Origin of the sequence: Paenibacillus sp. FSL H8-0168 (genome assembly GCF_038592955.1) — a bacterium.
Taxonomy (GTDB): domain Bacteria; phylum Bacillota; class Bacilli; order Paenibacillales; family Paenibacillaceae; genus Paenibacillus; species Paenibacillus polymyxa_B.
The window spans coordinates 5,511,200-5,568,870 of sequence record NZ_CP151948.1; the positions used below are offsets into that span (position 1 = coordinate 5,511,200).

48 protein-coding genes and 1 pseudogene (2 of these 49 running past the window's edge) are annotated in these 57,671 nt (G+C 46.6%); 22 read left to right on the plus strand and 27 right to left on the minus strand.

The window, feature by feature from the left end; all coding sequences use genetic code 11:
- Both pepT and MHI21_RS24430 read left to right on the plus strand, forming a co-directional pair.
- Positions 1 to 315, plus strand: partial view of a peptidase T gene (pepT, locus tag MHI21_RS24425; protein WP_023990904.1) — the 3' portion only. It extends 921 nt beyond the left edge of the window; the window shows 315 of its 1,236 coding nt (coding positions 922-1,236); the start codon falls outside the window, past its left edge; its stop codon occupies positions 313 to 315.
- Positions 316 to 515: 200 nt separating this feature from the next.
- Positions 516 to 1,352: a methyl-accepting chemotaxis protein gene (locus MHI21_RS24430; protein ID WP_165178012.1), complete on the plus strand. Its 837-nt coding sequence runs from the start codon at positions 516 to 518 to the stop codon at positions 1,350 to 1,352.
- A 188-nt stretch (positions 1,353 to 1,540) separates the two neighbouring features.
- Here the strand turns inward: MHI21_RS24430 and MHI21_RS24435 are convergent, their stop codons facing one another.
- Positions 1,541 to 2,416, minus strand: a complete 876-nt coding sequence (locus MHI21_RS24435) for a hypothetical protein (RefSeq protein ID WP_061829483.1) — start codon at positions 2,414 to 2,416, stop codon at positions 1,541 to 1,543.
- A gap of 446 nt (positions 2,417 to 2,862) precedes the next feature.
- Between MHI21_RS24435 and hxlA the strand changes: the two genes are divergently transcribed.
- Positions 2,863 to 3,498, plus strand: coding sequence for a 3-hexulose-6-phosphate synthase (gene hxlA, locus MHI21_RS24440; protein ID WP_013312540.1), 636 nt, complete (start codon positions 2,863 to 2,865; stop codon positions 3,496 to 3,498).
- A gap of 5 nt (positions 3,499 to 3,503) precedes the next feature.
- Positions 3,504 to 4,061, plus strand: a complete 558-nt coding sequence (gene hxlB / locus MHI21_RS24445) for a 6-phospho-3-hexuloisomerase (protein WP_341162789.1) — start codon at positions 3,504 to 3,506, stop codon at positions 4,059 to 4,061.
- A gap of 139 nt (positions 4,062 to 4,200) precedes the next feature.
- Here hxlB and MHI21_RS24450 read toward each other — a convergent pair whose 3' ends face one another.
- The 8 genes from MHI21_RS24450 to MHI21_RS24485 form a co-directional block, all read right to left on the minus strand.
- The gene (locus MHI21_RS24450) at positions 4,201 to 6,333 is read right to left on the minus strand and encodes an endo-1,4-beta-xylanase (RefSeq protein ID WP_342419051.1); all 2,133 of its coding nucleotides are present in this window, start codon (positions 6,331 to 6,333) and stop codon (positions 4,201 to 4,203) included.
- A gap of 62 nt (positions 6,334 to 6,395) precedes the next feature.
- Positions 6,396 to 7,319, minus strand: a complete 924-nt coding sequence (locus MHI21_RS24455; protein WP_165178020.1) for a carbohydrate ABC transporter permease — start codon at positions 7,317 to 7,319, stop codon at positions 6,396 to 6,398.
- 594 nt (positions 7,320 to 7,913) lie between these two features.
- Positions 7,914 to 8,894, minus strand: a complete 981-nt coding sequence (locus tag MHI21_RS24460; RefSeq protein WP_342419052.1) for a sugar ABC transporter permease — start codon at positions 8,892 to 8,894, stop codon at positions 7,914 to 7,916.
- Between the two features lie 14 nt (positions 8,895 to 8,908).
- Complete coding sequence (locus MHI21_RS24465) at positions 8,909 to 10,576, minus strand: ABC transporter substrate-binding protein (protein WP_165178024.1); 1,668 nt, start codon at positions 10,574 to 10,576, stop codon at positions 8,909 to 8,911.
- Positions 10,577 to 10,786: 210 nt separating this feature from the next.
- On the minus strand, positions 10,787 to 12,550 hold the full coding sequence (locus MHI21_RS24470; protein WP_341162787.1) for a sensor histidine kinase: 1,764 nt from the start codon (positions 12,548 to 12,550) through the stop codon (positions 10,787 to 10,789).
- A complete protein-coding gene (locus MHI21_RS24475) occupies positions 12,547 to 14,178 on the minus strand; it encodes a response regulator (RefSeq protein WP_342419053.1) in 1,632 nt (543 codons plus the stop codon). Before MHI21_RS24475 ends, MHI21_RS24470 begins: the two co-directional genes overlap by 4 nt.
- Positions 14,179 to 14,448: 270 nt before the next feature.
- Complete coding sequence (locus MHI21_RS24480; protein ID WP_341162786.1) at positions 14,449 to 15,222, minus strand: class I SAM-dependent methyltransferase; 774 nt, start codon at positions 15,220 to 15,222, stop codon at positions 14,449 to 14,451.
- A gap of 114 nt (positions 15,223 to 15,336) precedes the next feature.
- Positions 15,337 to 15,678 carry a cupin domain-containing protein gene (locus MHI21_RS24485; protein WP_103047231.1) on the minus strand — a complete coding sequence of 114 codons (342 nt, stop codon included), beginning with the start codon at positions 15,676 to 15,678 and terminating at the stop codon, positions 15,337 to 15,339.
- Between the two features lie 228 nt (positions 15,679 to 15,906).
- On the opposite strand from MHI21_RS24485, the gene MHI21_RS24490 reads away from it, so the two are divergent.
- The 4 genes from MHI21_RS24490 to MHI21_RS24505 all read left to right on the plus strand — a co-directional run bounded on the left by MHI21_RS24490 (position 15,907) and on the right by MHI21_RS24505 (position 19,311).
- Positions 15,907 to 17,142 (plus strand): FprA family A-type flavoprotein, encoded by a 1,236-nt coding sequence (locus MHI21_RS24490; RefSeq protein WP_165178030.1) that lies wholly within the window; start codon positions 15,907 to 15,909, stop codon positions 17,140 to 17,142.
- Between the two features lie 36 nt (positions 17,143 to 17,178).
- Positions 17,179 to 18,372, plus strand: coding sequence for an FAD-dependent oxidoreductase (locus tag MHI21_RS24495; RefSeq protein WP_342419054.1), 1,194 nt, complete (start codon positions 17,179 to 17,181; stop codon positions 18,370 to 18,372).
- A 2-nt stretch (positions 18,373 to 18,374) separates the two neighbouring features.
- A complete protein-coding gene (gene rd / locus MHI21_RS24500) occupies positions 18,375 to 18,545 on the plus strand; it encodes a rubredoxin (RefSeq protein ID WP_007432984.1) in 171 nt (56 codons plus the stop codon).
- Between the two features lie 61 nt (positions 18,546 to 18,606).
- Positions 18,607 to 19,311: a Crp/Fnr family transcriptional regulator gene (locus tag MHI21_RS24505; RefSeq protein WP_342420244.1), complete on the plus strand. Its 705-nt coding sequence runs from the start codon at positions 18,607 to 18,609 to the stop codon at positions 19,309 to 19,311.
- Positions 19,312 to 19,442: 131 nt separating this feature from the next.
- On the opposite strand, the gene MHI21_RS24510 is transcribed toward MHI21_RS24505, so the two are convergent.
- From MHI21_RS24510 to MHI21_RS24525, 4 genes are all read right to left on the minus strand, one after another.
- A complete protein-coding gene (locus MHI21_RS24510; RefSeq protein ID WP_165178034.1) occupies positions 19,443 to 21,206 on the minus strand; it encodes a glycosyltransferase 87 family protein in 1,764 nt (587 codons plus the stop codon).
- 99 nt (positions 21,207 to 21,305) lie between these two features.
- Positions 21,306 to 22,016 (minus strand): MBL fold metallo-hydrolase, encoded by a 711-nt coding sequence (locus MHI21_RS24515; RefSeq protein ID WP_341162783.1) that lies wholly within the window; start codon positions 22,014 to 22,016, stop codon positions 21,306 to 21,308.
- Positions 22,017 to 22,374: 358 nt separating this feature from the next.
- The gene (locus MHI21_RS24520; RefSeq protein WP_076295206.1) at positions 22,375 to 23,016 is read right to left on the minus strand and encodes an SDR family oxidoreductase; all 642 of its coding nucleotides are present in this window, start codon (positions 23,014 to 23,016) and stop codon (positions 22,375 to 22,377) included.
- 100 nt (positions 23,017 to 23,116) lie between these two features.
- On the minus strand, positions 23,117 to 23,716 hold the full coding sequence (locus MHI21_RS24525) for a TetR/AcrR family transcriptional regulator (RefSeq protein WP_165178340.1): 600 nt from the start codon (positions 23,714 to 23,716) through the stop codon (positions 23,117 to 23,119).
- A 242-nt stretch (positions 23,717 to 23,958) separates the two neighbouring features.
- Here MHI21_RS24525 and MHI21_RS24530 point away from each other — a divergent pair, with 242 nt between their 5' ends.
- The 4 genes from MHI21_RS24530 (at position 23,959) to MHI21_RS24545 (ending at position 27,435) form a co-directional block, all read left to right on the plus strand.
- On the plus strand, positions 23,959 to 24,699 hold the full coding sequence (locus tag MHI21_RS24530; RefSeq protein WP_341162782.1) for a phosphate ABC transporter ATP-binding protein: 741 nt from the start codon (positions 23,959 to 23,961) through the stop codon (positions 24,697 to 24,699).
- Positions 24,696 to 25,457, plus strand: coding sequence for an iron export ABC transporter permease subunit FetB (fetB, locus tag MHI21_RS24535; RefSeq protein ID WP_029518725.1), 762 nt, complete (start codon positions 24,696 to 24,698; stop codon positions 25,455 to 25,457). The genes MHI21_RS24530 and fetB overlap by 4 nt, the downstream gene beginning before the upstream one ends.
- A 124-nt stretch (positions 25,458 to 25,581) precedes the next feature.
- Positions 25,582 to 25,869: a general stress protein gene (locus tag MHI21_RS24540; RefSeq protein ID WP_341162781.1), complete on the plus strand. Its 288-nt coding sequence runs from the start codon at positions 25,582 to 25,584 to the stop codon at positions 25,867 to 25,869.
- Between the two features lie 663 nt (positions 25,870 to 26,532).
- Positions 26,533 to 27,435 carry an AraC family transcriptional regulator gene (locus MHI21_RS24545; RefSeq protein ID WP_342419055.1) on the plus strand — a complete coding sequence of 301 codons (903 nt, stop codon included), beginning with the start codon at positions 26,533 to 26,535 and terminating at the stop codon, positions 27,433 to 27,435.
- A gap of 189 nt (positions 27,436 to 27,624) precedes the next feature.
- Here MHI21_RS24545 and MHI21_RS24550 read toward each other — a convergent pair whose 3' ends face one another.
- The 3 genes from MHI21_RS24550 to MHI21_RS24560 form a co-directional block, all read right to left on the minus strand.
- Positions 27,625 to 28,230 (minus strand): zeta toxin family protein, encoded by a 606-nt coding sequence (locus MHI21_RS24550; RefSeq protein ID WP_342419056.1) that lies wholly within the window; start codon positions 28,228 to 28,230, stop codon positions 27,625 to 27,627.
- On the minus strand, positions 28,227 to 28,400 hold the full coding sequence (locus MHI21_RS24555; protein ID WP_023990932.1) for a hypothetical protein: 174 nt from the start codon (positions 28,398 to 28,400) through the stop codon (positions 28,227 to 28,229). The genes MHI21_RS24550 and MHI21_RS24555 overlap by 4 nt, the downstream gene beginning before the upstream one ends.
- Before the next feature lie 485 nt (positions 28,401 to 28,885).
- Positions 28,886 to 29,389, minus strand: coding sequence for a hypothetical protein (locus MHI21_RS24560; protein ID WP_342419057.1), 504 nt, complete (start codon positions 29,387 to 29,389; stop codon positions 28,886 to 28,888).
- Positions 29,390 to 29,646: 257 nt separating this feature from the next.
- Between MHI21_RS24560 and MHI21_RS24565 the strand changes: the two genes are divergently transcribed.
- A complete protein-coding gene (locus MHI21_RS24565; RefSeq protein ID WP_342419058.1) occupies positions 29,647 to 30,831 on the plus strand; it encodes a serine hydrolase domain-containing protein in 1,185 nt (394 codons plus the stop codon).
- Here the strand turns inward: MHI21_RS24565 and MHI21_RS24570 are convergent.
- Positions 30,814 to 31,257, minus strand: a complete 444-nt coding sequence (locus MHI21_RS24570) for an Lrp/AsnC family transcriptional regulator (RefSeq protein WP_023990936.1) — start codon at positions 31,255 to 31,257, stop codon at positions 30,814 to 30,816. The genes MHI21_RS24565 and MHI21_RS24570 overlap by 18 nt on opposite strands.
- A 156-nt stretch (positions 31,258 to 31,413) precedes the next feature.
- Here MHI21_RS24570 and MHI21_RS24575 point away from each other — a divergent pair, with 156 nt between their 5' ends.
- Positions 31,414 to 32,592 carry an MFS transporter gene (locus MHI21_RS24575; RefSeq protein WP_342419059.1) on the plus strand — a complete coding sequence of 393 codons (1,179 nt, stop codon included), beginning with the start codon at positions 31,414 to 31,416 and terminating at the stop codon, positions 32,590 to 32,592.
- A gap of 112 nt (positions 32,593 to 32,704) precedes the next feature.
- On the opposite strand, the pseudogene MHI21_RS24580 reads toward MHI21_RS24575, so the two are convergent.
- Positions 32,705 to 32,812: pseudogene (locus MHI21_RS24580) on the minus strand (dehydrogenase); the annotation flags it as partial.
- A gap of 59 nt (positions 32,813 to 32,871) precedes the next feature.
- On the minus strand, positions 32,872 to 33,816 hold the full coding sequence (locus tag MHI21_RS24585) for an AraC family transcriptional regulator (protein ID WP_342419060.1): 945 nt from the start codon (positions 33,814 to 33,816) through the stop codon (positions 32,872 to 32,874).
- 166 nt (positions 33,817 to 33,982) lie between these two features.
- On the opposite strand from MHI21_RS24585, the gene MHI21_RS24590 reads away from it, so the two are divergent.
- The 3 genes from MHI21_RS24590 to MHI21_RS24600 all read left to right on the plus strand — a co-directional run bounded on the left by MHI21_RS24590 (position 33,983) and on the right by MHI21_RS24600 (position 42,284).
- Positions 33,983 to 36,181 (plus strand): glycoside hydrolase family 52 protein, encoded by a 2,199-nt coding sequence (locus tag MHI21_RS24590; RefSeq protein WP_342419061.1) that lies wholly within the window; start codon positions 33,983 to 33,985, stop codon positions 36,179 to 36,181.
- Between the two features lie 35 nt (positions 36,182 to 36,216).
- Positions 36,217 to 38,385: an alpha-glucuronidase family glycosyl hydrolase gene (locus MHI21_RS24595; protein WP_342419062.1), complete on the plus strand. Its 2,169-nt coding sequence runs from the start codon at positions 36,217 to 36,219 to the stop codon at positions 38,383 to 38,385.
- Positions 38,386 to 38,693: 308 nt separating this feature from the next.
- The gene (locus tag MHI21_RS24600; RefSeq protein WP_342419063.1) at positions 38,694 to 42,284 is read left to right on the plus strand and encodes a family 14 glycosylhydrolase; all 3,591 of its coding nucleotides are present in this window, start codon (positions 38,694 to 38,696) and stop codon (positions 42,282 to 42,284) included.
- A 202-nt stretch (positions 42,285 to 42,486) separates the two neighbouring features.
- Here MHI21_RS24600 and MHI21_RS24605 read toward each other — a convergent pair whose 3' ends face one another.
- The 7 genes from MHI21_RS24605 to MHI21_RS24635 form a co-directional block, all read right to left on the minus strand.
- Positions 42,487 to 43,221: an ABC transporter permease gene (locus tag MHI21_RS24605; RefSeq protein ID WP_342419064.1), complete on the minus strand. Its 735-nt coding sequence runs from the start codon at positions 43,219 to 43,221 to the stop codon at positions 42,487 to 42,489.
- A 28-nt stretch (positions 43,222 to 43,249) separates the two neighbouring features.
- On the minus strand, positions 43,250 to 43,960 hold the full coding sequence (locus MHI21_RS24610; protein ID WP_341162769.1) for an ABC transporter permease: 711 nt from the start codon (positions 43,958 to 43,960) through the stop codon (positions 43,250 to 43,252).
- Entirely contained in the window at positions 43,953 to 44,879 is a 927-nt protein-coding gene (locus MHI21_RS24615) for an ABC transporter ATP-binding protein (protein ID WP_342419065.1), read from the minus strand. The genes MHI21_RS24610 and MHI21_RS24615 overlap by 8 nt, the downstream gene beginning before the upstream one ends.
- A gap of 173 nt (positions 44,880 to 45,052) precedes the next feature.
- The gene (locus MHI21_RS24620; protein WP_342419066.1) at positions 45,053 to 46,081 is read right to left on the minus strand and encodes an NADH:flavin oxidoreductase/NADH oxidase; all 1,029 of its coding nucleotides are present in this window, start codon (positions 46,079 to 46,081) and stop codon (positions 45,053 to 45,055) included.
- 319 nt (positions 46,082 to 46,400) lie between these two features.
- Entirely contained in the window at positions 46,401 to 47,705 is a 1,305-nt protein-coding gene (locus MHI21_RS24625; protein ID WP_342419067.1) for an extracellular solute-binding protein, read from the minus strand.
- A 106-nt stretch (positions 47,706 to 47,811) separates the two neighbouring features.
- Entirely contained in the window at positions 47,812 to 49,458 is a 1,647-nt protein-coding gene (locus MHI21_RS24630; protein WP_342419068.1) for a response regulator, read from the minus strand.
- A complete protein-coding gene (locus MHI21_RS24635) occupies positions 49,451 to 51,316 on the minus strand; it encodes a sensor histidine kinase (protein WP_342420245.1) in 1,866 nt (621 codons plus the stop codon). Before MHI21_RS24635 ends, MHI21_RS24630 begins: the two co-directional genes overlap by 8 nt.
- A gap of 122 nt (positions 51,317 to 51,438) precedes the next feature.
- On the opposite strand from MHI21_RS24635, the gene MHI21_RS24640 reads away from it, so the two are divergent.
- The gene (locus tag MHI21_RS24640; protein WP_165178073.1) at positions 51,439 to 52,335 is read left to right on the plus strand and encodes a sugar ABC transporter permease; all 897 of its coding nucleotides are present in this window, start codon (positions 51,439 to 51,441) and stop codon (positions 52,333 to 52,335) included.
- On the plus strand, positions 52,335 to 53,165 hold the full coding sequence (locus MHI21_RS24645; RefSeq protein ID WP_165178075.1) for a carbohydrate ABC transporter permease: 831 nt from the start codon (positions 52,335 to 52,337) through the stop codon (positions 53,163 to 53,165). The genes MHI21_RS24640 and MHI21_RS24645 overlap by 1 nt, the downstream gene beginning before the upstream one ends.
- 250 nt (positions 53,166 to 53,415) lie before the next feature.
- Here the strand turns inward: MHI21_RS24645 and lepB are convergent, their stop codons facing one another.
- Positions 53,416 to 54,036: a signal peptidase I gene (gene lepB / locus MHI21_RS24650; protein WP_341162764.1), complete on the minus strand. Its 621-nt coding sequence runs from the start codon at positions 54,034 to 54,036 to the stop codon at positions 53,416 to 53,418.
- Between the two features lie 332 nt (positions 54,037 to 54,368).
- Between lepB and MHI21_RS24655 the strand changes: the two genes are divergently transcribed.
- The 3 genes from MHI21_RS24655 to MHI21_RS24665 all read left to right on the plus strand — a co-directional run.
- Positions 54,369 to 55,721 (plus strand): right-handed parallel beta-helix repeat-containing protein, encoded by a 1,353-nt coding sequence (locus MHI21_RS24655; RefSeq protein WP_342419069.1) that lies wholly within the window; start codon positions 54,369 to 54,371, stop codon positions 55,719 to 55,721.
- A gap of 113 nt (positions 55,722 to 55,834) precedes the next feature.
- A complete protein-coding gene (locus MHI21_RS24660; RefSeq protein WP_025719365.1) occupies positions 55,835 to 57,367 on the plus strand; it encodes an MFS transporter in 1,533 nt (510 codons plus the stop codon).
- Positions 57,368 to 57,416: 49 nt separating this feature from the next.
- A protein-coding gene (locus MHI21_RS24665; protein WP_103047202.1) for a glycoside hydrolase family 88 protein crosses the window boundary here: on the plus strand, positions 57,417 to 57,671 show its 5' end (the start). It continues 873 nt past the right edge of the window; the window shows 255 of its 1,128 coding nt (coding positions 1-255); its start codon is at positions 57,417 to 57,419; its stop codon lies beyond the right edge, outside the window.

The following is a 57,671-nucleotide window of genomic DNA, read 5'->3' on the forward strand; positions in this document are numbered from 1 at the left end:
TATGGAGAAAACCGTATTGCGCTGGAGCTGAGAGATCAGTATTACAACATGAAAGAGAAAATAGAGCCAGTCAAGCATATCGTCGATGTCGCTTATGAAGCAATGACAAAGCTGAATATCGAACCCATTATCAAGCCGATTCGTGGCGGTACAGACGGTTCACAGCTATCCTACATGGGACTGCCTACCCCGAATATTTTTACAGGTGGGGAGAACTACCACGGTAAGTTTGAATACGTGTCGGTGGACAACATGGTACTTGCTACCAAGGTTATTGTGGAAATCGCACAACTGTTCGAGCAACGCGGCAAGTGAACTACCTATACACAGCACTGACACGTTAAGATTAAATAGAAGGCATATCGTTCCGTAATGGAAACGGTATGCCTTTTTTTCTGAAGCTTTCATTTCCCTTTAAATTTTCAATATCTTTATAACTTTTATCCGTCTTTAGACCGACAACTATATACGAGACTATAAAAAATATATCTAGTAAAGAAAGGTAGGTTATCTATTTGAATACAATAGATGCATTAATTGCAGCCATTCCCTACATACAACAGATTATGCGTGAGAAAGTGACCCTTGCTCTCTTCGACCGCACTCATGTCCTTATGTATACCCAATCTGAGGGTATGGACCTCGGCTTTGAAACGGGTTCGGAGCTGCTCGAAGACTATAAAGATTTTGCCATGCTTAAAAATGGACGTGAGCCCAGCCTGACCCACATCCCTGCTGAAATTCTAGGGTTTCCTCTTGATATGATCAGTATTCCTGTATTTGACGAGAAAGGTGAAGTCATCGCAGCGTTTGCGGCCTCTTATAATTTGACTAACAAAAATCAACTGGATCAAATCGTATCTGAGAACCTCTCCATCACTGAGCAGCTCATTGATATGGTACAGCATGTGGCGGCTCATTCCGAGGAGCTTCAGGCAACCAGTGAACAGATTTTGAAAAACACCCAAATCGCCGTACAAAACTCGGGTAAAATCAATCAGGTAGCTGTGTTCATCAAGGAAATTTCTGATCAAACCAACCTACTTGGATTGAATGCAGCGATCGAGGCCGCGCGTGTCGGAGAAGCAGGAGCAGGCTTTGGTATCGTCGCTCAAGAGGTGCGCAAGCTATCCGTAGAATCCAAAAAGGCGACGGTCGATATTGAAGGAGCCCTTAAGGATGTACAGAACTCCATTCGTCAAATGGAGCAGGAAATTGAGCAAATTGTTTCTTCTTCTCAAGAGCAGGCGACTCTGGTAGGCTCTTTCACTGAAGTGATGGAGCGTATGCAAAAGGCGAGTGAAACGATGCAACATCTGGCCAATGACCTGACTTCGTATGTCGTAAAATAAATCTTGCCATAAAAAAGGGGAGCACACTGATCGCAAAATGCGTAAAAGTGTGCTCCTTTTATGTACAAAAGCCCTATCGGGCTTGAAGGTCTAAATCTGAAACTCAAGCAGTATAAGAAAAAACACCATGATTTGAAGGAATCACAGGGTCTAACCCTCCCAAAATATTTCCCAACGGAAGAGCAATACTAAGAAACGCCAAGACCATAGTTACCGAGATTAATGCCTTTTTCATTATGAAGCCCCCTTAATAAAATGGTTTGGTATTGCTCTTGCTGTGATGGTGTTGCCAAATCTCGATAAGTCTCAAACAGAGCAACCAGTGTCCTGAAATCGGCATCCGCTTCTACACTGGCAGAGAATTGCAGAGAATCAAGGACATAATTTAAGGCAACGGAGTACTGCTTCTTCTTGAAATGGTAAATGGCCAATTGGTTGACCAGTTTTAAATAATATACGCGGTTTGCTCTATCTTCATAACCTTCAAATATCTTAATATCATCGGCAAAATCGTTCAGCAGGTCGTCTATATTCCAATTATTCAGGTTAGCTGCTTCGGCAATACCAACCAATCCTGGAAGTAGCTCCTCGTCATTGTCGTGAAGAAATTGAACGTACTCAGGCAAAAGTTCCCTTCTCCCCGAAAGTAATTCAATCGTAAATAAATTGGCCTTGGCGAGGAAACGGAATCTCTCTACTTCTTCGTGACCGCTCTGATCCAGCCCCATAAACCAACCCATTTCGCTATACTTCATAATATAGTTTCTGGCTTCCTCATACTTGCCCATATTCTGATAGTAAATAGATTTCGCCAAATAACTGTAAGCATAATAAAACACTAGCGGGTGTTTGGTGTCCAATGTCTCATACTTGCCGTCTGCAGCATTTCTCAGTTGGGTGTGATACAGGTTTTCAGCCAACGTATGCAGATAGTCTGCTACTTTGTTTGCTTCATCCCAATCATTATGTGTGTAGCTGATTCTAAACAACTCACAAGCTTTATCGAGTTCGTGGCTGTCCGACAACAAATAAATGGCTTCCCTTTGGTTCAGGACCTCTTCCACTAAAACCCGCCTCCCTATCCTGAAAATTGCGATTACCCCTTAGCACAGCGGCTACTCTTCAGGGTAGTTATACTCTTAGCCTCCATTTTTTGCATACCATTATATTACAAATATAGTCAAAACCTAACTTGAAGTCAATTCAATCATCGCTACCTTCTTTTTTTGCAACCTTACATTGCTGTGTACGGTTATCGGTTATGAATAGTTGACTCCCCTTATAGAAATAATGCTAAAAGAAAACAAAATGTAGGCTCTCTCATGGATGGTTTTTATGATGCTATAGTATCGTGGGGGTAACTACGTTACGAATTAGTGCGTACTTTTCAACCGGGTAGCTGGGCCTTACAATCAAACCTGTGCATGAAACTAAAGTATAGATTGATACTCAACAGAGCATGTACCTGTTCATCAAAATATAAATTCACTTAAGGAGTGAAGTTAATAACATGGAACTTCAATTGGCTTTAGACTTAGTAGATATCCCGCAAGGGATTGCATTGGTAAAAGAAGTAGAGTCGTATATTGATATCGTAGAAATCGGTACGCCGATTGTCATCAATGAAGGGCTTCATGCAGTAAAAGCAATGAAAGAAGCATTCCCTAATCTGAAAGTGCTGGCTGACCTGAAGGTTATGGATGCAGGGGGCTATGAAGTGCTAAAAGCTTCCGAGGCTGGTGCGGATATCGTTACGATTTTGGCTGTAGCTGAAGATGCAACAATCAAAGGCGCAGTAGAAGAAGCGAAAAAACAAGGCGGCAAAAAAATCCTGGTGGATATGATCGGTGTTAAAAACCTGGAGCAACGTGCGAAGGAAATCGACGCTCTGGGCGTTGACTACATCTGTGTGCATACAGGCTACGATCTGCAAGCTGAAGGACAAAGCCCGTTCGAAGCACTGCAAACCGTCAAAAAAGTCGTGAAAAACTCCAAAACTGCCGTGGCTGGCGGTATTAAGCTGAGCACATTGGCTGAGGTCGTGAAGGCTCAACCGGATCTGGTTATCGTCGGCGGTGGTATCACTGGCGAGGACGACAAAAAGGCTGTAGCTTCCCAAATGCAACAGCTTATCAAACAAGGTTAACCCCAATGGAAACCTCTCAATATTTATCTGAGGTACTCAAGGAGCTACAATTGGTTCCACAATTGATCAGTGATACGGAATCGGAACAGCTGATCCATTCCATCGCCGTTGCCAATAAGGTATTCGTGGCAGGTGCGGGCCGCTCAGGGTTCATGATTCGCTCGCTGGCAATGCGGCTGATGCATATGGGAATTCAAGCTTACGTAGTCGGGGAAACCGTAACTCCCGGTTTGGGCGAGGGTGACCTGCTCATTATCGGTTCAGGCTCTGGTGAAACCAAAAGCCTGATCTCCATGGCAGAAAAAGCAAAGAAACTCGGAGCCTCTCTGGCGCTACTAACCACTTCTCCCGGTTCCACCATTGGCAAACTGGCCGATGTCATCGTCAAGCTGCCTGGTGCGGCCAAGGACCCGTCCAACAAGGACTACCAGACGATTCAGCCCATGGGCTCATTGTTTGAGCAAACCCTGCTGTTGTACGGTGACGCATTGGTACTCAGAACGATGGATCTGCGCAAGCTGACCTCCAAATCTATGTTTGGTCAACACGCCAATTTGGAATAAAATGCATTCCTTTACGATAGCAAAGCAGGCTGTTCTTTACATGTCACATGTGAAGAACAGCCTGCTTTTATGCTTGTATAAGGCGACGTTCGATACAGCATAGAATAAGGCAAAACAAGCCCGGCATGTATTCAAACCATTATTCGTTGTTCCCTGCTGTCAACGACGGGACTTTGGACGGATCAGCAAGTGCCCAATAGGCATATTTGGCCTTTAACCGTTCGTCGAATAGTAGCGGCTTATCCAACCGGGCTATCGGAAACGTGCTGAGCCACGTATTTCCATCATCCGTACCCCAAATCGTCACATTGCTGATATGTTCCTGCTGTCTTGAAAACATATCGAACAGCGCCCGATAGCGGTGAGCCTGCCGGATGAGCATAGATTCTGGAATCGTTTCATAGCGATCTGTGTCATTGGAATAAAGCCCCATATCCAGCTCGGTAATTTGATTATCCAGACCAAGCGAAGCAAACTTCTCTATGGACTGCTCAATCTCGCTAATAGCGGGAAACTCCAGGCGGATATGCGATTGGTGGCCTACCCCGTCAATCGGTACACCTTTAGCGAGCAGATCACGTACCAAATTGTACAGAAAATCCCGTTTCTTCGGCTCATGCGTGTTGTAATCGTTAATGAATAGCCGTGCGTTCGGACCCGTCGCTTCCCTCGTGACACGGAATGCTTTTTCAATATAATCAGTACCGGTAATCTGATACCACTTGCTGCGGCGCATGCCGTCCGGCTGATCAGGATCAATGACCTCATTCACCACATCCCAATCGGTGATGACATTTTTATACCGGGCTGCAACAGCGCGAATATGCGTCTCCAGCCGATCCAGCAAAAGCTTTTTATTCTCAGCAGTCGGCGTCATCGGCTGTCCATTCTTATCCTTGAACATCCAATTCCCAGTCTGGTTATGCCACACCAAAGTATGGAAGCGAATTTCCAGTCCATGCTGTCTAGCAAACTGCACAATTTGATCTGCTTCCTCCCAATGGAACTGTCCCTCGGACGGTTGTAAGGAGATCGGCTTCATCGCATTCCCTGCAACGACGCTGTTAAAATGCTTCTGTACCAACTCACCGTAAGCCCCTTCGGTCTGGAAGGCTTCAATCGCCGTGCCAATGCTAAACTGTCCCCCATATAATCCATGCAAAGAAGGAATGTCCTTTTCAATAGCCAGCGGTGGTACAAGTGACAGCTCGAAATCATCCATATAAAAGGAAGACGTTCCTTCTGCCGTTTCCAAATACATGGAAACGGTGTCTGCATCATGCGCGAGCGTATACGTACCAGACAAATGCATCCATCCCCCCGTCGTAGTAGCCGTGTCGCCTACAACAGTTTCATACGCACTATCCTCTTGATGATCACGCTGTACGCTGAGCCTCACCTTGGCAGGCTGCTCACCCGGCGCCAGCTTCACCCAGGCACTGACCGTATATCGGCTGCCCTTTTGCATCGTAGCAGTCACATCCAGCTTGGGTCCGGCATATGTCTTTTGTCTGCCTGTTGTCAGCAGACTGTATGAGCCGCTTCGTGCATCGGCGTCCGAAACCTGTACGGTCTCGGTACCCATACGGGACACCCATCCTTGAGCCGTACCATCTTCAAACCCGGATACGATACCATTGCCCGGCTCCGTTGGCGTCTTCGATACCTGTGTTATTTCTACCTCATCCACATAGTAGGCCTGCGCGGGATTCGAGCTTTCCACATACAGCTTCAATGCATCCATCCCCCCGGTAAAAGTATATTTCCCCTGAAGTTTGATCCATGATGTATCCGCCGTCTCTGTCTGCGCTACCGTCTTCCATGTCGTAGTCCCGCCTGTCGGCTGCTGCTCCACTGTAAGTTTAACCATGCTCGGAACCGCAGAATGACCATCCAGCTTCACATAGCCACTAATTTCATACTCCACATCCGGCTGCAACAGCGACTTCACATCCAGCTCCGCCCCGTTCCAAGCCGATGTACGAGCGGTTGCCTTCAGACTGTGCGTGCCGCCATATGCTGCTTCCGTGACGGATGCAATTTGGGTATAAGTTCCTCGGGGCTTCCAGCCGTCGCTGTTTCCTTGCTCAAATCCATACGTTCCAATGGTCTTATGGATACTACCCGCCGATAGCACCATATCCGAAACGGGCGGGGAATGTTCTATAGACGGAGCTGCCTTCGCCACAGACGCTCCCCACCAACCGACAGGCGATAACAACAGCGCTCCAGCCAGTACCAGACAAAAAGGCTTAACCCAACATGACCGCAAAGCAATCCCTCCCGTACTCTAATTTTTTGGAATTGGTATTTGGCACCATTGGTTTTCATTTACTATCCTTTGACACCGCCCAAGGTCATACCCTTCACAAAGTATTTTTGCAAAAAGGGATACACTAAAATAATAGGCACTGAAGCGACAATCGTCATCGTGGCCCGAATCGAGGTAGGCGTGACCGACTTGGCCAGATTTTCCGAACCAGCGAATTGGCTCGCATAGTCCTGACCGTTAACAGACGTGTTAGAATTTTGCAGGATTTTCATCAGCTCATATTGAAGAGTGCTCCATTGCTCATATGATGAATTGTACAAAAACACATCGAACCAGGAATTCCATTGTGCCACCGCTGTAAACAGCGACACCGTCGCCAGTACGGGAACACACAGCGGCAAAACGATGCGCATAAAAGTGGCAAACTCCCCAGCCCCGTCAATACGCGCCGACTCCAAAATCCCTTCCGGCAATCCCTCAATAAAGGAGCGAATGACAATCACATTAAACACCCCGATCAATCCCGGCACGACATACACCCAGAAAGTCCCCAACATCCCAAGCTCACGAATCAGGAGAAAGTTTGGAATCAATCCCCCGCTAAAATACATCGTTAAAATAAAAGCAATTGAAACAAATTTGCGCAGCACATATTCCGGCCGGCTGATCGTATACGCCACCATCGCGCAGCAAAATACCGAAGTCACTGTACCCACAACTGTACGTAATACAGAAATCAGCGTAGCATGGAAAATCGTCGCTTCCTTGAACACAAATTCATAATTACTCCACGTGAATTCACGTGGCCACAAATAGATCCCGCCCCGAATCGAATCATTCGCTTCATTTAACGAAACCGCCAGCGTATTTAAAAACGGATACAGCGTGAACACCATCAGGCAGAGCATAAACCCGATATTGCACGCATCAAAAATTCGATCTGAGGGGGCCCGAAATCGCCCGTGTACGGCCTTCCCTTTGCCCATGACTTCCGCTCCTTTCTAAAAAATAGTTTAGGCATTTGGATCGCGCACCCTAATTCAACTAATTGTTATTGGAGCTTGTTGGTGCTGTTACTTGGAACTGTTATTTTGAGTGGTTATATTAGTGGCAATTGGAGTTAACCTTGGTAAAATATTATTGGTACTATAAGAAGTCATGTTTTAGTTCGTTTGATAAGGTTTTGATGAGGTCAGCGAAGCGGCCTGCTAAAAATCCACTGACTTGCACCTGTAGTATGCATGAGCATGCACCTTCTGTTACCACCACCACTAGCACAATCCTAAAAACAAGCGATAGCGAAGCTGAGCCAACCATGATGGCACATTTACCCAAGGAAGCGCGAGTCACGCGCCTTCCTTAAACTCTCCCCTTGCCACTACCCTCAGTTCTCAAAAAAAGTGACTTTACGGCGGGTAGCAGCGGAGCGGGCGGAATTGTTCTGAAGAAGCGGAGCGTTCGCCTTTATCCCCGGATTTTAACCTATGATCTTTATTCCAATAAGAAAATACGGGGATAACAGCGATCGGAAGAACAATCCGCACGCGGAGCGGCCTTCTCCCCCCATAACTCCCTTTATTCTAGAACAGCCTCTCCTCCCCTAACCGCTTCGCAATATGATTGGCGCTAAACAGTAAGATGAAGCTGACCACCGTTTTGAACATCCCAGCAGCAATGGAAAGCGAGAAATTACCCATCTGAATACCATATTTCAGCACGAAAATATCCAGATTCTCCGAGTAATCCACGTTCATGCCGTTGCCCAGTAAGTATTGCGGTTCAAAGCCGGATTCCAGTAAATTGCCAATGTTCATAATGAGCAGGATGATAAATACAGGCTTCAACCCCGGTAATGTCACATGCCAAATCCGCTGAAAACGCCCGGCTCCGTCCATCTCGGCTGCCTCATACTGCGAGGGATCAATCATCGTCATCGCGGCCAAATAAATGATGGTGTTCCAGCCGACATTTTTCCATACCTCCGATGCACCGAGAATGCCCCAAAAATAGCTTCCCTCGCCCAGCCATAGAATAGGCTCCTTAATCAACCCCAGCCACATCAGCACCTCATTGATGATGCCGCCATCCGCAGACAGCGCCGTACTGATGATGCTAGCCGCGACCACCCACGAAATAAAATGTGGCAGATAGCTGACCGTCTGCACGACCCGCTTGAACATGATCTGACGAAGCTCATTCAGCAAAATCGCTAATGTTATAGCGGTGACAAAGCCCAGCACCAGATTAATAAAGCTCATCGCCAGCGTATTGCGCATGACCCGCAGAAAGTGTTCATCCTGAAATAGAAAATGGAAATGTTTTAATCCGACCCATTGCTGATCGAGCAACTTGCGGGCAGGCTTAAAATCCTGAAAGGCAATCGTCCAGCCCCAGATGGGCAAATACTTGAAGATGAACAGCCAGATTAAAAAAGGGACGGACATCCATACCAGTGCCCGTTGCTGATTCAGCTTGTGCATAAATCCCCTAAAGCCGGTTCGCCGCGAGGGCGGCAACTGATCCGAGGAGATCGTGACAGGTGGTGGTGACGAGTGGCCCATAGCTGCTTCCTCCTTTACTTTTTACCGGGATTTTCGATTTTTTTGGCAACCTCCTTCGTGATCAGCTCCTCATACGCCTTTACATCCAGCTTGTTGAATTCAGTGGTGTATTCATTCCAAATCGCATCAAACTGCTCCGGTGCAGACAGCACCAAACGCGGGAAATATTTGCGCTGTAGGTCCCCCTTCTTTTGCTGGAAGAGCTGCGCAGTTGAGCCTTGAGCAATCGGAATACTCCAGGCCGGATACCATGGGCGCTCGTCAGGTGCGGAAAACATTTGCGAGAAGGACTCTACACCATAGACTTTTAGTAGCTTTTTATCTCCCTCGGTGTAGGACATACGCGCAACCTCAGGCTGCCGTCCGGGGCCAACCGAGTTGCCGTCAGGCAGGGTAGAACCGCTACCGTATCGCGGCCAACTGTATTCAAAATATTTGAACCCGAATGATTCGCGGAACGCGTCCTGACCAGTCTGTTTAATTTGCTCCTCAGTCCGGTAAAAGCGTCCTTTTTTATCTACATCATAGGTTTCTCCCTTGATTCCCCAGTTGGATAATATCTGGTTTTCGTCCGTCAGCAGGTTGTCAAAAAATTTGATGATACGCACCGGGTCCTTGGCACTGACCGTAATTCCTATGCCTCGGTTATTAACGAATGACGAAGGATCAATGTACTGATCCTTTATATTCTGGTCGTATACAACAGGCAGCCCTATATACTCCATATCATCATTGCCCGATTGCTTGGAAGCCTCCTGCAGATTATTCAGGGCCTGCCCCGCCTGCCAGCGGTAGTCGAAAAAGCCCAGCACCTTACCCGAGGTCAGCTTTGCCAAATATTGATCGTAATTGTCCACAAAGGACGATTTATCAAATAGGCCCTCTACATTGAGCTGATTTAGCTCTTTCAGATACCGCTTTGTGATTTCCATATCTCCATAATCCGTGGCCCGGTGTGTTTTCATATCAATAATCGTGCCGCCATCATTCGGATAGCCTGCCAGATGCATCGGTGCGTTCGTAAGAGCATAAAACCTATCCTGCGTGGTTAACGCCAGGTACCCAGTCAATCCCTCATCTGCATGCTTTTTCGCATAGTTACGAATCAGGGCTAAATACTCGTCAAGTGTTTTGATTTTTGGATATCCCGCTTCTTTTAATACCCTGCGTTGCACCCAAAAGGCTCCTTGCTCTAAGTTAGGCGCAGGTAAATAATCGCCTACCACCGCACTTAGCGGCAGAAAGTAAATGTTCCCATCCTCCGCCTTCATCAAGTTGTAGTACGGTCCATATACACGCTTAATATTGGGTCCATATTTGTCGATCAAATCATTCAGGGGAATAAAAGCCCCGGCATCCAGCAGCTTATCGATCGTGCCATCCGGTACTATCACATCCGGGTAATCGTTACTGGCAATAAATGTACCGATCTTCGTATTGGAATCACCCACCAAATGCTCCAGCTTCCAGTTTACCCCCGTCTGATCCTCCAGGATTTTGCCGATCCGCGTTTCATTGGTATTAGTGTCCCTCCCCGCAGTGGCATTAAAATACGTGAATGTGACCTTCTCCTTGCTATCTCCTGACGCCGGCTCCTTGCCCGAGCTCCCTGAGCAAGCAGCGATCATAGACGCCATCATAACCATTACCAGAGTGATGATTCCGAACCTTTTGCTTGTCATGCCAGACCCTCCCCTTTCGCCCTCTTTTGTCGATTGTGTGTGAATATCGTGCGCACGTACCTCAAGCACTGAAAATCCCGCACTACCTAAATTGTAAGCACTTTCATTTTATAAAATGCTGTTCATTTCGTTCACCTGTCAATCTAAAGGTGTTACTTAGAAAACTATAGGTAAAGGTCCTTCAAAGCAAAATAGGTACTGCTCTCCACCTCACTCCCGATCCGCAGGAATCCTAATTCGAATCTCCGTACCTTCGCCGGGTGCGCTGCGAATGGCAAACTCAAAGCGGCTCCCGTAGTAAATCTTAAGACGATAGATGACATTTTGCAGACCTATACGCTCACCCATTTCTTCCTGCCTTTGCATGTAACCATACAAGCGTTGTACCTGTTCCTCAGACATGCCCACCCCATCATCCCGAACCGTTAGAATCAGTTGTCCTTCCTCATGCTCAAAATGAATCTCAATGCGTCCTCCATGCTTTAGCGGCTCAATGCCGTGGATACTTGCATTTTCAACCAGTGTCAGCGCGACCATTTTGGGAAGCAGATTGTCCAAGTCTTCAGAGCGAGCCTGCACTTCGTACTGTATTCGCTCACCAAAGCGATATTGCTGAATTTCCAGAAAACAACGGATCAGCTCCAGCTCCTCCCGCAAAGTAACCCGATCCTTGTTCCACACCAGCGAATTGCGGAAAATCCGTGCCATGTTATGAATAATGCGCGCTGTCTCATCCTCATGCTTCATCAAGCTCCGCATGCGAATCGTCTCCAGTGCATTGAACAGAAAATGTGGGTTGATCTGACTGTGAAGTGCATTCAACTGGGCATGTCTGCGCTGAATTTCCAGATTTTTTCGCTGTATATCGGCCATATAGACATCGTTAATCAGTCGCTTTATTTTCAGCGTCATCCGATTAAACTCCCCTGTTAATTGCCCGATCTCATCTCGCGACTCTGTGCCGCGAATCAGCTCAAAATGCTGGTTTTTCACCTTTTTCATGTGCTTTAAAATACGATGAATCCTCACGTTCAACGAACGTGTAATCCAAATAATGATTAATGTAGGCAGCAGCATATTTACACAGGTTAACAAGAGCACAAAATTGCGGGATTCCTGCATTTCATACAGCACTGCATCTCTCGATACCGCAGCCACAATGCTCCAGCCATTCAGATTGCTCGTAAGCACATAATTTGTCTTGAACTCCATCGTGTCCTCGGGCAGCTTGAGAGTGTTATAGGCCACATTTTTGTGGTTTATATCCACTTTGGGGTCCGTTGTATATTCGATTCCCCCTCGTTCGTTCAGCAGAAAGAGACTTCCCTGCAAATTCAGGTTATTGAAAATCTCCCGAATGGACGACATTCGCAGTTCTATTTTCAGTATTTTTTCACGACCATTTTGGGAATAAAAGTAGTTCATCCGCCGAATCAGGCTAAAAGGGTACGTCTGTTCACCTGTACTGTCATCGGTACGTACAAATATAGGCTTGGACTGGCGTCCAGGCGAGATTTTGGTATACCATGGCAAACTTCTGACTCCCTCATCTATAAAGCTGATTCCCCCGGAATTCAGCAGCGTTGAATTATTGGTGTAGATCGTAATTCCACCTACGGAATGGTATGCAGGACTGTAAGTGTTGTTCAAGATATGACGTAAATAAGAGTCATAAGCGGCGATATAGTCAGCAGGGTGGGGATATGTTTCTTCCAATACCTCATTGAGCTGATGATCCGTATAAAAGATAGACGAGATTTCCATCGCATCTTCAAATTCACGGTAAAATTCAATTTTAATCTGTTCCAGTGCGCGCGAAATATCCTGCATACGCTGTTCCTTCACGTTTTGCGAGGTGACATGGTAAAAAATCAGATTGGTCAGCACTACAGGCGTAAAAACACAGAGAAAATAAAGCAGCAGCATTTTATCTCGCAGTCGTACATGATCAAGAGTCATTCTCAGCATCTTCATTCGCCGGCCCTCTCTGACTCGTTGCCAACAATCAGGCTGTTGCGGTATTCGCTTGGTGTGACATGCGCCATCTTTTCAAACTGGGTAACAAAATAGTCTGAACTGCCGAAGCCCACGCGCTCAGCAATTTCATAAATCCGCAGATCCGTCTGCCGCAACAAGCGTTTCGCCTCCTGAACGCGCAATTTCAGCAGAAATTCGTTAAAGTACACACCATACGTTTTTCTGAACAATTGACCGAGGTATACCGGGTTCATGTAAAAGCGAGCCGCAATACTTTTCAGGCTTATATTCTCGGCGGCATGCTGCTCAATGTAAGCACGGATGTGCTGGATGCCTCCTTGCTGACAATCCTTGCGCAGAACCCCGATATACCTTCCACTTTCCTCGGCAAAAGCTGTAAACAATCGCTGTAGTTCACCCAGGGACAGGTTCATGTCCTGCCAGTTCATCATCGGTTCTAGTGACTGAAGTGAGCGCTCATCTCCCTGCATGTTTTGAATGACCCGAACGATACTAAGTACGCACTGATGCAGACTCATTTTCATAGCCTCAGGAGCATAACACTCCTCCCGAAAGCTGCTAAATAAATAATCGACGGCCACACGCAGCTCATCCAACCGCAGTTCCTCAACTTGTTCCGTCAAGCGATCCAGTACGTCCTGAGGGATGGTCTTATAGTGAAGTGGTGGCATTTCCTCCTGTAGATATACAACAATACCGCCATGGTCATAAATGTATTTATGGAGCACTGCCTCCTTCGCACAGGCATAGGACTGCTGGATATCCTGCAACCGATTCACAGGCTTTCCTGCATAAATGAAAACTCGACTTCCCAGCTGATCTTTTAGTGTCTTCATCCCCTCTATCTCGCGTTGTAGCGCTTTCATAAAAACTTCGACCTTGCCTTCAAAACACTCCAAAAAGAAATCCGGTACGATAAGACCAATCCGGTTACGATGCTCATGAACATAGAGAGGGTACTTGCCATCCATTAACCGATGAAGCGCTTGCTCTATAAGCTCCCTGAATTGGAAAAGCGATAGCATGATATTATTGTCACTGGAGCGCCAGGGATGTTGGTCATTCAGCTCGACGAGTACATAGTACATATAAGTGGCTTCCCCAAGCCGTAGCTGCTGCTCCCACTGTGTCACCACTACATCATCCACTGGGTTCATCATCACAGTCTCTAACAGCCCACCTGCATGGTGATTCTGATATCGTTGCGCATTCTGCTGTTCACGATGCAGTCTTTCACTCAGCTTGCGCAATGTAGCCGAAAAGTCACCCTCATCAATCGGCTTAAGCATAAAATCATGAACCCCATAGCGGATTGCCTGCTGCGCATAAGCAAAATCACTATAGCCGCTTAAGATAATAAACGCGGGATGTTCTGTACTCTGTTCGAGCACAGACCGAATCAGCTCTAACCCGTCCAGCACAGGCATACGAATATCGGTAATGACCAGGTCCGGGTGAATACGGCTGATTAGCTCCAGCGCATCCTCACCGTTATCAGCTTCTCCTACGACTTCAAAACCACAGGCTTGCCAATCCATGAGTTGAAGCAGCCCTTTACGAGTAAAGGTTTCATCATCCACCACAATGGCTCGATGCAGCTTCATAACACGCTTCCTCCTTTTGAAGTATGCCTATTTTATTATTTTGGTTAACTATTCCAATGATCTCAGTCACTATGGTAATGTAAAACATCAGGAATTGGAAATTTTCGTTACGCGTATTATATGACGAACAGAGGGGTGCAAAGCATGCGCACGCCAGCGGCCAAACCAAAGCAGCAAATATACAAAAAGGAGACGAATCCCTGAATAGGGGTTCGTCTCCTTTTTTTCGTATTGCGTAAAAAGCTTTATTCTCTTATTCGTGAATTCAGGCTATCGCTCAGCGATGATGCTGACTGCTTGCAGATGGTCGGCGTACTTTACAAACTGCTTGCGCATACCCATAACCCTTGTCCGGGCAGCATGGTTACGCATAAGGTTAAAGGCAATTTTCCCAAATCTCAACCAGCCCTCGTCCTGAATGATACGTGGCAAATGCAATAAGTGCATGGGAACCGTATAGATTTTAACGACCTTAAAGCCTTCCTCTTTCAGTAACTGTTCCCACTCTGACACCGTCAACGGTGTCGCATTAACTCTCATGGATACAGCCAAATCCTTGTAAATTTGTTTTCTGAGCGCAGGCTCAATATGGTTAGAAGCAAGGCACATCTCATGAATAGCATACTTCCCACCTGCTTTCAAAAGCCGCCTGGCTTCCGAAATAATCTGCGCCTTCTTGGCCCTTGTGTGCATCGTCAGCATGGCTTCCCCATATACCACCGTCGCAGAGGCATCCGGCAACGGAACCTGTTCAGCATCGGCAATAATGACTTCCCGATTTGCTCCGCTTGCATACGTTTTTACGATAGAAGCCGCCTTCTCATTCTGTTCAATCGCAATATAACGACGGGGATTAAGCCGCAGTGTGATTTGGGCAGTTATACCCAATCCGGGGGCAAACTCAATAACCTCATCCTGCCCGGTTACGTCAAGTCCCTCTATCATCCAACGTGTCGTTTTTAACCCTCCGGGCCTAAGCACGCGCTTACCGAGACTTGCTAATATCCAGTGCCCTGGCACCTGTTTGTAATCTACTGTCTGCATTGGCTATTAACACCTCTTCTTAAAATTTGATAATGATATTCATTATCAATACGAGTGTAAAAAAAATAACCTTTTTCTTTTTTTTATATGAGCATGTTGCTGCTGTGTCCTCTTTTATATGTTCTGCGCATAGCTTTCACTTGGCGTTTGGGTCAACACTACATGCAGACTGGAATTTGCCTCTGCACCGCCACGATAGGAAAAGTGCTCATCTCCCGTAACATGAATGATATCCCCTTGGACAACTTCCGTTGCTTCGCCGTTCACAGTTACAATACCGCTGCCTTCAAGAACAAGCAAATATACATTCGCTCCTGGGTGATTATGTGTTGGCAACTCAGCATTAGGAGTAAAGTTGAGAATAAAAATTACATTGTCGGCTTCCTTATGCACAATTCGTTTTGTAAACGCAGCTTCCTTATATTCCTGAAATTGAATGAGATTTGATTTTTTCATATTGGTTCACGCTCCTGTTTGAAATTAAATTTGCTTAAGATGGATTAATACCTTTATTGTATTGGATTATTTCGCTCGACTTGTGATTGCAATCACAAAACTAAATTTAAGTGAAAATACTTTTAAAATATTTAAAAATTTGATTTCAATCATCTTTTTCATCGACACATCCAACTAGAATCGGATTATGCAAGATGCTAAAACAATAACAAGCAGGAGGTTATTCCTATGAAGCCCGGATTCAAGCTGGCAAAGGATATTTATTGGGTAGGAAAAATTGATAATCGTGAGGTTCCCTTTCATCGTCTTTTACTATCAAAGGGTACAACTTATAATGCATATCTATTAAAAACCGGAAAGCCAACCATTGTGGATACCGTGGATATGGCGTTCGGTAGAGAATTTGCCGAAGCTGTAACCGAATTGATCGATCCATTGGATATTCAATATATCATCGTCAATCACACGGAACCAGATCACTCGGGCGGATTGGCGGCACTTGCTTCCAAGGCAACGAACGCTACGATTGTCTGCACTGAGATTGCCGTTCCGGAAATTCAACAAATGTACAAGCTTCAGCATCGCAACTTCCTCGTAATCAAGGATGGGGATCAACTGGACATTGGAGGCAAAACGCTGCTGTTCAAAGAAACTCCTTATCTGCATACAGAAGAAACCATGATTACGTATTGTATAGAAGATAAAATCTTGTTCCCTTGCGATATTTTCAGTACACACGTGGCTGTAGAGCATCTATTTGCCGATGAGGCTGGTTTTGATATCACCGAGGACTTTATCGGATACTATCAGGCTATTATTCATCCACATCGCAGATATGTGCGTACATTAATCGAAGCTGTTGCCGATCTGGATATTGAGATGATTGCACCTTCCCACGGCTTCGCGATCCGACATGATATTGCCAAGTTTATTGATTTGTACGCCTCTATGAGTACCGAAACCAAGGAGGATAAAAAAGTAGCGATTGTCTATGCCACCCTAAAAAATAATACTAAAAAAATGGCAAACATCCTGAAGGACTGCTTTTTGGAGAACCAAATCAAGGTGGAGCTATGGGACGTGGATAAAGCGGATGAAACGGAAATATTGAATAGTATTGCCTCAGCAGATGCTGTGTTCATTGGTAGCTCTACTAAATATGCCGATATGACGGGCAAATTGGAAGACCTATTGCAACAAATGCAAAAGATGAATCTGGAAGGCAAGCTGGCTGCTGCCTTTGGTTCCTACGGTTGGAGCGGGGAAGCCATTGAAGTTGTACAGGATTACTTGAACGGTACTAATATGAAGGTCCAAAGCACTTCAGATGTAATCAAATCAACGGGTATGACCCATGTGGAATTCCCGGTACGTATTCGTTTCTCTCCTACAGAAGTTGAAAAAGTGAAAAAAATTAAAAATGCCGCTGAATTTGTCTCAGATCTACTGCTTAGTGTTATTTAAAACACAGTAGCGTATAGCGAATAGGAGAGATACTGAATGGGTAACCAACATTACGTTATTATCGGAGGCAGTGTCGCCGCCGTCAACGCGGCAAAAGCGATTAGAGATCATGATGAGCTGGCCGAAATTTCTATTTACGGGGAGGAAGCATCCTTTCCGTATAACAGAGTCAAACTTTCCAAGGGACTATTTACTGATTTGCACAGTGACAAAATCCTGATCAAAAAGGAAAAATGGTTTGCCAATCAACGAATTCATGTGTATTCCGGCATCAAGATAACCGAGATACATCCAAAGGACTGTACTATCAAAACAATAGATGGACAAACCGTTGCTTATGACAAGCTGCTGCTGTGTACAGGAGCTCACAACCGTAAGCTTGTGCTAGATGGGGCTTCTCTAAGGAACGTCCATTCTATCCGTTTTCGACAAGATGCAGATAGCCTTAAAGCGGAATTGCGACAGGGAGACCGGATATGTATCATCGGCGGCGGTATTCAAGGCGTGGAAACCGCCTGGTCCTTCCAGCAAGCAGGGTATGCTGTAACCATACTGGAAGCTTCGCATCGGCTTATGCCCCGCCAGCTAGATGAAAAGGCCTCCGCTATTTTGACCGATCAAATGACCGAACGGGGTACTCAGATCAACCTTGGGCAAGGCGTAAAACGTATTAAAGGCACAGATCACGTAGAAGGTGTGGAACTACAGGACGGCTCTGTTATCCCTTGCGAGCATGTCGTGTACTCTATCGGAATTGTACCGAATACGGAGCTTGCTCGCCAAATCGGCCTTGATATTGGACAAGGCATTCTGGTGAATGCGCAGATGGAGACCAGCTCCGCCAATATCTATGCAGCAGGTGATGCAGCCGAATTTCAGAGTAGAGTAGATGGGTTATGGGAAAGCGCAATGGAGCAGGGAAAAATAGCAGGCGCTAATATGGCGGGCGCATCCGTCAGCTATCAGCGTCCCCTCCCTGTAACCCTTTCGAACTGCTATGAATCTCCTCTCTTTTCCATCGGTCTGGTAGATGAACAATTCTGCGACACCAGCCTGATTATTAAAAATCGAGCTTCTTATACACGTATGTTCATACAAAACGGCTCTATCTGCGGCGTGATTGGCTTTGGAGATGCCCTTGCTTCACTACCATACAAAACAGCCATCATGCAGGGACTCAAACCGGACGCACCAGAGCTTACAAAAATTTTGAATGACAAGGAGAACTAGAGATGAAAAAATATGTTTGTCAGCCCTGTGGATACATTTATGATCCTGCTATCGGTGACCCCGATGAAGACGTTATGCCTGGTACAGCGTTTGAGGATCTTCCAGAAGACTGGGTTTGTCCCGTCTGCGGTGAGGATCAAAGTCATTTTGCCCCAATAGATGATACAGAATAACAACCATGCGCTATAACCTGTAGTTTCCGGTTTATGAATGGAGTGAATGAATGTGAATGAGATGTCCTGTCCCTGCCAGTGCGAAAAGGAGCCCTGTGCCCGCAAAGTGCCTATCTTTTCCTCTTTGTCCTGCGAAGATTTGTGTAAGGTCAGCTCCATGATCCGACACCGAAAATATCAGAAGGGTGAAGCCCTGATTATCGAGGAACAAGCATCCGATACGCTGTACATTATTAAAAGCGGGCATGTCAAGCTGCTGAAGATGACGCCTCAGGGCAAGGAGCAAATTCTGCACATTCTGACAACTGGCGATTTTTTTGGCGAGTTGAACATATTTAACAGCGATGAGCTGAGTAACTTTAGTGCGTATGCCTTAAAAGATACTGATATTTGTATGCTCACCAAGGATGATATGGAGCAGTTGATCCGCAACAATCCCGATATCTCTTTGAAGCTGCTCAAAACCATTACTAAACGCTTGGCACATACCGAAAACCTGGCTCAAAGCCTAGCTACCAAAGACCCGGAAATCCGCATCGCCTATATGATTCTTGAGCTTGGACATAAATATGGCAAGCCGGATGGTTCCTACATTAAAATAAACCTCCCCCTTTCACGCGAGGAAATGGCTAATTATGTGGGTGTCACCCGCGAAACCATCAGTCGCAAAATCGTAAAATTTGAACAGCTGGGGATTATTCATAGCAGGGGTACAAGAGAGATTACCATCTGCGATGTACAGAAACTGAACGAATATATGGATTGAGACACATAGATACAATGTTACTCTAACATGAGGACAACAAAAAACCGCTTCTTTAACTTATGGATTGCAGTTGATCTATCAACCACTTCCATTTCGTTAAAAGGCGGTTTTTTAGCATATTTTATACTCCACTAACTATCAATTGTCGTGTTTACACCTTGGGAAGACGCTCCCCATGCAGGCTGCGCTGAAGGAAGTTCTGGCGAAACTCTGTCTGTAGAAGGAGCAGTCTCAATCGTGGTCGATTTGGAGCAATCCCGCACTACTTTGACCAAATACCCAAACAACAACACATTCAACAATGATGTCACACACAAAATAATACCGTATTGATCCCGAGAGTTGGAGCTATAGAAAATATCAAAGGTGTTCAGGAAAATCGTAAGACTGAATCCACCCGCAAGCCACAAAAATCTGCGGTCTCGTAAATACAGATACGCCAGTACAGCTAACGCGGCCGCAGGGAACAAGTACCGTTCATGCATGCTGGAAGCGAAGGTAAATACACCTGCAATGAGCACCAGCGCAGCTGCTGCTGCAAATTGTGGTTTGCGACTGCGGATATACATCCACCATGTAAATAGAGTCAACAACACAATGCAGATCATACCCCATGTATGGTAACTGAACAGGAACAGCGTTGTAGTGTCCTGCGTATAATTGCCACCAATCAGTGCAAAAAAGTTATACGCGTTCACCGAAGCATACGGATATTCGCCAACCGTTCCCTTGTATAGATCTAGCAGCCATAACGGCTCCTGCCCCCACGAAAATGGCAATATGACCAGAATGGTCGTCACAACGGCACCGCCAATGGACAACAGCCAAGGCTGTATTTTACGTTGTCTCAGCAACTCAAAGAACAAAACAGGCCCATAAATAATCCCCTGCGGCTTCATCAATACGGCTACCGTAAACAATACGGCGGACCAGCCGACCCGGTTTTCCACAAGCAGCACAATCATGCCCACAATCAGCATAGTAAAGAAAGAATCTACCTGCCCCCAGAAGGTCGAATTGATAAACACCGCCGGGTTAAACACGTAGAATATAGCCAATCCAAGGCTTATTCCATAGCCGACCCGTTTGCTCGCCAACCGGTACAGCATGTACGCTGTCACGATATCGGCTAATATATTGGGAAGCCGCAGCAGCACGGACATATAGGGACTGAAAGCATCCGTAGAGCCGATTTGACCGATCACATATAAAATATAAATATAGAACGGCGGATAATCACTTGATCCGTTCGTGTAAAAGCCCGATAAGCTATCCGCTGCTGTCGTAGCCCAGTTCCGGAATAGCATTAAATCCATGTGACCCGAAATCCATGGGGCGATCGCCATTCTTAAAAAGAAACCCACACCCAGCACAGTCCACAGCATCAGTCCTCGATTACGTTCCCCGAGCTTCCATTCACGAGCCCGAAACCGGTACGCAATAAACACGAACGTACCGAAGAACAAAGCGGCGAAAATCGCCAGCGGAGTAGCATAAGCAGATGAGGAGTTCCCACTTCTTCCACCACCCATACCACCGCCAGGACCGCCCATGCCATATCCGTTACCAGACATGCCACCGGGGCCTCTGTGCTGTCCGTCTCTGGCAACACCACTGCCGCTCGATACAGACGTATCATTCCCGGTCGTTGTACCTTTGTCACCCGATGTCGATGTCCCCTCAGTGGAGGAGTTGGTAGGTTGTCCCGCCCCCCTCATACCTCCGCCAGGTCCGCCCCCTCCCCCAAACCCGCCGGATGGGCCCTGCCTAACAGCCGCAGACTGGGACGCGGAGCTACCTGAATAACTCCATAACGAAACGACACTAGCGACAGCACACAATATGAGACTACATAGAAGTATATATTTCAGACCGTTCGCTTTCCAAACGTTCAAATCCGATGCACCTCTCTCTGTTTCTATTTTCCCATATTGTATCTGCCTTAGCTTAGGACTTTGTGAGTTCTGGCTGAATGTTGGCTGAATACCGAATCATCATACTGAAGATTGTCGTTCCATCTCCATAATCGCCCTTTCCAGCTGAGATTGCGGATGCTTCAGCATGTTGCCGTGACCGACAGCTAATAAAGATGGATTGAAACTCGCCAGCTTTTTGGCGCTTTTCAGCGAAATTCCCTTGTTCCAGGTAGCCAGTGCCGGAAAAGGAAACAGCGGCTTAAGCCTTCCCGATACCGCTATACCACCTCGGGTCTGAAAGGCGTCGCCTGCAATTAGCGCTCGGGTGCGAGTATCCAAAAATGCCATCGAGCCCGGCGTATGTCCTGGTGCACTGATCGCCAACAGCGAACCTACATGATCCCCATCCTCCAGTAAAACGTCAGGCTGGGTAAGGATATGCTTCGGTACATCGCCTCGAATAGGAGTATCCGGTTCTCCTGTCTCCAACGATACATCGCCCTGTAGCAGCGGTGCGTCCCGCCTGGAAATGAACACTTGCGCGTCAGGATACCTTGCCTTGAGCTTATCCAACGCACCCACATGATCCCCATGGGCATGGGTAAGTGCAATTCGAATAATCGGCTGCCCGATCCGCGCCGCAGCCTGCGCTATACCACGGGTACTGTATGGCAATCCGGCATCTACCAAGGTGAGCCCCTCTTTCTCCTCCACCAAATAACAGTTCACCGGGAACAGCCGGGGCATAAACGTCAATTGATACACATGCTGCACCTGAACAATACGCATTTATCTCATCTCCTTGACTTAATTATAAACTAATTATATTAGTATTATAAATAATATAATTAGTTTTAAGCAAATACTTTTGCTGCTATTCAGCTGGAGTTGGAGCTTGGAACTGCTACGGGGACGGCCGTACTGAGAAAACAGCAAAAAGCATCCCCGGGACTCTGCCCCCGGGGATGCCTCTCAAAACAAGAATTCATCTTTTCCTCCTGTTATTAATAACGAAGCCTTCTTGGCTATTTCCTCTTTATCAAACGGAGTAATTCCAGATGACCATAAAGCGAGAAGATGACCATTGTGCCCGTCTTCTCGCTTTATGGTCATTTATAAGCGTCCTCTGCAACAACTTCATCCGTAATTACAGCCGGATTGCCTCAGCAATAGGCGTACTGCCAGACACCAGATTAATTGCACGTTGATACGTCTGCTGTTCCTCCAGCGCTGCTACCACCGCTGCCGCCACATCTTCACGAGAAATGGTGTGGCTGGTGAGCTCCTCACCGGTAGCAACTTTGCCGGTGCCCACATCATCCGTCAGACCACCCGGACGAAGAATCGTGTAGTCCAGGTTGCTCGCTTCCAACAGGCGGTCAGCGTAATGCTTCGCCACATAATACGGTTTAATGGATTCAGGCCACTGCTCCCGATTCTCCGCATGTAGGGCGCTGACCATAACGAAGCGCTGGATACCCGCTTGTTCGGCGGCTTCCATCGCCTTGACCGCTCCATCCAGGTCGATAAGCAGTGTTTTATCCGCTCCTGTTTTTCCACCGGAGCCTGCTGTGAATACGACAGCATCGCTGCCCTTTATAGCTGCGGCAATATCACCAACCGTCCCTTCGAGGTCAGCTACCACCGTTTCTGCTCCCAAACGTTCAAGCGCTTCGGCCTGATCCGAATGGCGGATCAACGCCTTTACGCGATGCGATTTATTCTGCCCCAGTAGGCGAACAAGATGTCTGCCTACTTTTCCATTTGCGCCAATCACCAGTACGTTCACTCATACCCCTCCTGTATTCGCAGTCTCTCATCTACATTATACAGATGTATTTTACCCTTCGGGTCTGCGACGCAATCATGTTAGCTGCATCAGGTTGAAATCAGACTTCTTTGGTAAGCTCGACATCTCTCTTTTGCCGCACACGCAGACCTGCCAAAAAGGTAGCCATCATCACCTCAATGCTCCGATCCACTTCCACAGGTAAACCAAAGCCGCCCTTTTGTTCAAGCGAGGCAAATCCATGAAGCAGACTACGGAATCCCCTCGCTGCATGAATGCAATCTTCTTCCTTAAAGCCATAACCACTGGACAGGACGGTAATGACCAGCTCGGCCACGCGATCCGCAGCCTGCCTCATTTCGGTATCATTTCGATCAGTTGCATACAGCATCGCTTCATACAAACCTGGTCGCTCGCGAGCATACCGCATATACGCCTTCCCCATAGCGGTCAGTGCATCTTCGCCCGCTCTACCAACCGCTGCGCTCATCAAAGTTTCCTCCAACTGTTCGAGACTGTGCAATGCCAGTACTTGGCGCAGTCCGTTCAATCCGTTCACGTGGTTATACAAGGACGGAGGGCGAATGTGCAGCTTTTGCGCCAGCGTGGTGAGCGTGACATCCCCCATCCCTTGTTCATTGGCAATGTCCTCGGCAGCCCGCAGGATATCTTGCAGTTTTACTCCGTTTCTAGGCGACATCATCCTGTCCCCTTCCATCGAATTTCTATGTAATCCAGTTCCTTATACATATACAGAGTCGATCCAGATTCTATTTTAACTAATCCTGTTAGTTTATACAAAGAAAATGCCGTTTACAACAGCCAACCTGCATCGAACCTTTATAGAAGAGCATAGCAGTCATTACTGATATAATAAAAAATAAGATCATAAAACGGATCTAATCCCTTTCCCGATCCCCTACAAAGGAGCTAGCTATATTTATGGAACTCAATCCATTTCCAGCTATTGAATTCAATCACATTATCAAATATTTCGCCGGGTCTGGACAGCAACGTGCTGTTCTGAACGGGATTACGGCAAAAGTTTCCCCCGGCAAAATCACCACGTTGGTCGGTCCATCAGGGGCTGGTAAAAGCACGTTGCTTTCACTGTGCAACCTCCTAATGACACCAGATGAAGGGGATATCCGTGTCCTCGGCAAACCTATATCGGAGTGGGAGATCCCTGAACTGAGACGGAAAGTAGCATTGGTTTTTCAGGATGCCCCCATGCTTCAGGGAACGGTCCTATACAATCTCCAAACCGTAGAACGGCTGCACGGTACGGTGCTGGATGATCCTGCCGGCCTGTTGGAACGCGTAGGACTTACTCGCGACCTGTTGGAGCAGAAGGCGCAGGAACTGTCCGGCGGACAAAGACAGCGCTTGGCCTTGGCGCGGACACTCGCGAACCGCCCGGATATTTTACTGCTGGATGAGATTACTTCTGCACTGGACCCTGCCTCGGTCAAAGAGGTTGAGGAACTGCTGCTGCAAATGAACAAAAAAGAGGGAACAACGATGATCTGGATTACGCATCATATGGAACAAGCCCGCAGGGTAGGCCACGAAACATGGCTGATGATCGACGGAAGACTGGTAGAACAAGCGGATACGGAGACGTTTTTTAATGCTCCGCAGCATAGTGAGACCCGCAGGTTTGTAGCAGGAGAATGGGTATGACGATTGTTGCCTTGATTCTCTCTCTCGGTTTTGTATTTATCGCTATCGTCATGTCCAAATCCTTCAAACTCGGTCTGGACCGAGACATGATCATCGCCACGATCAGAGCGTCGGTCCAACTGCTGGCGATTGGATATGTATTGCATTTGATTTTTGGGATGCAAAGCTACGGATTTATCGTATTATTCATTCTGCTCATGATTACCGTAGCCTCACAAAATGTTGCGCGCAAAGGACGATTTATCCCCGGTCTCATGTGGAAGTCATTCCTGACACTGCTGTGTGTGGAAATCGTTACACAAACATTTCTCATTGGCCTGCATATCATTCCTGCGACAGCCCGATATATGATTCCGATTAGCGGCATGATCATTGGCAGCTCCATGATTTTGTCCAGCCTGCTGGTGTCCCGGCTCAAGTCGGAAGTCCTGCTGCGCAAGCCTGAAATCATGCTCATTCTGGCGCTAGGCGGCACGCCTAGACAAGCCATCTTCCCTATACTCAAGGATTGCATACGTTCCAGTATGATTCCAACCATCGAGGGGCAAAAAACGTTAGGGCTGGTCCAGCTTCCCGGCATGATGACCGGACAAATCATCGCAGGTGCCAATCCGATTGCCGCCGTGCGTTTGCAATTGCTAATTGTATTCACTACCATGACCTCTGCTATTTTGACCAGCGTGCTGCTCAGCCTGTTCATTTATCCGGCATTATTTAACCGCCAGCAACAACTGCACACAGAAGCATGGGAACGCTGACCGAGGCGGATATATCCAGTTATTTACCATTTTCTATAAAAAAAATAGAATGTTTAATTCCTGACATGACGGTTAATAGATACACGTACCCGCTTTACTAAAATTCGATGAGGAGTGATTGAACATGGCTAACAACAACCAAAATGGCAAACTGAGTCGCGAAGAGGCAGGACGTTTAGGTGGAGAAGCTACTGCTAAAAATCACGACAAAGAATTTTATCAGGAGATTGGCGAAAAAGGTGGCGAAGCTACTGCCAAAAACCATGACAAGGAATTCTATCAAGAAATCGGACGCAAGGGCGGCGAAGCCCGTGGCAATTCAGACCAAAGTGATAGCGACGGGAAAATGAGCAGGGAAGAAGCAGGCCGCAAAGGCGGCGAGGCCCGCGCCCGTCAGCGTAGAAATAACTGACAATAGGGAGTATATGGTCAGTGCAATTGCAATGTAGAGGCACAGACTGCATATAAACATGAAGTATAGTGGACGTTTATGTTATAAAAGCCTATCTGCCGGAACAACGGCAGATAGGCTTTTTGTGTGAAAGTTACTTTCGTCAACCGATCATACACCTTACAATATACATAAACAGGTTAAATAACCAATCATACATATTTTATTACAAATGAAAGAATGGATTATGGGAGGTTTGCGCGAATGTTGATTACAAAGAATAAAACGGCTGCAACTATTTTAAGAATTATATTTTTTTCACTGATTTTCAGCTGGATTTATTATTATTCAGATCATCACTCAGCAGAAACCGCTAAATTAGTTAAAACTACATGTCATACAGAGAGATGCTTCTAGCGGAGGTGAATATAAAGAATTATATATTTCCTCAAAGTCTGTGATCCCTCCTCTGGTTATAGGCAAACCATATTATTTCGTATCTGATCAAAGGTACTTTCAACGCCCATATATCCGTTATGTAGAGGAGTAAAATAGAACAAGACAACAAGGACTAACATAGCCCTTGACTAAAGCTTCATGAATAATACAAAAGAGTGCATGCAACTCAAGTCAAATATTCCTGTATTCCGGCTGTTAAGATGGAGTCGAAAGGAGGGAACCCTCGTGTACGAATGGAACGAAATGGTTCAGCTCATGATCGATTGGATTGATAATAATCTTACTTCAGCACCTTCGTTGTTGAGAATGTCCGATCAGTTAGGCTACTCCCCTTACTACTGTACAAAACAGTTTCATTCTCTTACAGGAATGACGTTAAGGGATTATGTGTGGATGCGCCGGATTAGCCGTGCTGCACTGGAACTCCGGGATAGCAATGTCCGCATCCTCGATGTTGCAGTAAAGTATGGGTTTTCTTCACAGGAGGCTTTTACACGGGCATTTGTAAAAGCGTTTGAGGTAACTCCGGCTGTATACCAGAAGGAGCCCCGACCTATTCCGTTGGCCATTCGTGTTGAGGTATTCTCTCCTTATCATTACCATTTGAAGGAGCGGGATAAGATGGTTAAGGATCATTTGCAAGAAGCTGAAGTCAAAATCGAGCATATACCAGCACACAAATTTATTGGAATCTGGGATACTTCTTCTCGAAACTACGGCGATTTCTGGAGAAACGGTCACAATTGTGATGAAATTTGCGGAACATTGGAAAGCATGTCTCATCTCAAACTTTCCGAACAATTGGGTCAAACTGCGGGCTGGTTTTATCAGGATGGTCAGAAGGGCTATCTCTATGGAATACCGGTTGCCGCTGACTATGCCGGAGAGATTCCCGCAGGAATGAAGTGCCGGGACATCCCCGAATCAGATTACCTGGTGTTTTTCCACCCACCCTTCAATTATTTAAAAAACAATGGAGACGTTATGAGAATGGTGGAGGAGAAGGCTTGGAACTTTGACCCTAGCAGCCTGGGGTATGAATGGGATGAGGAAACAAAGCAGGATTATCAGCGGCATTTCCCAGAAGGATACGGATACGCAGTGTTACGTCCAGTGAAAAAAGTGTAGGGGAAAAAAAACAATAAGCCTCTACGATCAGGATGCCGTTCATCGTCTTGCTAAAGTTTGTTAAAAAATAGTAACAGTCTATTACTAACGGGTTCCGTTTTGAGGTGCAATACACATTGAATTGGCATTGTGGACACAATACGATGTAAATACAGAATAAACCGATCACTGAATTATACAGTTGTCGGTTTATTCTTGACCAGTATTTTTATTTTGCAAGTAAAAATCAATGATTTTAACCCAATCCGGTAACAACGCCATATGGTGTTTTATCGTTTCACTATCTGATTCCAATACAATCACGCCATCTGAGCTGCTGTTGTCAATGACAATTAAATGATCGATAAGTTTAAGATGTAAGAGAAGATTGTCCAGTGAGGTCTGATGCCGTCTTATAATATCAGCGGTATCAATGTGGTGACCCCCATTTCGAACTCGTGCAGCAACTCGCTCGATATTAAGACGATAATCACCAAGGCCCACATAAAACATGATAACTTCAAAGCCATTTTCTTTTGCCACTCGCATTTGTCGAATCACATTGCCACCAGCAAGTGTCGTCTCTACGGTAAAATCTCGTTTATTTCTTATACAATCCCGCGCTAGCTTAATCGCTTCCTTTCCTGCCGATACTTTGTGTCGATCAGGGTTTTCACGATCAATCCCTCGCGCTAACGCATCTGGATCGATATTAACACTTACACCCAGTCTATCAACGATTAGATTGCGAATTGTACTCTTACCACTTCCGTTGTTTCCTGCGAATACAAACATAGTAGCAAACGGCTCATTCATGATAAAATATCCTGTTCTTTAATTCGTTCGACTTGACCATTACTGTACTCTTTAACAAATTGACCATCCGGTGTTTTGTAGACGATATATGTGCCATTTGCTTTAGCGTCCAGTTTTGCTCTATCTCCAGTTAGTTTGATTAACTTGCCTAGGTCGTGTGTACGATTCATTCAGCCATCACCATCCCATCCAAATCATATATCGAGAGTATATCATAAATCGAAAAGTCTGAAAGAATCCAGCGTCACTCAAATCCATACGAATACCGCACGGCTAAAAGTCGTGACAAGTAAATAGGATCGAAATATCGTTCTTTTTAATACATTTTAATAAATAAATTTGGAATAAATGCTACCTTCAGCTTTTTTTATTCGTCTATAACAACAAATACAATTGCGGAGGTATAGGCAATGAAATCTTTTCGTTTTTGGCTAGTCCTAATCTCATGTCTAGTTATTACTGTAAATATTACGGGGTACGACGACTACAATATACTATTAGCTATTATTAGCCCGTTGGTTTGGATGTATGAATCATTTCGATTTGTGCGAGAGGCAGACATCCCCATAGCCATTGTTTACTTCACTACACTAGTTTTCTGGTATCTCATTGGATACGCTTTGGACCGTGGGATTAGAAAATTGAAAAATTAAAATCACTTGAAATTACCTTCTAAATTGTCATCTACCTTCTCAGGCTCGTACTCGACCGTTCTGTAGTCAGGTGATGAAGGAATCATATTGATCACAACATTTCTCATTTGTAGCTTGTACTTTCCTTCCTCAAAAGCAAGAATATGCTTAATGGAAGGTAACTCCATATCCTCATACTTCGTTATCGACGAAACAACAATCTTGGAAGGGTCAGAATCATTTACAGCAACGATACGATAATCAAGCGGTGTGCCCTGGGCTTTTAGAAAACTAAGCCGTGCCCGCTCTGTTTTAAAACGATAATCATCAGACAGTGAAATCATCTTATCGTAATCGCGACTCATAGAAGCTTTCATATATTCTGAAAATGTCGAGACAGCAGCCTCTTTGGGCTTATCGGGAAGTTTATAAGGTTCCTTATCCCCTCCAAAACCTGTAGCAATTACGGTCAAAATCCCTCCTAGGACAACCAAGCAAGCCAACTTATTACGCGATACAATCCTCAATAAATAAAACCCCCTTTGTTGTAAATTTTACCACCTATTTTCAACGTATCTCAACTTAAAAAGGCACTGTAAAACGCAGCATAACTTCTTGTAAAATCGCATTCATTTAAATCCAAGGCCATTCTTTTCATATAATTTTATTTTAACGTAAATGCTCACTGAATACCTTTGTTACCTTATGTAATGTCGTCTTCCCATCCTGTAAACTAAGTTCCATCAAGCGGTAACCGCTGGATCATAGAGAGGATGAGATATTTATGGGTTTGGATAATAGAGTTTTTGCGATACAAGCTGGTCTGGATGGACGTGTAAATGCAGTTATAGATCAAACCCTTGCCGAGAAGCGCCTGGTTGGCGCAGTCGTCATGATATATATGGATGGTTCACCCGTGTATGTCCGAGCGGCGGGGCTGGCTGATCGAGAAGAACAACGTCCTATGCATGAGGATGCTTTATTTCGGCTTTCTTCTGTATCCAAACCGATTGTATCTACTGCGGCTTTGGTTTTGGCAGCCCAAGGATTGATTAAGCTCGATGAATCTATTGAACGCTGGTTGCCCGATTTTCGCCCCCGATTAATCAGTGGTGAGCAGCCCTCCATTACAGTACGCCAATTGTTGACACATACAGCCGGGTTGACCTATGGCTTTTTAGAGGAAGAAGGCGGCGGCCCCTATCATCGTGCAGGCGTATCAGATGGCATGGATTTTTCAAATCTTACGCTGGAAGAGAACTTGCAACGTTTGGCTTCTGTGCCTCTGTTATATACACCGGGCAAAGCGTGGGGATATTCGATTGCTACTGATGTGCTCGGCGCGATCATTAGCCGTGTATGTGGCACAACCCTTGATGCTGCTGTTAAAAAGCTCGTTACAGAACCTCTCGGTATGCACGACACCAGTTTCGCGGTCGCCGATGCCGGACGGCTTGCGGCTCCTTATGTCAACGATATATCAGAACCCCGGCGGATGCGTGAGCTTGAGGTTGCGCAGGTTTTTGAAGGCACCGCAGGACTTCGTTTTCAGCCTGCACGAGCCTTTGATCCCACGGCTTTCCACTCTGGTGGCTCGGGTATGATTGGCAGCGCAAAAGATTTCATGCGGCTGCTGGAAACCCTGCGAAACGGCGGCAATCCGTTACTTTCAGAGGAATGGGTCCGTGAAATGGGCACCATCCAGACCGAGAACCTCCCCTTGGCAGGCTGGCCGGGGCGGGGCTTTGGACTAGGATTCACCGTACTCCAAAATCCCGACGAAAGTGGAACAGCAGAATCACCCGGAACGTGGCGTCTCGGAGGAGCTTACGGTCATTCGTGGTTCGTTGATCCCGCACTAAGACTTAGTGTGGTCGCCTTTACCAATACAGCATTCGAAGGGATGTCAGGTCCGTTTACAACCGAGCTTTGCCAAGCCATTTACGGTAGCTCAAATAGGGTCCAATAAAGTGGGGGTTACATGTTTATGGTCTACCGGCGAGGACAGGACAATTAACGTGGTAGAGTGCCCGTGCTTTCCACACTCATCCCCGAACTGCTCCAGCTTGAGCATAGACTCAACCATGACTTTCAGTAAGTAATTTTGCTCGCCGCTGATTCTATGGCACTCAATGACTTCAGGTGCAGATTGGCAAAACTCAACAAATGAATTGCATTGATTCGTGTGCACGAGCACGTGAGCCATGATCGGTTTTCCAACTTTCTCATGTGAAACTATGGCACGATACCCGGTGATAATACCTTTATCCTCCATGCGCCGCACTCTTTCCGTTACGGCAGGCTGGGAAAGCCCAACCTCCTTACCCAGCTCGGTCATGGAGATACGCGCCTGGTTTTGTAGACACAACAAAATTTTATGATCCACTTGATCCATCAAATCTGCCTCCTTAAGTCCAAGGCAATATTACAAAAACACAATTATTATTATGTATTATTTCGAATATTGCCTTATTATTTTATGATTTAATGAAATATTAGCATGCAAAATCAAGGACGTAAAGCAGGAAGGCGTGGAGAGGGAATGAAACTAATGAAATATAGTAAGCCCCTGCTTTTTATTGCGCTTGGCCTATTCGGTGTATACACGATTGAGTTCGGTGTGGTTGGCATTTTGCCGGTCATCATTGAACGTTTTCATATTACGGCAGCTCAGGCCGGGTTTCTTGTCAGTTCATTTGCATTGATCATCGCGCTGTTCGGTCCCTTCATGGTGATATTGATGTCCAGGTTTAACCGCAAGCGAATCATGACAATGTCGTTGTTTGTTTTTGCCATAACAAGCTTGCTGTCAGCCTATACATCCAACTTTTATCTACTAGTAATTTTACGTATCATTCCGGCTCTGTTTCACCCGGTGTATTTCTCGCTTGCCTTTGTCGCTGCCACTGCGTTATATCCCCCGGAAAAAGCAACGCAAGCTTCCGCCAAGGCCTTTCTCGGCACGAGCATGGGAATGGTACTCGGTATTCCAATTACAGCCTATATCGCCAATCAATTTTCATACGAGGCCTCCTTCTGGTTTACTGCGGTAGCGAATGGGATTGCAGGGATCGGTATTTTATTTATGCTGCCGGATACACCACAAGCCGAAATGTTCTCCTATCGGAAGCAGCTTGGCATTTTGCGTAAAGTATCGCTGTGGCTCAATATCGGGGCGGCTACTTTTATTTTTGCAGCTATGTTCTCGGTGTATAGCTATTCTGCCGAATATTTGGGGCAAAATACAGGGATGAGCAGCAAAGTTATCAGTTTTCTGCTTATTATTTTCGGCATCGGCGGAATGCTCGGCAATCTATTGGCTGGCAAGCTGATGGGCTTGCATAAGGTACGGACCGCTCTTTTTCATCCAGTAGTCTTGGGGGGCACCTATTTGCTGTTGTACGGGATCAGTTCTTCATTTATCCCTACGCTCTTCATCATTATCGTGTGGGGGGGCGTTCATACCAGCGGACTGATTGTCGCCCAGATTTGGGTGATTGATGAGGCCAAAGAAGCTCCTGCGTTTGCCAACAGTCTTTATATCTCGTTTATTAACCTAGGGGTCTCACTCGGCTCGCTGGCAGGGGGGTGGTTTATTGCCAGAGCGGGAATCCATGGGACGCTGTGGAGCGGTTTGCTGTTCGCCATGCTGGCGATGGTATGCATCGGGTCTAAGTTGATTTATCCACGTATTTTGCGAAAATATAAAGGATTAGATGTGCAAAGCTAAAAAGTTGCAAGAGGGCCAAGCCTGTTTTCATAAAAAATCGGTTCAACACTTTGTATGGTGTTGAACCGGTTTTTGTTTAAAGATTGATTCCTGCCTGTCGGATTAGATCATGCCCAGCGATCACGATGCTTGCCCCTTGCTTTGCTGCTTCTATGGCTGTTGCCAGCCCTATACCTGCACTGCCGCCAATCACGACGACACGTTGATTATGTAAATTCATATTATTCTCAGCTCCTTTATAAGGATTATATCGTAACTATTTTTAAGACATACTCATTTTTATTCGTATGGGCTTTCCTGTACCGTGCTTTTGCGATAGGATGTCGGCGATTGGCCCGACCAGCGCTTGAACTGTCTGCTAAAATGCGCAATATCCCCATAGCCGAGCATATCGGCAATTTGTTGCACCGACCATTGCGGATCAGCCAACAGCAACTTGGCCTCATGCAGCACAAGCCCGGATAGATATACACGGGGAGATACGCCGAAAACGCTACGGAATACACGATTACAATGGGACACGCTAATACCTAGCTCGGATGAAATCCCCTCGATCCCATCCTGTTTTTCGACCGAGCCAGCCTGTCCATAAGGCTGATTCACTCTGCCCTGAAGACGACTGGCAATCTGATGGGCAAGCTCTGCCTGCACATATCCACGCCCCGGCAGATGGGCCGCTTCACTGGATACAGCCTCCCACAACGTTGCGAACAGTTCAAACACAGCAGATTGAATTCGCATACGCTTTGCCACCGAATCACTACCTATTCCTATGTCTTCTGGCGTTGAAAGATCGAGCAGCTTGCCCAGCGCTGGTCCCATCTGACCTGCCACGGTGCCTTCAGCTGGAAACAGCACCTGCTCCAGACGACTCAGGAGCGAGAGAAACAGCTTATCATCAATGTCGAAATGCATACAAAAATACGTAAATCCCTCTCCGTTACTATGGCTGGAGTGGACAATACCCGGGCGCAGCAGCACCAGATCACCCTGTCGCTGGGTATAGCTGCGACCATCCACAACCATGATCTGTTCTCCCGCAAGCACGATGTTAATTTCATATTGAGGATGCTCGTGTGGCGGATAGCTCCACTCTCTTCCGACACTTCGTGTATGAATGGCAAACAAATTGACTGTGGTCCGCACATCGGGAAAAAAGAATTCCTCTCCGGCAGCTGCAAGATCTGGATGATGGGGACGCTTCGGTAAACGTGGTGACGACATGTTTTCCCTCCTGGCTTACTTACATGGATATACTCTAGTATATCGCTTTCAGCGCGATTTGGATAAATAGTTGAGCGATTTGACAATGGTTCCCCGCCATTTGCCATGCTAGGCTCTAAGTGAAGTTAGTCAAAGTTAAACCTTACTATGAAAGGGGTTTCATTATATGTCGAAAAATATATTTTATAACACGCAGCATGCACCTATCGGTTCTTTTTCCAGCTTTACGCTTGGGTTTAAGGGCAATCGCGGCGGACTCGGTTTGGAGCTGGGCAAGCCTGCCGATGAAAATGTATATGTTGGGCTGCAATCCAGAGATGGCGGATCATACGAGGCGCTTCCCTTTTTTGCATCCACACAGGATGAAAGTGCCCGCTACGACGTGGAGAAAAAGGGTAAACGAACGGAACCACAGCTTATGGCCTTTGCCGATTCAGACATTACCCGTGAGCTAAAAGCAGGAACGGATACATGGCAGGCTGGTGATTTGACGTTCCGGCTGTACTCTCCTGTTCGCCCGGTGCCCGAGCCGGGAACCGCGGGTATGGATGAGCTGCGAGCAGCGTTGGTTCCGGCGGTATTCGCTGAGCTAACCGTCGATAACACGCAAGGAACTGCAGCACGAAAAGCTTTTTTCGGCTATCAGGGCAGTGATCCGTATAGCGGCATACGCATTATTGGAGAAGATCCGCGCAGGGACACTACGGATTCTATCCCATTGGAGGAAAGACTCACAGGCATCGGCCAAGGGCGCAGCACAGCCATTGTGACCAACAGCAGCGAAGCAGTACCTGCCAGCGGATTTGCAATGGAGAAGCTGCTTGGGGAGACCATGGCCGAGAATTTATCCTTTGGCCTGGGCGTGACGGGTGCGCTTCTGATGGACGTTCCCGCAGGTGAGAAGCGCACGTATACCTTCGCCATATGCTTCTATCGCGGCGGCATCGTAACGACAGGCATCGAAGCATCGTATTACTATACCCGGCTGTTCAAGGATATTGAAGACGTGGGGAGCTATGCATTGAAGCATTTTACAGACCTCACCGCAGCCTGTGTTCAGGCTAATCGCTGGATGGAGTCGGCCAACCTGAGCCCAGACCAGGAATTCATGCTCGCTCAGGCGATCCACAGCTACTACGGCAGCACCCAACTGCTTAGTCACCAAGCGGACGGAGAACCGATCTGGGTTGTGAACGAAGGCGAGTATCGGATGATGAATACACTCGATTTGACGGCAGATCAGCTCTACTATGAATTGATTTTAAATCCATGGACGGTACGCAACGAGCTGGAGTGGTTTGTCCAAAGGTACAGCTATCGGGATGAGGTACGCTTTCTGGGAGAGGAACAGACCTATCCGGGTGGTATCACGTTTACGCATGATATGGGCGTGGCCAACGTGTTCTCCCGGCAGGGATACTCCTGTTATGAGCTGGCAGGGATTGACGACTGCTTCTCTTACATGAGCCATGAGGAGCTGGTGAACTGGCTTTGCTGCGCCACGGTATATATCGAGCAGACACAGGATCAGTCATTTACAACACGCATGCTGCCTGTCTTGTGTGACTGCTTCGAAAGCATGCTACGGCGGGATCACCCCGATCCGGCACAACGAAACGGCTTGATGGGCTTGGACAGCTCTAGAACCCGGGGAGGCGCAGAAATTACGACCTACGACAGTCTGGACGTATCTCTGGGTCAGTCCCGCAACAACATTTATCTAGGCAGCAAATGCTGGGCGGTATATGTTGCACTGGAAAAAATATTTGCCTCAAAAGGGCTTAACTCCCTCTCACAGGAGGCTGGCTTACAGGCGGACAAATGCGCAGCCGCAATCACAGCACATATGACAGACAATGGCTATATTCCTGCAGTTATTAAGGAAGGCAATGACTCGCAGATTATTCCTGCCATTGAGGGGCTGATCTTCCCTTACTTTACAGGATGTGAGGCTGCGCTTAAGCCTGATGGACGGTTCGGTGGATATATCCAAGCACTGCGGCGCCATTTGGAAACTGTACTGGTACCGGGAGTTTGTCTGTTTGAAGACGGAGGCTGGAAGCTGTCCTCGACCAGTAACAACTCCTGGCTGAGCAAAATCTATCTGTCACAATTTATTGCCCGTGAGCTGCTGGAACTGCCTTGGGAAGAAGCTGGGCAGGCCGCAGACGCTGCCCACGTCTCATGGCTCCTTCACCCTGAAGAATCCTATTGGTGCTGGAGTGATCAGATACTGTCCGGTATTGCTCACGGCAGCAAATACTATCCACGCGGAGTTACCGCCATTTTGTGGCTGTATGAAGGCAACGGCAACCGTCTGACTCTCCCTGAACATATGAGTCAGGATCAGGAACAGCATGTCTGAGGATCATCTTCACCTGCCCAAAAGGAGGCTCCAATATGAGCAAGCTTATGGATATGCCAAAAGAGAGCGGCTATGCGGCTTGGCTGCATTACAGCCGCAATAGTAAGGTAGAAAAGCTGCCCGCTTGGTGCAGGTTCATCGTGGTCCATGAGACAGATGAAGTGCTTGAATCGGCTGCGAGTGAGCTTCAGCACGGATTGACCTCCATGTTTGGACAGCAGCCGAAGATCAGCGCCGTTCCTGTGAATGCGCCATTCATTGCGCTGGGTACGTTCCCAGCACATCCTTTGGTCGCAGAACGATTCAGCGCAGAGGAACAGGCAGAAGTGGGTGCAGAAGGCTACCGAATTCGCGGGATAGAGATGCCAGATCCGGCATATTCAGCTTCGCATGGTAACGATGAGTTCAAAGGACAATACGTTACAGTCGCAGGGCAGACCTCCAAAGGCGTATTGTACGGAGTCTTTCATCTGCTGCGCTACCTGCAGGGAGGACTAGATGGGAAGTTGAAGCCCACCACCGAATCATTGCACGCCCCCATTCTAGACCAATTATCCAACCCTGTTAATCCCATCCGCATGATCAACCACTGGGATAACATGGATGGTAGTGTTGAACGTGGATATGCGGGCGGATCTATTTTCTACGACAATAATGCCTTTACTACAAATATGGAGCGCCTGCGTGACTATGCCCGTCTGCTCGCTTCTGTAGGCATTCAAGCACTATCCATCAACAATGTGAATGTCCATCAGGTAGAGACTGAGCTGATTGCAGATAAATTCCTACCGGATGTGGCTAAAGTAGCTGCGGTGTTTCGCGCCTATGGCATACAGATCTACTTGAGCATTAACTATGCCAGTCCTATTCAGCTCGGCGGGTTAACCACGGCCGATCCCTTAGAATCAGCTGTAGCTGAATGGTGGCAGACCAAAGCCCAGGAAGTTTACGCCGCCGTTCCTGATCTGGGTGGTTTTGTGGTCAAAGCCGATTCCGAAAATCGGCCTGGACCGTTCAGCTACGGACGCCATCACGCCGATGGAGCCAATATGCTGGCAGATGCATTGCAGCCCTATGGCGGACGCGTGATTTGGCGCTGCTTTGTCTACAACTGCAAGCAGGACTGGCGCGATCGCAAGACGGATCGGGCCCGCGCAGCCTTTGACCATTTTAAACCGCTGGATGGACTGTTTCGAGAAAATGTCATTTTACAGATCAAAAATGGTCCCATGGATTTTCAGGTGCGGGAGCCTGTCTCTCCCCTGTTCGGTGCGCTGGAATCCACTCAGGTACTGCTGGAATTTCAAATTGCGCAAGAGTACACCGGCCAACAGAAACATCTATGTTACCTTGTTCCGCAATGGAAGGAGGTATTGGATTTTGACACCTACGCCCGAGGAAAAGGCTCCACCATCAAGCGTATCGTGAGTGGCGCTCTGCATTCTTCCAAGCATACCAACTATGGAATAGCCGCTGTATCCAATATTGGTGCAGACACCAATTGGACCGGACATTTGCTCGCCCAGTCCAATCTTTATGGCTATGGCCGGTTGGCATGGGACCCGGAGCTGTCCGCAGACGAAATCGCTGACGAGTGGGTTCGGCTGACGTTTGGCAGACAAGGGAATAGCGACGGCGACACAGATTTGATTTCTACCCTTAAGCAGATGCTGCTCGATTCATGGAATATCTACGAATCCTACACCGCCCCTCTCGGGGTCGGCTGGATGGTCAGTCCCGATCACCACTATGGGCCGGATGTAGACGGGTACGAATATTCTATGTGGGGCACCTACCATTTTGCTGATTGTCGGGGGATCGGGGTAGATCGCACGTCCGCAACCGGAACGGGCTATGCAGGACAATATTTTTCTCCCAATACTAATATCTACGAATCTACGGACACCTGCCCGGATGAGCTGCTTTTATTCTTTCACCATGTTCCTTATACACACTTGCTCCACTCCGGCCAAACTGTCATACAGCACATTTATGATACCCATTTTGAAGGTGCAGAACGTGCGGCCCATCTCCGAGACACATGGGTTAGTCTACGAGGGCAACTGAATGATGCCATGTATGAACAGGTGCTGAAGCGGCTGGAGCATCAGACTGAGCATGCCAAAGAATGGCGGGATCGGATCAATACGTATTTCTACCGTAAAAGTGGCATTCCGGACCAGAAGAATCGCCCTATTTATTAAGCAAGCTGCCTCGGCAATACTTTCATACAGACTGGAACAGGGCTTCTCTACGCCTAGGTTCGCTTTCTCCTATACTGGCATTGTCTATCCGCACATCATTAAAAGGCATGCGTCTTTCTCAGACCTATGCCTTATTTTTTTTGCCTGGAAGCTTTTAAGCACACGGTTGCTTACGTAAAATGTCATATTTGTCCACTCTGAGTGTGCAATAAATTCTTCTTTTTATGCAACCGCTTGCTTTATACTATTTTTGTAGACGTTTACAAAATGTTGTCGAATTAGACTATGCTTTGGGGAGGATGATCGGTTTGACCTTGTATCGAAGTCTATGGAAAAAAGGGTGTATGCTTCTACTAAGCCTTGTGCTCTCTCTGACCGCCTTCATTGGCTCACCCTCTAATACGGCGAGCGCTGCGGTTGCAGATGATTTTCAGGCTTCCGTTATGGGACCGCTGGCGAAAATTAATGACTGGGGTTCCTTTAAAAAGCAACTGCAAACGTTGAAAAACAATGGCGTGTATGCCATCACTACCGACGTCTGGTGGGGCTATGTGGAGAGCGCAGGAGATAACCAGTTCGATTGGAGCTACTACAAGACCTATGCAGATGCCGTGAAAGAAGCGGGACTGAAGTGGGTTCCTATCATCTCAACGCATAAGTGTGGAGGAAATGTGGGAGATGACTGCAACATCCCACTGCCAAGCTGGCTGTCGAGCAAGGGCAGTGCAGATGAAATGCAGTTCAAGGACGAAAACGGTTTTGCCAATAACGAAGCCCTCTCTCCATTATGGAGCGGGACTGGTAAACAATATGACGAGCTATATGCCTCATTTGCTCAAACCTTTGCTAGCTACAAAAGCATCATTCCCAAAATTTATTTAAGCGGTGGGCCCTCTGGAGAATTGCGATATCCTTCATACTATCCGGCAGCGGGATGGAGTTATCCTGCACGGGGCAAATTCCAAGCCTACACTGAAACAGCCAAAAGTGCGTTCCGCACGGCCATGAATGAAAAGTATGGATCAATGGACAAGATTAATGCAGCCTGGGGTACCAAGCTGAGCAGCCTTAGCCAAATCAATCCGCCGACTGACGGGGACGGATTTTATACGAACGGCGGGTATAATTCCACGTATGGGAAGGATTTTCTGTCGTGGTACCAAAGCGTGCTTGAGAAGCATCTGGGCGTCATCGGAGCTGCTGCACACAAAAACTTCGATTCTGTGTTCGGTGTCCGTATCGGAGCCAAGATTTCCGGTCTGCACTGGCAGATGAACAATCCTGCCATGCCTCACAGCACAGAACAAGCGGGTGGATATTATGATTACAACCGTCTTATTCAGAAATTCAAGGATGCCGATCTAGACTTGACATTTACTTGCCTGGAGATGAGTGACAGTGGCACAGCACCGAATTATTCGTTGCCGTCCACCCTGGTTGATACCGTCTCCTCCATCGCGAATGCCAAGGGTGTTCGCCTGAATGGTGAAAATGCACTCCCGACAGGCGGCAGCGGCTTCCAAAAAATCGAGGAGAAAATCACGAAGTTCGGTTATCACGGGTTTACGTTATTGCGCATCAACAATCTCGTCAACAATGATGGCTCACCAACCGGTGAGTTGAGTGGATTCAAACAATATATCATCAGCAAAGCCAAGCCTGACAATAATGGCGGTACAGGCAACAAAGTAACGATATACTATAAAAAAGGCTTCAACTCGCCTTACATTCACTACCGTCCTGCTGGTGGTAGCTGGACTGCTGCACCGGGTGTGAAAATGCAGGATGCCGAAATTAGCGGCTATGCTAAAATTACCGTCGATATCGGTTCTGCCTCCCAATTGGAAGCCGCTTTTAACGACGGCAATAACAACTGGGACAGCAACAATACCAAAAACTACTCCTTTAGCACGGGCACTTTTACGTACACGCCCGGTAATAGTAGCAATGCAGGAACGATCACTTCAGGCGCTCCATCGGGCGCGAATCCCGGGGATGGCGGCGGTACAACTAACAAAGTAACGGTATACTACAAAAAAGGCTTTAACTCGCCTTACATTCACTACCGTCCGGCTGGTGGTAGCTGGACTGCTGCACCGGGTGTGAAAATGCAGGATGCCGAAATTAGCGGCTATGCTAAAATTACCGTCGATATCGGTTCTGCCTCCCAATTGGAAGCTGCTTTTAATGACGGCAATAACAACTGGGACAGCAACAATACTAAAAATCACCTTTTCAGCACTGGAATTTCTACCTACACACCCGGCTTGAACGGAGCTGCAGGATCTATCCGAACGGGGGCACCTTCAGGAAGTGCCGTCAGCGTAGTGACTTCCACCTACACAACCGACCTCAACGAAGTGGCAGGGCCTATCCAAACAGAAAAACTTTCGGGTGTATCCTTAAATGTAAGCACTTCTACCTACACACCCAATGTTAACGAAGTTGAAGTAACTGCTCAAACGGAGGCGCTTTCGAGCGCCTTCACCTCTATAGATCCGGGTACCCTCTCCAAGCCCACTCCCCTCAACACAGACTGGAGCAAACAGAGCATTTATTTTATCATGACAGACCGTTTCAGCAACGGAGATACATCCAACGATAACTACGGTGGCTTCAATTCCAACAACAGCGATCAACGCAAGTGGCACGGTGGCGATTTTCAAGGTATTATTAACCAACTCGACTACATTAAAAATATGGGGTTTACCGCCATCTGGATTACTCCAGTAACGATGCAAAAGAGCGAATACGCTTACCACGGCTATCATACGTATGATTTTTATGCGGTAGACGGACATCTCGGTACCATGGACAAGTTCAAAGAGCTGGTTGGTAAGGCACACGACAAAAATATCGCTGTTATGCTGGACGTAGTTCCCAATCACACCGGCGATTTTCAACCTGGGAACGGCATCGCCAAGGCTCCCTTTGACAAAGCAGATTGGTATCATCACAATGGCGACATCACAGGAGCAGACTACAGCTCCAACAACCAATCGAAAATCGAAAACGGTGATGTGGCTGGATTAGATGACCTGAATCAGGACAACCCTGCAACAGCAAATGAGCTCAAAAACTGGATCAAATGGCTGTTGAACGAGTCGGGGGTCGACGGACTGCGGGTGGACACTGTGAAGCATGTACCCAAAGGGTTCCTGAAGGATTTTGACCAAGCCGCCAATACCTTCACCATGGGTGAAATTTTCCATGGCGACCCTGCTTATGTGGGGGATTACACCCGATATCTCGATGCCGCATTAGATTTTCCGATGTATTATACAATCAAGGACGTGTTCGGACACGATCAATCCATGAGAAAAATCAAGGAGCGCTACTCCGATGATCGTTACTATCGCGATGCCCAGACCAACGGGGTATTTATCGACAATCATGATGTAAAACGTTTCCTGAATGACGCCTCCGGCAAGCCGGGTGCTAACTATGACAAATGGCCACAGCTCAAAACTGCTTTGGGCTTTACTCTGACGTCACGCGGAATTCCAATCATCTACCAAGGCACTGAGCAAGGCTTTAATGGCGGAGATGATCCCGCCAATCGGGAGAATATGAATTTCAACGCCAACCATGACCTGTATCAGTACATCGCTAAGCTGAACTCTGTGCGCAACAACCACCCTGCTCTGCAAAACGGCAACCAAAAGGAAAAATGGGTGGACGACTCCTTTTACAGTTTTCAGCGCTCTAAAAATGGCGACGAGGCCATCGTCTTTATCAACAACTCCTGGAATAGCCAAACCCGCACGATTGGCAACTTCGATAATCTGTCCAACGGCACTCGCCTGACCAACCAATTAAGCAACGACTCCATTCAGATTAACAACGGTTCGATCACCGTAACTCTTGCTCCAAAGGAAGTTAAAATTTTCACCAAGTAAACAGTGGCATTCAGTTACATTGGTTATTCAGATATGCTAAAATATTTTATAGAAGGATATACTAAAAAAGAGCAAGGATGCTGTAACATCCCTACTCTTGGCAACAGCCGCCTTGAAGAGCGGTCGGCTGAAAAGGGCTATCTATTAGAAATAGACCGTGTTCCCTCTCCAGGGCGGTCTATTTCTTTTTGTTATACTCTACTTATTTTTCTATACGAACATAACTTCGCAATGCTAAAAAAAGTCCCAGCACAAAAATGAAGCAAATACTGATGAATCCTCCAGGAACATACGTAAATGTTCTGCCCATGTCGCCATGGGGAGAAAACAATAACGGCACTGTCCATGGATAAAAGGTATTCCCCGGTGCATTAACCAAAACAAAATTTAAACACATAACCGTACACATCCCAATAATAGCGGGCACAAATTTTTCCCATCGTATAGCGAAGAACGTAATGATCGGGATGAGCATAGCGTGCATAAGAATCATTTTAGTGAAGATTCCAAGCTGATGCCTAACGATTTCTAAGGTTAGCGGTCTGGCCGTAATTAACATACCCAATAGCGCAGATAGTCCAAATGCCAACAGAAGGCTAACAGCGATGTACATATAAATAACAAGCAGCTTGCTGAAGTAAAGATGACTCCGACGAACCGGGCTTGTAAACAGGGACATATGGGTCCTCTCTTGATATTCTCTCGCATAGATATAGCAGGTCAAAATATAATAGCTCATATACCCAGTCAGAAAATTAATGGAGGATACCAAATCCATAAAGTATTGATTCCATCCATCACGATCCAAGGAAAGTTTAGGATTTATGGCGTAAGTACTAAAAGTCAAAAATACGGTTGCTATTAAAATAAACACACTTAGAAAAAGAATTTTAGTTCCTTTCAGCTTCAAGCACTCTGCTCTAAACAGGTCAAACATAGTAGCCCTCCTTTCAAAAAATCTTCATTTAGGCTCTTCTCTGATATGTCCATATGGATAAAAACAATCCAAGAAGAAAGATCACGGATAAGCTGAGCCATGCTATTGAAACATTGGTAGGTATAGTCGCATTTCTTTCATTAGGAGATAAGAGATAGGGCACAATCCAAGGGTACCATTCACTTTTGTATATAAAATTCAAAAATATTGCAGTACAAACTACGAGTACAACCACCATGATGCTCTTCCAGCGTATAGCAAAAAAAGAGGCGATTGGAATTAACATCGCATGCATCACACACATTTTAGCAAACACTTGGATTTGGTATACCCAGATAGCCATCGTTAAAGGTCGATCTGTAATGGACATGCCTAATAAGGCAGACAAAAACAGAACGAGAAATAAGGATACAATAATAAATCCATAAATAATGATCAATTTACTAAAATAAAATTTAACCCTGGTGACAGGCGTGGTAAACATAAACAGATGCGTGTTTTCCTGATACTCTCTTGCAAAAATATGACCCGTTAAAATGTAATAGCTGATAAATCCGGCTGCAATATTGACCAAGGAAACAATATTTGTAAAATAGTAGTCCCAACCCAGATTATCAATTGAATATCTGTAAAAAATAGCGCTCAATCCAAACATCAACAGTACAACAGCCAGTAATATAATATAGCTCAACAAGAAGGCTTTAGAGCCTTTAAGCTTAATAAGTTCTGCTCTAATCATGCCGCTCACCCTCTTCTGAAATGAGTGTTAGAAAGTACTCCTCCAGTGTCTGCTTTGTGGTGTGTATCTCATAGACTGAAAACTGATGATCTATTAACTGCTTATTTAACGCAGCTGTATTCTCAATCTGACTATGAATTCTTAGTTGTTGTGGGGATATTACATTAGATTGAAGCTGCTTCATGTGCTCTTGCAGAAATATTTGCACTGCTTCTGCATCATCTACCTTTACATCTGTATATTGCTCAAAGCCTTCCTCTAACCGGCTCAAACGATCTTCCGCTAACAGTTTTCCATTATGTATAATCCCGATGTGTGTAGCTAACTGCTGAATTTCGCTCAAGATGTGGCTGGAAATAAGAATCGTTTTTCCTTCTTCCTCGCACAACCGCTTCAATAACTGACGAATTTCCTTAATTCCAGATGGGTCCAGTCCGTTCGTCGGCTCATCTAATATAAGCAACTCAGGGTCATGAACAAGCGCCCTCGCAATCCCTAATCTTTGCTTCATCCCTAGGGAAAAATCCTTAAACTTTTTTTTGCCGGTATGCTCTAATCCCACCGTAGTTAGGGTACGTTCTATCCTTCCATCGTCCTGCACCCCCATATACATACAGCAAATTCTTAGATTGTCGCGCGCGCTCAAATTTTCATATAAACCAGGCGTTTCGATAATTGTACCTATTTTCGAGAAAATAGAAGGATAGTTTTCCTCCAGCCGCTCGCCAAATAAAAAAACCTCCCCACTTGTAGGCTCAATTAGCCTCATTAGCATGCGGATAGTGGTTGTCTTACCAGCTCCATTTTCACCGAGGAAACCGTAGATACTGCCACGCTCCACATGTAAGGATATGTCGTCTACAGCTACAGCCCCCCCAAACTGTTTGCGGAGCTTTTTCGTTTCGATAATATATTCCACTTTCAAACCTCCTAATCACTAAATAATACAAGTATACAAAATATAACCACTACTACGTGTAAGATTGCTTACACTGTACCATCTGTCCATAAAACAAAACAGGCACCTGACGAAGCGTACACTTCGTTGCAGGTGCCTTGTTTATATATAAACAACGTGGGATTACTTAGGCCTCAGTAGCCACGTTGATATTGTTCAGGTATGGAAGGCTCCTCGCCGCGCAGCGTCACTGCTGCATGAATCGCCCAATATGGATCGCGCAGCAATCCGCGTCCCACAGCGACCAGATCAGCATCCTCGTTGCCGATAACGGACTGCGCCAAGGCTGGGTCATCCAACGAGCCTACTGCAATCACCGGGATGTTCAGTGCCTCGCGAATTTGGCGTGCGAACGGCACTTGATAGCCCGGATAGTTGCCCGGCTTTCTGGCGCCGGCAGGGCCTTCCCCGCCCGAGCTAACATGGATCACATCTACGCCTGCCGCCTGATATGCACGGCTCAGCTCAATGGCATGATCCACATCGTACCCACCATCTACGTATTCCACCGCGCTGATGCGTAAGATTAACGGCATACCCGCAGGCATTTGCTTACGTACAGCCCGAATAACCTCAACACCGAAACGGGATAAATCCTTACCGTACTCGTCGTCCCGCTTGTTTGTAACTGGCGAATGGAATTGGTGAATCAAGTAACCATGGGCCCCGTGCAGTTCAATCGTATCCACGCCCGCTTGAACTGCACGCCGGGTAGCGTCTGCGAATTTCTGCACCATGCCACGGACTTCCTCCGTCGTAAGCGCGCGTGGCTGTTTATAATTCGCATCCGGGTATGCAATGGCCGAAGGAGCAACTGGCTCAGCTGCATCCTCAGCTTTACGGCCCGCGTGAGCAATCTGGATGCCTACCTTGGACCCGTGCGCATGAATGCCGTCAACCAGCTTCTTATAAGCTGGGACATGCTCGTCTGACCAAAGACCCAGATCATAATCTGTAATCCGTCCATCCGGTTCCACGTCCGTCATTTCTATAATAATCAGGCCCGTGCCTCCAATAGCCCGGCTCAGGTAATGGACATGATGCCAATCATTCGGAATCCCGTCCTTGGCTGTCACCGAGTATTGGCACATCGGGGGCATCACCACACGATTCTTTAATTCCAAATCTTTCAGTGTATACGGTGTAAACAACGAATTCGTCAAAACGTTCATCTCCTTTTTATCTTCGTCACATAAACGAAAAATACGCTCCAAATTACACGGTCTATTAAAAACATAATCGGCATAGTCCAAACGGAATAAAAGAGATTCCCTCCAACGGGGGATCTCTCACATTTGCAACTTGCAGTCATTATGTATGTCGTATGGTGTAGATATATTGCACACAACCTATTATCCACAACTCAATAACTTTTTGCAAGTAAATATTTAAATATTATTAAATATTTTTTTGTCTATCCCCTCTCCGCCTCCTAGCTATAACACAAAAAGACGCCCTTACGGACGCCTCTGCGGAACAATCTTATTGTGCTGAACCTAATTGCACCCATGCCTTCTCAATCTCTGCAACCGCCTGATCCTTGTTCATGTTGCCGCTGATATATGCCTGCATCAGCTCGCCAAATTTTTGGTGGAACGTATCCAGCGAGTAGTTAACAGATAGATCACCGGACTTCGACGTTTTCAAAATGCTTTCCATTTCCTTAGGCATTTCCAGATCAGGAAGCGGTGCATCCTTAATTGGAGGAATCACCTTCGCTACCTGGGAGAACCAGTTCTTGCCGTATTCCGAAGTGTACAGCCAGTTGAAAAATTCAATCGTTTCCTTCGATACTTCGGAATCCTTGTTGATACGCAGCGCCTGATCCGCACCGGTAATGATGACCGATTGATCCGCTTTGTCACTCACCGGATATCCCATGATGCCAATCTTGAGATCAGGATTAATTTTCTTGATCGCTTCCTCATCCCACGCACCTTTACCCGTCATAAACGCAGCTTTTCCAGATGCAAAATCACTTACTCCCGCATTGCTGTCCCGTTCCAGCGGCTTATCTGTGCCATGTTTCACCGTTAAATCGATGAAGCTAAAGAAGTTGTTGTACAGCACTGGGTAGTCCTTGATTTTTGCTTTACCTGCGATAAAATCATTAACGAGCTGCTTCGGCTCTACGCCAGCATCCTGCGCGGCAGCATCTACATAGTGCATGAAGATATGCTTCCATACCCACCACTCTTTATATGCGTTGGCAAATGGAGTAATGCCCTTCGCCTCTAGTTTGGTAACAGCATCCTGCATCTCCGCAATTGTCTTCGGCGGGGAGGTTATCCCAGCCTTGGTAAGCAAATCTTTGTTGTAAATCAACGCAAACAGGTTCCCCTTCACCGGGAGTCCCAGCACTTTGCCGTCACTGGAACTCATATTCGCTCGAACGGCATCCGTCATGGCTGCTGCCAGCGGTTCATTGGTCAGGTCGGCGCTATAATCCGCATACGTGTCGATGTCGCCTCCTGCCGTCGTTTGGAATACATCCGGTGTACTACCTGAGGCTATTTTCGACTTCAGAATCGTGTTGTAGTCTGCCTGCATGATCTCCAGATTGATCTTCACGTTAGGTTTGACCTTCTTATACTCCTCTATATACGCGTTAAAAGCATCCGTATACTCCGGCGAGGCTGTGAACATATTTATTGTAACCGTTTTCAAATCTTCTTTGCCGTCAGCAGTTCCTTTCGCCGCATCTGTGCCGCCGCTGCTTCCGCATCCGCTCAACAAACCGACCGTCAAAAGCAAACTGCCGGATAACGCCATCATCTTCTTTAACATGGATACTCCCCCATTTGTTTGTGATCAACGTCCATGCGCTCATTCTAAAAAATATACTCCAATTAAAAAAGGCAGATTAGTGAAGCGTTAAGGGTAAAAAAGTGGTTTATTGCAGGCTCACGCGATACTCAGACGGTGACACCTGATAATAATTACGAAAAGCCTTACTGAAATAATTTTTATCTTTGTAGCCGAGCATATCCGAGATTTCCTGTATTTTCAGGCTAGAATCACCCAGCAGCTCCTTCGCCTTGTCCATTCTAACCTTCTGTACATATTCGTGAATACCGTAACCAAACTGCTGCTTAAACAGCTTCATCAGGTATTCCCGACTCAAGAAATAGGTTTCGGCAAAAAACGAAATTTTGATATTCTCAAAATAATAACGGTCGATGTGCCTTTTGATGTCCGTTATGTCAAAGGGCTGGTTCCCCGCTTGAGCATGTTGGACCCCAGCAATGTAAAGCTCCAGCATCCGATTCAATCTCTGACCGTAGTGGACAAAGCTCGTAAAATCAGCAGACAAATCGCTTTCCCCCACTTGCTCCGGTTCTTCCAAAGCTCCATCTTGATTCAACGCTGACGTAGACGCACCCAACTCAATCGCAGCTTCTCTCAGTAAAAAATGGAACTCCTTCATCATTCGATCCGCATCCTGTAAACGGAAAATAGGGCCTGATGCCAATTGTTTCAGCAGATCGCCCAGCAGTACCTTTGCCCGGTTCGCCTGACCTGTCTGAGCATCCTTTTGGATCGACAACAGTCGCTCCGTCCATGACATTTCCTCTAACGTACCCATTTGCCGTGGCACTGTATGAAGAATGGATTCCCCTTCCATCTTCAACACATCCGTGCTGTGAATGAGCGTCTTGGCATCCATATAAGCAGACGCTAGCTCCAATACATCTGTGCAGAGCTTACCCAATCCGGCAACTACCACCATGCTGAACAGCCCATGCAGGTTCACCACCGCCTTCTGTGTCACTTGTGCCAATAGTAAGGCCATATGTTCTTCTTGTCCTGGGGCCAAGGTACAGATCGAAACGATCTCACGCTCCCGTCGCGGATGGGAGAAGCTAAAACAACTCAACCGTTCATCTGATGTCTGAGCTAACACATTGGTCACGGCAAAATCCATCAGATCGGCATCGCCATGAAAACGCGTCCTGCGAATCTCATCCCTGTTCAGCAGCCGCAGCACGATCACCCCAAAGCGATTCCCCGGCTGATCCGCTCCGATCAATGGGAGCAACGTCGTATTGGCCTGCCTTTTAAAGCTACCGTCCAAAATGGACAAATATAGCTTCTCTTTCAGCTTCGGCAGTGACATATTCAGCGTAATGTTCTGGCTAATGAACTTGTTTTTGCTTTGCTCTCGACTTTCCAGAATGTCCACTGCTTTGCGCAGTGCCTGGTTCAGATCCTGACGATTGATAGGTTTGAGCAGATAGTCCACCACCCGGGATTGAATCGCCTGCCGTGTAAATTCAAAGTCATTGTAGCCACTAATGACAATCGTCAGCAGGTGGGGATATGCCTTTTCGATAGCACGAAGAAATTCGATACCGTTCAGCTCAGGCATTTTCATATCGACCATCACCACATCTATATGGTGCTGACCCAACAGCTCCAGTCCCAACCTTCCATTCGTCGCCTCATAAATATGTTCGATGCCCAGACCGTCCCAGTCCCCGATGATACGAATGGCTTCGCGCAATGGCTCCTCATCGTCAATAATCAATACGTTATACATGACTACTTCCTCCCCGGGGAATTTGCATTCTCATTTCCGTTCCCGTTCCCGTTTCATCCGTAAGTATGAATAATCCTGCCTGATCTCCATACAAAAGCTTCAACCGTGTGTTCAGATTTTTCAAACCAATATGCTCGCTCTCCCGTTCTTCCCATTTTTCATGGAATGAATCCAGCACCATTTTCAGCTTGTCCTCTGAAATTCCAGGTCCGTTGTCCCTGACTGTAATTGTGGCATTTGTAGAACTCGATTCGGCTGAAATGACGATCAGAATATCGCTTGATACTTTTTCCAACGCATGCTTGATAGCGTTTTCCACCAACGTCTGCACAGATAATCTCGGAATCGGCAGCTCCATCAGCGTTTCTTCCCATACCACTTCGACCCGCAATCTCGCTCCGAACCTTGCTTTTTGCAGACCTATATACCGTTCAATGTGCTTGAGCTCTTCGCGGGCAACTACGATATCCTTGCCGTTGATGGAATACCGCAACGTTTGGGCCAACGCATCCACCATATCCGCCATGTCGAACATCTCCCGCTTTAATGCCTGCGTGGATATGGCTTGCAGGGCATTGTACAGAAAATGAGGATTAATTTCAGCCTCCAACGCCTTGAGTATGGCGTTCTTTTCGACCAGCTTCATGCGATAGCGCTCATTAATAAGTTCTTCGGTTCTTTGGACCATTTCGTTAAAATGCAGCGACAAATATGCAATCTCGTCATGTCCCTTCACAGGAGCTGCTGCTCCAAAATCTCCGGTGCTAAACCGCTGCATCTGGGTGGACAGCTTATGTAAAGGTCGGGTAATGGCGTTCGAGGTCAGTGTCACTAATATAATAGACACACCTAAAAATAAAGCCCCGATGGCATAGCTCCAATTCCGTGTTGTCGTAGCTGCTTCATAAATCTGGCGGTATGGGATGGGCTTAATGAGCTGCCACCCATCTTTTTCGCCAGTATCATAGACGACCAAATACTCCTGATTGCCACTGCTATCTGACCACGTTACTCGCCCGCTTCCTCCCTTGCCGATCTGTGCCAACACTCCGGAATCACGCATCCGCTCATATAGCGGAAAGCTGTTCACATAAAAGGGAACCCCTTTAGGGCTCATTAGCATCAATTGGTCTCCTTTGCCCAGTGGAATGTTCTGCATGATTTCGTCCACGGCGCTCGTATTGTAATAAAAGGACAGCACCGCCTGCGGATGGCGGGATGCAATCGACCTCAGCACTCGATGGTATGCCATAAAGCTGGCTTGTGGCGCCACATAACCCATATCAGAGCGGGACCCCACAAAGGATTGAAATGATTCGTTCGTGGTACTAGCCATCGCCTCTTTATACCAAGGAAGCTTGGGAATATCTGTGTTTATTCCTTTGCGCACCGTAATGTTGTACGTCTCCCTGGTAACCACATAGTATTGATGTCGGTCCGCCACATACAGATAGATCGCTTCCAGATCATTACGTGAATAAAACATGCTGCGCAAGTAATTTTCAATGACCATTCTCGAAGCATAGTCCCGATTCTCATTGGCAATGGCGTTCATGATATCGTTATAACGAAGCTGCGGAAGAGCCAACTGCTGCATTCCCTCCAAGTAATCCTCCAAATTCTGATTGACCAGCAACAGATTATTGGTCGTGCTGGCGATGCTATGGTTAACCGACTCCTTTTCAATCATCTGATAGGAAATAATTGTGAGTGAGCCCACCACCAGAATAATCACCGAGGTAAAAAGTAGAATGAGCTTGTTCACTAATTTTTGCGTGATCCTCCTCCACATAGAGCGAAGAAACGTTCCTACACGCTCTGACATCATGATAATCGCCCCTTTTGAAAGCGTACACATTTTTACCCTCAACTGTTTTCTTAAATCCATTGGTCCGGCCCTAGGGGCTATCCTATACTTTCATTATATCTTAAACAGCTTGGAGCGAAAGAGCGGAAAATGTTGAGAAAAAGAGGTGCGTTATGCTGAAAAAAAGGGGAACTTGGGGCGATAAGGGCAGTAAACTGGAATTCGGTTTATTCACACTGCCCGTAATCCTGTGCATTACGATTGCATTTTATATTCCGTTTTTGATGACGATACGCTATTCCCTGACCAAGTGGAACGGCATATCCAAACATCCGAAATTTGTAGGTCTGGATAACTTCAAGCAAATCCTGCTTGGGGACGCCAATTTTGCACATGCAGCCTGGTTTACCGTCAAGTATGCCATTCTTTACATTGTATTGGTGAATGTGCTGGCCATTTTGCTGGCGCTCGTTCTCGATATGAAGCTGAAAAGCTCGGCTTGGCTGCGGGCGGCTTTCTTTATCCCGTATATCCTCAGTCTCGTGATTGTCGGCTTTATATGGAAATTCATCTTCATGCAAGGCTTTGAGTCACTGGGACACAGTACAGGCTGGGGCATCTTCCAGCTAAGCTGGCTGGGTGAGGAAGGGCTCGCGTTTATTTCCATTTTGGCGGTATCGATCTGGCAATCCATTGGCTTTTACATGGTCATTTATATTGCAGGTTTGCAATCTGTGCCAGAGGATTTAAAAGAAGCTGCCATTGTCGATGGCGCGGGGCCGATTCGGAGATTTTTCAGTATTATTCTACCGATGCTCGCACCTTCCATTACGATCTCAGTCTTCATGGCACTGACCAACTCGATCAAAGTGTTCGACGTCATTTTATCTCTGACCGGCGGCGGGCCAGGTGGTACGACATACAGTATTGCGTATGATATTTACCGGGACACGTTCCAAAACAATCTGTATGGCTACGGAACAGCCAAAGCATTGATTTTATTCGTTGCAGTCCTGGTCATTACGATTATTCAATTGTCTATTTTCAAACGCAGGGAGGTTGAAGCCTGATGCAACGCAGCCGTACGGGACGTATTTTGCTAGAAGCGGGCATGATTGTATTATCACTGTTATTTTTGTACCCGCTGTTTCTCGCCATTAACAATTCGTTCAAAAGCTTCGCTGAGGTCATGACCGACGTTATTGCGCTGCCCAAGCAGCTTTCGCTGGATAACTATGTATATGTATGGAAATTCATTGACTATCCGCGCCTATTTCTGAATAACACCATTATCACCGTCGTCGGACTGGCAGGTATCGTACTGATATCTTCCATCGCGGCTTACAAGCTGGCAAGAACCAAAGGCAAATGGAGCTCCGTGATTTACATGCTGTGCATTATGCCGATGCTGATCCCATTTCAGTCCATCATGCTCACTGTCTTGCGACTGGCGAAAGACTTAAATCTGGCAGATAGCACTTGGGGACTTGGCTTGCTGTATTGGGGCTTCGGCGCACCGCTGGCAGTGTTTATCTATCACGGCTTCGTGAAAGGTATTCCGGCTGAGATTGATGAAAGCGCCAAAATCGATGGGGCCTCGGGCTTCCGGCTTTTCTTTTCCGTGATTTTTCCCTTGCTGAAATCAGTCACCGCCACCATTGTCATTATCGACGTGATGTGGATTTGGAACGATTTTCTGCTTCCGCTACTTATGGTTAATGGCTCACCCAGCACCAAAACGCTGACGCTGGCCGCCTACACCTTTGTCGGACAGTATACGTCAGACTGGCAATACGCCATGACCGCGATGGTAATGGCTGTTCTGCCTTCGATCATCGTATTTATTTTTCTGCAAAAATACATTGTTAAAGGCGTCGTCGCTGGAGCCGTCAAAGGCTGAGTCAAGGAATCGAAGCCAGATGCAAAAAAAAGAGGACTTGCGTGTTGTTCGCGCAAGTCCTCTTGGTTTCAACCTGTTCAGGCCTAAACAGGCTTGTCCATGGTACACATGCTAAGCCTTAAATTGGCCTAGCGCCTTTAGCATTTCGTCCATAGCAAGCTTCCTGACCCGTTTACGAAAAAAATATAATGAGATTATAAAATAAAAAGCGCCTTAAGTGAGGAATTCCCCCCTCTTAGGCGCTCTTATATTATTTATGCTTAACCCATTGTGCGCTATCCACCGGCCAAAAAATCACATCCGCACGGCCAACAATATCTTTAATAGAGACAAAGCCAATAGCACGACTATCCCTACTATTATTGCGGTGGTCACCCATCACAAAAATATACCCCTCAGGTACCTTGGAATCGGTTATGGTTCCATTTGGAAAATCAACATTGTTATATAGTTCTCCCTTGGCGTGCGCATCCTGAATAGCTCCCTGAATGTATGACTCCTCTACTTTCTTACCGTTCACATAAAGATTGTCGCCTTGATACTGAATCGTATCTCCAGCCACTCCAATAACACGCTTAATAAAGTCTCTTTGTTCCTTTCTCACATGGAATACAACAACCTCACTCGGCTTGGGATCACGAAAATCGTAAATCACCTTGTTCACGACCACTCGTTCATCTGTCTTGAAATTCGGTTCCATGGACGCTCCCTCAACAATAAATGGCGCAAATAATAGCCAACGTATAATGAACACGAGCACAATGGCTACAATAATGGCCTTAAGCCAATCGATCATCTCATTTTTCACTCGTGGCTGCTTTTTCTGCAATTGTTCGACAGTTGAATCCGTCAAATGATTTCCACTCTCCATGCACTAAACCCACCCTTTCTCACAGTTTTCATTCCTATTATATGTATAATGTTTAAGTATAATCAAATTTTCCCAGTCTGGCAAAATTGCATTTTTAGTTGAAACAAAAGTGTGAACTTTTTTTCACAATATCAAAAAAAACAGTAAAAAACTGTTGATGCAAACGTTAACATATATTACACTGTGCATATACTTCTTAGAGCGTTTTGGACTAATAGTAGATCAATCTGTTCCCCCAGGAGGTGTCCTGTTTTTAGTGGAAAGACAGCATGAGTCACTTTTATAGATGCTATCTTCTTTTAAAATATGAGCTCAAATAAGGAGGAAATTACATGTATAAACGAAATGATCGTCCAAAAACCGGCTTTAACGCTCTAAGACTCGGTGTTTCTTTTGTTTTTGCTTCTTCTTGCCTTATTGGAACCGCTTACGCAGATACGTTATCCAACGACATCCCTTCTTCCGCACTCACAGAAGAGGCAGTTAGTACAACCGACTCAACCACCGTCTCCACAACGTTAGCGGCAGGTGATTTGTATGTAGCGCCAAATGGTAACGTGTCCAATCCGGGTACAATATCCAGTCCTACCACGCTCGAAGCAGCACTTACACAAATTGCTCCTGGTAAAACCATTTACCTGCGCGGTGGTAACTACACCTACTCCTCAACGGTTACAATTCAGCGTGAAAATAGCGGCAATAACGGCTCACTCAAAGGGTTGGTCGCTTACGGTAGTGAAAAGCCGGTACTTGATTTCTCTGCTCAAGCCTTTGGTTCAGCGAATCGTGGACTTCAGCTTAACGGAGACTTTTGGCTGGTAAAGGGCCTTGAAGTAAAGGGTGCCGGAGATAATGGTATCTATATCGGCGGCAGCAATAACCGAATCGAAAATGTGGAAACCCACCACAACCGGGATACTGGACTTCAGCTTGGACGTTACTCCCCTAACGCTTCCACTAGTGAGTGGCCATCGAACAATTTGATTTTGAATTCTTACTCTCACGATAACGCTGATCCCGATAATGGTGAGGATGCCGATGGCTTCGCTGCCAAATTGACTGTGGGATCAGGCAATGTGTTTGATAACTGCTTGGCTGCGTACAACGTAGACGATGGCTGGGATTTGTATAGCAAAACCGAAACGGGTCCCATCGGCGAAGTAACCATTTTGAACAGTGTGGCCCACCACAACGGGCAGACCGCAGATGGAACGTCTACCGCGAACAGCGACGGCAACGGCTTTAAGCTGGGTGGAGACAAAATCAAAGTCAACCATATTGTGAAAAACAGCATTGCTTTCCAGAACAAAAAACACGGCTTCACCTACAATAGCAACCCCGGCAGCATTACGTTGACCAATAATACTTCGTGGGACAATGGACAAAGTAATTTTGCTTTTGACAAGGGTGATCACGTGTTCATAAACAATCTTTCCTTTGAGGGAAGCGCTAGTGACAAAACAAGCGGTACAGATCAAGACAACTCTAGCGTTTGGTGGAAAAACAAAAAATCGGCAAATGCCAAAGGTCTGGTAGTCAGTGCAGACGACTTTGTTAGTCTCACGCCTTCTATCACTCGAAGTGCAGACGGTTCCATCCAGCTAGGTGATTTCCTTAAGCTGGCCAAAGGAAGCGATCTGATCGGCTCGGGAACACCGAGCGGCACTAATATAGGGGCACGCTAAACGCCCCTTCCAACTCAGGACGCCCTGGCCCATCTACCAACTTAGACAATTCTGCATAATATAGCGACCGGTGATTGTCCTCATAACCAGACAAAATATGAGGTGAACAGATCATGGAACGAAGAATCACACTGAAACATACACTCGCCTATGGAAGCGGTAACATGCTGGGAAGTGGCGCACTTGCTATTAGCGGTGCGTGGTTAATGTACTTTTATACAACCTTTTGCGGACTGTCTCCCGTTCAGGCCGCGGCCATTTTCTCTGTTGCCAGCATCATAGATGCTGTCAGCAATCCGGTCATGGGCTTTATCAGCGATAACTTTCACCGGACCCGCTTGGGCCGTAAATTCGGCAGACGTCGCTTTTTCATCATGATGGGTATCCCGCTGATGCTCGTGTATCCGATGCTTTGGGTAGATGGGTTGGGCTTCTGGTATTACCTGAGTACGTATGTGCTGTTTGAACTGGTGTATACCTCTGTCATGGTGCCGTATGAAGCACTAGCGTCGGAGATGACCCGGGACTTCGGCGCACGCTCCAGATTGACTGGATGGAAGGCCATGTTTGGCAAAATTGCCAATTTCGCTGCCGCTTTTATCCCTGGTCGCTTTATTGCCGAGTATGGCAAAGACTCTCCATTGCCTTTCTTTTATACCGGTCTCGTTTTTGCAGCTATTCTGCTGATTGCGATGGCATTCTTATACAAAAACTCCTGGGAACGTCCAAGTGAGGAACTGCAAAAGGAACTGGAAGGTGAAGCTCCGCTTTCCTTTATAGATTCGATGAAAAAGTTGTTTGTCGACATTTCCTCTACCTTCCGAGTCAAGACGTTCCGTCATCATCTCGGGATGTACCTGGGCGGCTTTTCAGCTGAGTGGCTGTTTACTTCTGCTTTTACGTACTTTATTGTCTTCTCCTTGTTCCAAAGCTCGGAGATGGTATCCAATTTGAACAGCTTTAACTCTGTCATTCAATTGATTTCTACCTATTTCTTCATCCAATTCTGTGTGCGTAAAGGGTTCCGTATGCCTTTCATCGCCGCACTCGTTGTCGTTTGCTTTAGCGTAGCAGGTTACGGCCTGCTCTATATAACGGGAGCCTCTAATACGATGGTATGGCTATATGTCATCACCCTGTTCATGGGACTTGGTACTGGGGGCGTCTACTACATCCCTTGGAATCAATACACGTTCCTTGCCGATGTGGATGAAGCGTTGACCGGCCGTCGCCGGGAAGGTATTTATGCAGGTATGATGACTTTTGCCGGAAAAATGGTGCGGGCCGTTGTCGTCTTCATTCTCGGCTGGGTGTTACAGCATTTTGGCTTTGTATCCGGGGCTGATAGTCAGCCCGTTGCTGCTCAGCACGCCATCTTTTATGTACTTGTGGTTGGTACTATCGTTCTCGCGATCATCGGTATGATTGCTTCTGTCGTGATGAAGCTGGATATTGACAGCCACAAGAAGCTAATCGCCGAAATTGACCGCCTCAAAAACGGTGGCTCCATGAAATCAGCCAAACCGGAAGCCCGGAAGGTATTCGAGGAACTGACAGGCTTCCATTACGATCGGTGCTGGGGTAACAATAACGTGGGCTTCAAGAACAAACCCGTTGACCCTAAGACACACACTCCATCTATGTAACAACAATAACAATTACAGATTAAACATTTACTAAAGAGGTGACTGTATCATGGCAAATCCAACATCACAACCAACCACCAGTCCTACAAAAACAGATTCTTGGGCTGTACGTATGAGCGATTCCGTTCTGCAACGGAGCCCGGAATTTTATGAAAAATGGGAATATGACCACGGTGTCATTTACAGAGGTCTGGAATGGGTTGGCGAACTGACAGGCGATCCCAAGTACATGGAATTTATAAAAAAACATATGGACCATTTTGTTGACGAAAATGGCGTAATTCAGCGCTATAAAGTAGATGAG

Bases quoted from the DNA above. Each gene is read 5' to 3' on its own strand.
- rd (WP_007432984.1), top strand. From the start codon at position 18,375: ATGAAAAAATATGTTTGTCAGCCCTGTGGATACATTTATGATCCTGCT.
- MHI21_RS24660 (WP_025719365.1), top strand. From the start codon at position 55,835: ATGGAACGAAGAATCACACTGAAACATACACTCGCCTATGGAAGCGGT.
- MHI21_RS24555 (WP_023990932.1), bottom strand. From the start codon at position 28,400: ATGAATCGTACACACGACCTAGGCAAGTTAATCAAACTAACTGGAGAT.
- MHI21_RS24490 (WP_165178030.1), top strand. From the start codon at position 15,907: ATGAAGCCCGGATTCAAGCTGGCAAAGGATATTTATTGGGTAGGAAAA.
- MHI21_RS24655 (WP_342419069.1), top strand. From the start codon at position 54,369: ATGTATAAACGAAATGATCGTCCAAAAACCGGCTTTAACGCTCTAAGA.
- MHI21_RS24585 (WP_342419060.1), bottom strand. From the start codon at position 33,816: ATGTCGTCACCACGTTTACCGAAGCGTCCCCATCATCCAGATCTTGCA.
- MHI21_RS24635 (WP_342420245.1), bottom strand. From the start codon at position 51,316: ATGTGTACGCTTTCAAAAGGGGCGATTATCATGATGTCAGAGCGTGTA.
- MHI21_RS24590 (WP_342419061.1), top strand. From the start codon at position 33,983: ATGTCGAAAAATATATTTTATAACACGCAGCATGCACCTATCGGTTCT.
- MHI21_RS24645 (WP_165178075.1), top strand. From the start codon at position 52,335: ATGCAACGCAGCCGTACGGGACGTATTTTGCTAGAAGCGGGCATGATT.
- lepB (WP_341162764.1), bottom strand. From the start codon at position 54,036: ATGGAGAGTGGAAATCATTTGACGGATTCAACTGTCGAACAATTGCAG.
- MHI21_RS24565 (WP_342419058.1), top strand. From the start codon at position 29,647: ATGGGTTTGGATAATAGAGTTTTTGCGATACAAGCTGGTCTGGATGGA.
- MHI21_RS24455 (WP_165178020.1), bottom strand. From the start codon at position 7,319: ATGGGCAAAGGGAAGGCCGTACACGGGCGATTTCGGGCCCCCTCAGAT.
- MHI21_RS24550 (WP_342419056.1), bottom strand. From the start codon at position 28,230: ATGAATGAGCCGTTTGCTACTATGTTTGTATTCGCAGGAAACAACGGA.
- MHI21_RS24505 (WP_342420244.1), top strand. From the start codon at position 18,607: ATGTCCTGTCCCTGCCAGTGCGAAAAGGAGCCCTGTGCCCGCAAAGTG.
- fetB (WP_029518725.1), top strand. From the start codon at position 24,696: ATGACGATTGTTGCCTTGATTCTCTCTCTCGGTTTTGTATTTATCGCT.
- MHI21_RS24595 (WP_342419062.1), top strand. From the start codon at position 36,217: ATGAGCAAGCTTATGGATATGCCAAAAGAGAGCGGCTATGCGGCTTGG.
- MHI21_RS24575 (WP_342419059.1), top strand. From the start codon at position 31,414: ATGAAATATAGTAAGCCCCTGCTTTTTATTGCGCTTGGCCTATTCGGT.
- MHI21_RS24515 (WP_341162783.1), bottom strand. From the start codon at position 22,016: ATGCGTATTGTTCAGGTGCAGCATGTGTATCAATTGACGTTTATGCCC.
- hxlB (WP_341162789.1), top strand. From the start codon at position 3,504: ATGGAAACCTCTCAATATTTATCTGAGGTACTCAAGGAGCTACAATTG.
- hxlA (WP_013312540.1), top strand. From the start codon at position 2,863: ATGGAACTTCAATTGGCTTTAGACTTAGTAGATATCCCGCAAGGGATT.
- MHI21_RS24465 (WP_165178024.1), bottom strand. From the start codon at position 10,576: ATGACAAGCAAAAGGTTCGGAATCATCACTCTGGTAATGGTTATGATG.
- MHI21_RS24605 (WP_342419064.1), bottom strand. From the start codon at position 43,221: ATGTTTGACCTGTTTAGAGCAGAGTGCTTGAAGCTGAAAGGAACTAAA.
- MHI21_RS24625 (WP_342419067.1), bottom strand. From the start codon at position 47,705: ATGTTAAAGAAGATGATGGCGTTATCCGGCAGTTTGCTTTTGACGGTC.
- MHI21_RS24640 (WP_165178073.1), top strand. From the start codon at position 51,439: ATGCTGAAAAAAAGGGGAACTTGGGGCGATAAGGGCAGTAAACTGGAA.
- MHI21_RS24470 (WP_341162787.1), bottom strand. From the start codon at position 12,550: ATGAAGATGCTGAGAATGACTCTTGATCATGTACGACTGCGAGATAAA.
- MHI21_RS24630 (WP_342419068.1), bottom strand. From the start codon at position 49,458: ATGTATAACGTATTGATTATTGACGATGAGGAGCCATTGCGCGAAGCC.
- MHI21_RS24480 (WP_341162786.1), bottom strand. From the start codon at position 15,222: ATGCAGACAGTAGATTACAAACAGGTGCCAGGGCACTGGATATTAGCA.
- MHI21_RS24495 (WP_342419054.1), top strand. From the start codon at position 17,179: ATGGGTAACCAACATTACGTTATTATCGGAGGCAGTGTCGCCGCCGTC.
- MHI21_RS24540 (WP_341162781.1), top strand. From the start codon at position 25,582: ATGGCTAACAACAACCAAAATGGCAAACTGAGTCGCGAAGAGGCAGGA.
- MHI21_RS24475 (WP_342419053.1), bottom strand. From the start codon at position 14,178: ATGAAGCTGCATCGAGCCATTGTGGTGGATGATGAAACCTTTACTCGT.
- MHI21_RS24485 (WP_103047231.1), bottom strand. From the start codon at position 15,678: ATGAAAAAATCAAATCTCATTCAATTTCAGGAATATAAGGAAGCTGCG.
- MHI21_RS24460 (WP_342419052.1), bottom strand. From the start codon at position 8,894: ATGGGCCACTCGTCACCACCACCTGTCACGATCTCCTCGGATCAGTTG.
- MHI21_RS24530 (WP_341162782.1), top strand. From the start codon at position 23,959: ATGGAACTCAATCCATTTCCAGCTATTGAATTCAATCACATTATCAAA.
- MHI21_RS24610 (WP_341162769.1), bottom strand. From the start codon at position 43,960: ATGATTAGAGCAGAACTTATTAAGCTTAAAGGCTCTAAAGCCTTCTTG.
- MHI21_RS24570 (WP_023990936.1), bottom strand. From the start codon at position 31,257: ATGGATCAAGTGGATCATAAAATTTTGTTGTGTCTACAAAACCAGGCG.
- MHI21_RS24525 (WP_165178340.1), bottom strand. From the start codon at position 23,716: ATGTCGCCTAGAAACGGAGTAAAACTGCAAGATATCCTGCGGGCTGCC.